This window comes from Gluconobacter aidae (genome assembly GCF_009547075.1).
GTDB classification, from domain to species: domain Bacteria; phylum Pseudomonadota; class Alphaproteobacteria; order Acetobacterales; family Acetobacteraceae; genus Gluconobacter; species Gluconobacter aidae.
Genome location: NZ_WIPH01000013.1, coordinates 1 through 56954, shown reverse-complemented (window position 1 = coordinate 56954; position 56954 = coordinate 1). Strand labels below are relative to the sequence as shown.

The following is a 56954-nucleotide window of genomic DNA, read 5'->3' as shown; positions in this document are numbered from 1 at the left end:
TCAGATGCGTGCCGGGTGTCACCCCCGCCTCTTGCAGCAATGCGCGGGCATGGTCCGGATCGTAGGGATAGCGGTCGGGCAGGGGGATGTAATCGGGGTCGTCCGGCGCGATATGGGATTGCAGGAGCGTTCCGTCTCCGTCGGCCACGGCCTGGATCAGCGCCTTGCGGTCAATGGCCTGTGCGATGGCCTGCCGGACGCGGAGATCACTGAACGGGCGGCGGGCGTTGTTGAGCGCGAGAATGGCCTTGAAGGGAAAGCTGCCCCGGATGACCTGCAACTGCGTATTTCCGGCAAAGCGGCTCAGGATCTCGCGGGACGGGAAAGACGGATAGGCGTCCAGCTCCCCGGCCAGCAGCGCGTTACTGGCGGACAGCGGATCGGGCATGAAGCGGAACGTCACCGATTGCAGGACCGGTCTGGCGCCCCAGTAATCCGGATTACGGGTCAGGGTCAGGTGGTCCCCGCGCCGCCATTCACCGAACACGAACGGCCCTGTGCCGACGGGATGGCTGATGTTCTGGGCCACGGACGCCGGCGAGAGAATGGCGGCGTCGTTCCAGGCGAGCTGATAGAGGAAGCTGCCGTAGGGATGCTGGAGCCGGATGCTGACATGCTGGCTGTCCGGGCATGAGATGTCGGCGATCTGGCTGAAGATGGCCCTGTGCGGGTTGGTGCTGTCCGCCGCACCGGCCCGGAGCAGGGAAAACTTTACGCTGCCGCAGGTCAGGAGCGTGCCATCATGGAAACGCACGCCGTCATGAAGCGTGAAATCATAGGTCAGGCCATCCGGCGAGACGTGCCAGTCCTGCGCCAGAAGGGGCTTGAGGGCGCCCTGTTCGTCCAGCCGCATCAGGCCTTCATAGATATTGCCGTACGTCACCATCCCGATGGCTTCGCTGGAGCCGCGCGTCGGGTCCAGGCCCGGCGGTTCGATGGCCAGACCGATCGAAAGCGTATCGCGTGCATCGGCAGCCCGTGCTGTCCCGGGGAGGTGAGATGCCGGAAAGCCGACCGCCAGAACGGTCAGGAGAATGGGCACGGTTTTCAATCAGGCGCTCCGCGAACTTGCAGCCTCAGGGCGCAGGATCACGGAAAATAGGGCCTTCGTCGTCTGAGCGAAAGGGGCTGCTGTTCGGCTGCTGTTCAGGGGCGCGGGCTCGTGCTGGCGATCCGGGCAGCGAGCTGCTCGACGAGGGTCCGGGTCAGGGCGACCTTGCCGCTGTCGGTCGTCACCGCGCCCTGTGCGATGAATGAGCCGCGACCGCGCTGAACGGGCTGGTGCTCGTCCGAGGGGATCAGTGCCCAGTCGGCGGTCAGGGCGCCCTGACCGCTGCTGTCGAGATCCAGCCGGCTGATATTGACCGCAAGACGCAGGGCCGGCGTTTCGGCCAAAGGCTGCGTGGTCACGACATAGCCTGGCCAGTCCTGTCCCAGATGGGCGGCAAGAAGGTCGGTCACGCCCTGGGACAGACGGCTTCCCCAGCGCCCGTTGGGGCTGCGGTCAAGCTGGTCGCCGTGGCGTATGAGGATATCCTGACTGTCGAGATAATCCGGGAGTGTGACATGCGACACGTTCAGGACCGGGGCCGATGCGGGCAGGGTGCCGCTGTTCTGCGCGATTGCGGGGGCGCCAAGCGTGTAGAACTGCATGGGCGGTGCGGCACAACCTGACATCAGGACGAAGGCCAGAAGGGCAGCGGATCGGGTCATGAGCCGTGTCACGGGTTTGGTCTCCGGAAGGAACAAAGGGCGGCGGAACTGTCTGCTCATGGCCGGCGCCCCGTGAGGAGGAGCTGCGGGTTGCGCTCCACGTCCGTTGCAAAACCGCGCAGGGCGGAGGCGGCGGCGGCGATATCCCGCAGGCTTGCTTCGAGATTGGCGCGGTCGGCCGAACGCGGAGACGTCATGTTTTCCAGATTGGCCAGGCTCTTCGTGGCCTGCTGGACGGCGTCGTTGCTGTTCTGCAGGACGGCATGGAGTTCATGACCGCGCGCATTGAGCTGGGTCGTGCCCTCATTGGCCAGCCTGTCCACGCTGAGCAGGGTCCGTGTCAGGACGGGTTCGAGGTCCGTCACCGTCTTGCGGGCGGCATCGACCATGTCCCGGCTGTGATCGGAGGTTTCGCGGATGCTCTGCACAAGCGCCGGCAGTTCCCGATCGAGCTGATCCGAAAGCTGACGGACCGAGGCCAGGGTCGCATCGGCATTCTCGCCGATCTGCTTCAGCGGCAGGTCCTGAAGGCTCTGTGTCATGGCCGCGATGGTCGACTGTTTGGTCGGGATTTCGGTAATGCGGGCGATATCGGGATGCAGCACTGCCGGCGTCGAGGGGGCGAAATCCAGATCGATTTCGGACGTGCCGGTGACGAAGCTCTTGAGATTGATCTCACCGCGCAGCCCCTGTCTGACGAGATCTTCCATGCTGGGGCGATGATGGCTGTTGTTCGTCAGGATGATGTTGTCCGGCCGCATGGTGATATAGACCGGGATATAGGCGTCGTTTGTCACGGGATTGTATTCGATGGCCACGCGGTCCACTGCGCCGACCTGGACACCACGGAATGTGACAGGCGCTCCCACGGTCAGTCCCGAGGATGCGCCATGGAACACGAGAATGGCCTTTTCCGTCCGGGTGAAGGGATGGAAATTGCCGAACAGGACAAATGCCGCGACAATCAGGCCCGTCCCCCCAAGGACGAAAGCACCGACAAGAGCCTGCCTGTTCATCACGTGTTTCCTTCTTCGTCGCGTTCACGGTGCATGAAGGCATGCACCTGTGGATCGGTACAGTTGTCCCGCAGGCTCCGGGGGGAGCCATGGGCGATCGGGGTTTTTGTCCTGGCGTCCAGGAAAATGCCGTCATCGGCGATATGGAAGAGGCTTGGCAGTTCGTGGCTGACGATGACGATCGTCGCGCCAAGTCCGTCCCGCAGGTTCAGGATCAGGTCGTCGAGCCGGGCGGAGGTGATCGGATCAAGGCCGGCCGAAGGCTCGTCGAAAAACAGGATGTCCGGGTCCAGGGCGAGGGCGCGGGCCAGACCGGCACGTTTGCGCATCCCTCCACTGATTTCGGAAGGATAGAGATCAATCGCCTGCAACATGCCGACGAAACCCAGTTTCAGTTCCACGAGTCTGCGGATGACGTCGGGTTTGAGGTCCGTGAACATCTGAAGCGGCAGGGCGATGTTCTCGCCGACCGTCATTGAACTCCACAATGCGCCACTCTGGAACAGGACACCGAAGCGATGGTTCAGATCCGTACGATGGGCTTCACTTCCGGCCCAGTAGTTCTCGTCCCCGACATGATATTCGCCGGCGGACGGGCGCAGTAGCCCGATCATGCTCTTGAGAAGCGTGCTCTTGCCGCAGCCCGAGCCTCCCATGACGGCGAAGATGCTTCCCTTGCGTACATCGAGCGAGATGTTCTTCTGGATGACCTTGGGGCCGAAGGAGAGTGTGACATCGCGCAGGGACAGGACGGTCTGGTCAGGCATGGTCAGATCCCCAGAACATCGGCGATGACCGCGAAGATCGCGTCGATTGCGATGACGCCCACAATTCCGACGACGACAGCCCGTGTGGCGGCAATGCCCACATCCGCGGCCGAACGTCCGGCTTTCAGGCCGATCCGGCAGCTCGTCAGGCCAATGAAGGCCCCGAAAACGAGGCTTTTGGTGAAGCCGAAGATGAACTGGCCGATATGGAAGGCTGTGATGGTCTGATGGAAATACCCTGCCGCCGTGATGTCCAGCATCGAGATGGCCACGACGAAGCCGCCGAGCATGCCGATGAGACATCCGTACAGGTAAAGGAACGGCATCGTGATGATGAGCGACAGGACGGCCGGCAGGATCAGATAGGTTGAGGTCGGGATGCCGAAGACGTTCAGGGCATCGATTTCCTCATTGCCCTGCATGGTGGAAATCCGTGCGGCATAGGCGCCACCCGTCCGTCCGGCCATGATGATGGCGGTCATGACGGCGGCCATCTCACGCACCATGGCGATGCCGACCAGACTGGCGACATAGATGCCGGCGGCGAATTTCTGGAGTTCGACAGCGCCCACGAAGGCCAGGATCGCGCCGATCAGGAAGTTGACGATCCCCACGATGAGCAGGGCGTACGGACCGGCATCGGCCGTATTGGCCAGAAGGTCGACCATGCGCATCCGGCTGCGGCCGAGAAGCGTGAGAACAGCGCCCTTCGCCGTCAGCGCGCCCAGTTCGGAGACCACGCCGACTTCCGTCATCGAGGCGACGGCGTGATTGCCGACGGTTTCCAGAAAAGAGGTGCGGGCCGTCTTGTGATGAACGGGTTCGTCGGGGACTTCGGGCAGCAGTTCGAGAAGCTGGCGCATCGGTCCGGGCAGAGTCCGCATGTCCAGACTGACGCCGGCGTCATGGGCGACGCGCTTGAGATCCCACAGGAATGCCACAAGCCCGGTATCCCAGACCTGGAGATCGGATGTCTGGAAGGACAGATGGGCGCCGGGCGCCTTTTTCAGCCCGTCTTTCGGGAAAACGGGAATATTGCCCGCCCGCGCCTTCCAGATACCGCTCAGAACCATGACCGGCGCGGTCTGCTCGCCCTGTAGATACCACCGGGGCGTTCTGTCTGCGGGTTGTGCGGCCTGTGGCTCCGTCTCGATCTGGTCTGTCATGGACTCTGCATTTCCGGTCCTGACATCCCCCGATGCTGCAAAAGAGCGGAAAGGCTGGCGGGAAGTGACACTTGAAAAAACAACTGGCGGGCGGTTGCGGGCGGGACGGCGTGGAAATCCGATCACTGTCCTGATGTGGCACCTTATCGGCTACAGGAAAAAGATCAATGCTCATGAGGGGTCTGGCATGGATCGACTGTACCCGAAGGAGGCCGTTCTTTTCCTGATGGGAGGACTGACTGTTACGGGAATATTTCTGTTATGGTCATTCTGTCACGATTTGGAACCTGAAAACCTTCTATGGCCAGCCAGCTTTCCCTGATTGTCCCTTTCTTGAACGAAGAAGCCGCCATCAGCCATTTTGTACGGAGTATCCTGCCTGTCCTCGACGGGATTGCGGACACGGACTGGGAAATCGTCTGTGTCGACGACGGCAGCAGCGATGGCACGCTGCGGGAACTGATCGGATTTTGTGAAACCGACCGGCGGTTCAGGGTGCTCGAACTGTCGCGCAATTTCGGCAAGGAAGCCGCGCTGACGGCTGGCCTTGATGCTGCGACGGGAGACGCGGTCATCATCATTGACGCCGATCTCCAGGACCCGCCCGAGATCATCCCGAAAATGGTGCAGGTCTGGCGCGATGGGGCAGAGGTCGTGCTGGGCAGACGGATCGACCGCTCCAGCGACAGTCTGCTCAAGCGCAAGACGGCGTCCTGGTTCTATGCGCTGCATAACCGGCTTGCCCATATCCGGATTCCGGAAAATGTGGGGGATTTCCGTCTGATGGACCGATGCGTGGTCGAGGCGCTCAAAAGGCTGCCCGAGCGTCAGCGGTTCATGAAAGGTCTGTTCGCCTGGGTTGGCTTCCGGACGGTCAGCATCGATTACGTCCGCGCGCCCCGTGCGGTGGGCATGACGAAGTTCTCCGGCTATTCCCTGTGGAATTTCGCGCTTGAAGGCTTCACCAGCTTTTCCTCCGCTCCCATCCGGCTATGGACCTATCTGGGAACGGCGGGTGCGCTGCTTTCCATGTTTTATGCGCTTTTCATCGTGCTGCGGACGATCGTCTGGGGTAATCCCGTGCCGGGTTATACATCCCTGTTCGTGGCGATCATTTTTTTCAGCAGTGTGCAGATCATCAGTATCGGCATGCTGGGGGAATATATCGGCCGCATCTATATGGAGACGAAGCAGCGTCCGATTTACGTGCTCCGTCGCACGTACTGACTGGTCGAATGCGGCCAGGTATTCTGTTGCGTGATCGTAAAAAACAGCTACTCTTTTCCGTAAAGGATCAGGGCAGAGGAGAAATACGAAACATGCCGGAGAGGCTCGCCATAAAAAGGCACGGTTTTCTGACGCGGCGTCATGTCCTGTTCGGAGGGGCTGCGGCCTGTGTCAGTCAGATGGCCGCCTGCGCGCGTCCGGGTTCTTCGTTTGGCGCAGTGGATGTTCTCGTCCGGGATGCCATCAGAAGAGGCGAAGCTCCGGGCGCGGTGGTCGCGATCGGTCATGATGAAAAGATCGTGCACCGGTTCGTCTATGGAAAGCGCGCACTTGCTCCGGTGTCCGAACCTCTGGACTGGAAGACGCGCTTTGACATGGCGTCCCTCACCAAGCCGACCATGACGGCGCTGGCGGTCATGCAGCTGGTCGAGCAGCAGAAGCTGCAACTGGATGACCGCGTCAGCCAGTATTTTCCGGAATTTGCATCCAATGGAAAGGGCGACATTTCGGTTCGCCTGCTCATGACCCATTATTCCGGCCTGCCGCCGGATATTCCCCTGAACGATCCCTGGACCGGCAAGGCCGAGGGTGTCAGGCGGGCCATGATGTCTCCGCTCGCCAACCCACCGGGCGAGAAATTCGTTTATAGTGACATCAATTACATCATGCTGGGGCTTCTGGTCGAAAAGTTGAGCGGCCTGTCGCTCGACCAGTATGCGCGGATCAATATTCTTGAACCGCTGGGCATGACGGAATCCGGTTATCTTCCGGCGGCCAGCCTGCGTCCCCTCATTGCCCCGACACAGTATGACGAGCAGGGCAACATGCTGCGAGGCGTGGTGCATGATCCGACGGCTCGGAGAATGGGGGGCGTGGCCGGCCATGCCGGGCTGTTCTCGGATGCGCGGGACATGACGCTTTATGCGCAGGCTCTTCTGGATCGTCTGAAAGGACGTCCGAGCCGCTTCCCCCTGCGCCGGGAGACGCTCGTCCTCATGACCACACCGCAGCAGCCGGCAGGAAAAACGGAGCTTCGGGGACTGGGATGGGATATCGACACCCATTATTCGTCCCCGAGGGGAGAGGTGTTTTCCCGTCGCTCCTTCGGACATACCGGTTTTACCGGCACGTCTCTCTGGATCGATCCGGACAGCGACAGCTATGTGCTGATCCTGACCAACCGGGTCCATCCGTCAGGGGGGCACAGTGTCGTGCGGCTGAGGCATGATATCGCCACGGCAGCGGGAAGGGCGCTCGGCCTTTCCGCGCCGGTCTAGGACTTTTCCGCAACTGCGTTTCAGGGAACATGCCGGACACCGACGAAGGGGTGCAGCGGCTCTTTCGGGCAGATTCCGGGATACAGGGCGATCAGTTCAAGAACATGCCGCGTCAGGGCATCGCGGCTGGTTCTGATCTTTTCCCCTTCGGCCTGACGCACGGCATCGCTTTGCGACAGCAGATCACCGGCATACCCGACTTCCCGCGCCATTTCCGCATCCGGCAGTGCGGAGAGCGGGACGAACTGGACCGGAAGGTCAAGCGTCTGGGCTTTCGTGCGGTTCGCGTCCGCCTGAAGGCCGAAAACGGGCAGGGTGCCGGAACTGCTGACTGAAAAGCTGCCCGAGGACGTAAAGCTCCCCGACAGTGATAGCGTAACCGGCCCGGACATCATGGCGACAACCGGGTCCGGAACGTGCTGACTGCATTGCAGGGCACGGACGTTCCGGTCGAACCTTGTTTTCTGCTCCTCTGTCCACTCCTGCACATGCGAGGTGCTGACCACACCCGTTTTCGTCAGATCCATCTGGATGCCGGCAATGGCCTTACTGATCGTGACCGGGGAAGGAGACCCCGCCGAACAGCCGCCGAGAAGGGCGACTGCCAGCAGGGCCAGAGCAGGACGACCGGAGGAAATCCGGCCGTTCATACGCCTCTCACTTCCCCCAGAAGGGCCTCGAAGGCTTCCCCGTTCGGCGATGTGCCGGGAATACCGAGCCAGTTCTGACGCGACAGCAGACCATAGGCTTCATCGGCAATCTTCGTGAAGGTATCCCACGGCATGAAGGTCCGCGTGCCCCAGGTATTGAAGAAAAGCCCTTGGGGATTGTAGCCCACGAGGGCGATGGCATGACCGCCCACCGGTGTTCGGTCGGAAATGGCGTTCCAGTCCCATGTCGCGCCCAGTGGAAGATCCATGAAGCCCTGTGGCACCTGCACCCCTGCGAGAACACCGCCAAGATAGCAGATGCCGCGGCGGATCCCGTCGCAGTCCTGCGGATCGATCGTGCCGTAAGCCGTCAGGTAATCCAGGGTCTGTCCCGGACGGTGCAGACCCTGACGCAGCCAGAAGTTCAGCTCGTCCAGCAGAACCGTTCCGTTGTCCCGAGCCCCCGTCTGTGGATCGAACCCGGTCACGGCCCCGTAGTTGTTCAGCACCATCTTCGTGGAGAGGATGACCAGCCCCTGTGCGGCATGGGTCCATGTCGCCGTCAGGGCCGCATGGGCCGCGAATGCACAGCAGCCATACCGGTCATTGCCCCACATCTGATAGGGCACTCCTTCGGACCAGTCTTTCTGCACGGGAATGGCGGGAAAGTGTGCGGCCAGCATGGGCACCAGACGATAGGTTCTCAGATCATGCTTGGGCGCACGTTTGCCAAGGCATCGGGACATGGACAACTCCGGCAGGAACATAAAAAAAGGAGCGGTTCAGGCGAACCGCTCCTGTCTTTCGGGTGAGGAAGCGGACGGAGCGTCAGACGCCCTGATAGATCCGGGCGCGGATCAGTTCCGGCGATTGCGTCGTGGCTGCGAAAGGGGCGGCCGTAACGCCTGCGAGGGCTTCGATCAGGGGGATCATCGCGGATACCGTGCTCATGTAAGTGGCGGCGGAGGGCGAGTAGACCTTCACGATCGGTGTTGCGATGGCCATCAGGGTCTGAAGGTCGGTGCCAAGGCTTTTGGCCCAGTCCTTGCCGGTCGTGATCGTAATGGAGCCGTTCGAGTTGGCCGCAACCTGTGCGGTCACGCTCCTGATCCGGGCGATCAGCTTGTCGAACGTCGCCTTGTCCGTGGCGGACAGATGACTTTCCAGATCCGGAATGCTCTCGATGGCCTGAACCGCATAGGCGATGGCGGCGGCGTCACTGCTCAGGGCCTGGGTGTTGAAAGTGGTCGTGCTGCCGGTCGTGGTGCAGGCGCTCGTGGACGCGAGAAGAACGGCGCCAAGGCTCAGGGCGATCAGACGGTTACGCATCAGTAAAAGCTCCAGAAATGAAAAAAGCCGCCTCAGGGGAGCGGCCATGGATCGTTAAAATGAAAATTGTCTCCGGGCAGGCTGTCAGCCCGGTTGTGAAATGACCGATGTTGAAATCAGTCGACGCGACGGGGCGGCTCACCGGCCTTCGGATGCGTCGAGGCCATATCCAGCCCCAGTTTTTCGGCGTCTTTCGCACGGGAGGAGCCAACCGGCACCATGATGGCTTTCGCCCCCGGCTGATAGGCGCTGGTATTCCAGCCTTTCGCCTGCGCGATCATGCTCACGATCCGGAACAGCGGCAGCAGCTTCGACGTGCTGGCCGGCGGCTTCCAGAAGCGCAGGGCCAGCGCGGCCGAGGCAACGAGAAATGTGATGATTGAAACAATATCGCCAGCGTATTTGGCAGGCAGATAGGGCAGGATTGTCTGGAACAGCGATGTCCAGTCCATTGTCATCTCCGGCTATGAAAAACCGCCCCGAAAAGGCGGGCGTGTCAATACACACTGCCGGTCTAGGGAGAAGTTTTCGCACGCACCAAGGAGAAAATGCCGTCAAGCGGCAACTGGCAGTTTCCGCAGGTCTTCAGCAGCAGGATCGGCCGTTTGACGATCTCTCGCGAACACCATACGGTTCGGCATCATCACGATTATTACGGGCGATTTCATGGTGTTCAATTTCAGGCTCGCCGCACTCCTCGCGGCTTCGGCGTTTTTTCTTTCGGCTGAAGCGCATGCCGCTTCCACGAACCCGTTCTTTTCGGCAAGCACGCTGCCCTATCAGGCCCCGCGCTTCGACCAGATCACGGACAGTGACTATGCCCCGGCCTTTGAGCGCGGAATGGCCGAGCATCTGCGCGAGATCAGGGCAATCGCCAATAACCGTGCCGCTCCCACCTTCGACAACACCATTGCCGCCATGGAACGCGCGGGCCAGACCCTCAACCGCGTGCAGATGACGTTCTATGGCGTGTATCAGGCCAACACCGACGATACGCTGGACAAGGTGCAGAGCCAGGAAGCCCCGCGCCTGACCGCCCATGAAGATGAAGTCTATCTGAACGCGAAGCTCTTCGCCCGCGTGAAGTCCCTTTATGACCGCCGCGAAAAGCTCAACCTGACGCCCGAACAGGCCCAGCTTCTCGATATCTATTACCAGCAGTTCGTCCACGCTGGCGCTGAACTCTCCGCGGCGGACAAGACGAAACTGCGCGCGATCAACACGCGCCTTTCCAGTCTTGAGACGCAGTACGAGCAGAAGCTGATTGCCAGCGCCAAGAACGGCGCCCTGATCGTGGACAGCAAAAAGGCGCTGGCCGGTCTGGATGACAACACGATCGCCTCGGCTGCCAAGGCCGCGCAGGAGCGTGGGCTGACTGGTAAATGGGTCATCCCCCTTCAGAACACGACGCAGCAGCCGGCCCTGTCTTCCCTGACCGGCCGAGAAACCCGCCAGGCCCTGTTCGAGCAGAGCTGGACCCGCGCCGAGAAGGGCGACAAGAACGATACCCGCGCCACGATCGCCGAACTGGCGGAACTCCGCGCGCAGAAGGCCGCGCTCTTCGGCTATCCGAATTTCGCCGCCTATACGCTGTACGATCAGATGGCCAGGACGCCGGAAGCCGCGGAAAACTTCATGCAGCAGCTCGTTCCGGCCACGGTCGCCGAGCAGAAGCGCGAAGCCGGGGTCCTTCAGAAGGCCATTCGCAAGGACGGCGGAAAGTTCGATCTGAAGCCCTGGGACTGGGAGCATTATTCCGATCAGGTGCGCCGGGCGAAGTACAATCTCGATCAGGATGAAATCAAGCCGTATTTCGAACTCAAAACGGTCCTGACGGATGGCGTGTTCTTTGCCGCCAACCAGCTTTACGGGATCACGTTCCAGCAGCGGACGGATATCCCCGTCTATCAGCCTGACGTCATGGTCTTCGAAGTCCATGACAAGGACGGCTCTCCGCTGGGCCTGATGTATTTCGATTACTTCAAGAGGGACAACAAGTCCGGCGGTGCCTGGATGTCCAACTTCGTCGGGCAGTCCAAGCTGCTTGGGACGAAGCCCGTCATCTACAACGTCGCCAACTTCACCAAGGCGGCCCCCGGCCAGCCGCAGCTCATCACGTCCGACGACGTGACGACCATGTTCCACGAATTCGGCCATGCTCTGCATGGTCTGTTCGCGGACCAGACCTATCCGTCGCTGTCCGGCACGAGTGTGGCGCGCGACTTCGTGGAGTTCCCCTCGCAGTTCAACGAGAACTGGGCGCTGGACCCGAAGGTCCTGTCGCATTACGCCCGGCACTACAAGACCGGCGCCCCGATGCCCAAGGCCCTGGTCGAGAAGATCCGCAAGGCCGCACATTTCAACCAGGGCTATGCGCTGGGCGAGATCGTCGCCGCAGCCGAACTGGACATGAAGTGGCACAGCCTGCCCGCGACGGCACCGCGTCAGGACGTGGACAGGTTTGAGAGCGATGCGCTGAACAGCACGGGGCTGGACGTCGCAGCCGTTCCGCCGCGTTATCGTTCCAGCTACTTCCTGCATATCTGGTCCAACGGATATGCAGCCGGCTATTACGCCTATCTGTGGACGGAAATGCTGGATCAGGACGTGTTCTCCTGGTTCCAGGAGCATGGGGGGCTGACACGTGAAAACGGACAGCGCTTCCGCGACATGATCCTCTCGAAGGGACATACCATGGATTACGCCCCGATGTTCCGCGCCTTCTACGGCCGCGACCCGGACATCACCCCGATGCTGGTGCATCGTGGGCTTGTTTCCGAACAGGGCAGGTAATTACCAGCCGGGAGGAAAGACCTGACCCTTCCTCCCGGGCTTTCCTTTCGGGACAAAAACATGCCGGCACCTACGCTCAGAATGAGCTTCCTTCGTTTTGTGGTCCATTCGTTGCGACTTCGGTATGGATGGTCGCAACGGGCGCCCAGTGGACGATCCAGGCGTTCAACATGGACAGTTACTGGACCTTGGGCCGTGATCTGCTTGCGGCCGTCATGGCGCTGCTGATGATGCAGGTGCGCGGCGCGTTGGGTTTTCAGGATGGAACATTCGTCATGGGAGCGCTCACACTCTGTGTCCTGAGGATACTCGCACAGGATTATCAGCGCGATCCGGTTGAAAAGAGCGTCTATATCCGCCGCGATCGCGTGGAACCGGCGGCACTGAAAGACGCCGGCCCGATTTCTTCTTCCCAGAACCATAACTGAAGATATGCTCTTGCCATGACACAGAAGACATTCCCCCGACGCAGCCTGTTTCTCGCCACTGTCCTGACAGCGGTTCTTCTCGCTCCGGTCGCCGGTCATGCCGACCCTACAGCCGAGATCAGCCCGTCCCGCATGTCGGAGACGATGAAGATCCTGGCGTCCGACCGGTTCGAGGGCCGTGCCCCCGGAACGGAAGGGGAGAAGGTCACGGTTCCTTGGCTGATCGCGCAGTACAAGGCTCTGGGGCTTGAACCGGCTGGCGAAAATGGCGGATGGACGCAGACTGTCCCCATGATCCGCACCAGAACCGCCGCGAACGGTTCCATCAGCGCCCGGATCGGCGGCAGGACGCTTCCCCTGATCCAGCTACAGGACATCTATCTCTCGACGCTGCTGCCGGAAGACCGGCTTCAGATCAAAAATGCTCCGATGGTTTTCGTAGGCTACGGCGTATATGCGCCGGAGCGCCAGTGGGATGATTTCAAGGGCGTCGATCTCAAGGGCAAGGTCGCGGTTTTCCTCGTCAACGATCCCGATTTCGATGCGGTTCCCGGTGAGCCCGTCGCCGGTCGCTTCGGCGGCAAGACCATGACGTATTACGGCCGCTGGACCTATAAATACGAGGAAGCTGCCCGGCGTGGCGCCATCGCCGCCCTGATCGTGCACGATACGGCAGGCGCGTCCTATCCCTGGAGCACGGTCGTGGCACCGGGCGGTGAGGCGTATGATGTGGAACATGCCGCTACCGAAAGCCCTCCCGTTCCTGTTCAGGGCTGGCTTGAGGGCAAGACCGCCGCCGCACTGTTCCGGCAGGCCGGGTTGAATCTTGAGGCCCTGCGGATTAAGGCCCGTTCCGGGAGCTTCCGTCCCGTCACGCTGAAGCACACGACGTTCTCAGCCGACCTGCCGGTCACGGTCGATCGTCTGCAAAGCCAGAACGTACTCGCCAAAATCACAGGCGCGAAATATCCGGACGAAACGGTCATGTTCGGTGCGCACTGGGACGCTTACGGCAAGAGCACCGACGCGCAGGGCCATACTGTCATCCGTCGCGGTGCAATCGATGACGGCTCGGGAATTGCAGCCCTGTTCGAAATCGCCCGTGCTTTCAAGGCCGGTCCAAAGCCCGACCGGACCATCCGTTTCGCTGCCTGGACGGGCGAGGAGCGCGGTCTGCTGGGATCAGGCTGGTACGTCGCCCATCCGCTGGCGCCGCTGGACAGAACGGCTGCCAATCTGACGATGGACGTGCTCCAGATGGCTGGCCCTGCGCATAACGCCTTCATCATCGGGGCAGGGCAGGACACGCTTCAGGAACAGTTCGCGGCCGCCGTGGCTCTTCAGGGCCGCACCGCACAGCCCGAAGCGATGCCGGAACGCGGCGCGTTCTATCGCGCGGATCATCTGCCGTTCGCACGGGCTGGCGTGCCGGTCCTTGCGGTCATGGATATGGCCGGTAAGTTCGATCTTCTGAAGGGTGGAACGGAAGCCGGCGGAAAATGGCTGACGGCCTACATGGCCTGCTACCATCAGGCCTGCGATGCCTGGAGCCCGGACTGGGACGTCCGTGGTGCCGCGCAGGACGTCTGGGCTGTCTGGAAAGTCGGGCATGACGTGGCCTTCTCGCATGACTGGCCGCAATGGAAGGCCGGTTCGGAATTCGCCGCAATCCGCCAGAAGACCGCTCCGGCTACGGTTCAGTAAGACGCGCTATTTCCGGTTCCGTCAGATCGTCCAGGGCGGAACCGGCCCATAGCGTTCAACCAGAAAATCGATCATCGCCCGGATTTTGAGCGGGACATGAGGCGTCGGAGCATAGACAGCATGCAACTCCGGCCCCGTCATGACGGGCACATCAAGAGGTAGCGGAACCAGCCGACCTGATTTCAGCTCATCCGAAAGGATGAATATCGGCTGGTAGATGATGCCCTGTCCGGCCACGGCAGCTTCGCGCAGGATATCGCCGTTATTGGCATGCATGGGACCGCTCACCGGGACCGTGCGCTCGCCGTTCGGACCAAAGCTCCAGCGCGCGCTGCTGATTTCGTCGCCAAGCGTGTAACCCAGACAACGATGCTTAGGCAGGTCGGCAACGCTGCGGGGTGTGCCACACTCTGCCAGATAGGACGGTGCCGCGCAGACCACGAAATCGACCTGCGCCAGCCGACGCGACCGCAACGCGCTCGATGGCATTCGCCCGATGCGCAGCGTCAGATCCCATCCTTCGGTAATCGGATCAATCCGCCGGTCATCAAGCCCCAGTTCGACCGTAACGAGGGGATGGCGTCGGCTGAATTCCGGCAGGATCGGCCCGACATGCCGGATGGCGAACGAGACCGGCGCATTCAGGCGCAGAAGCCCGCGCGGCTCCTGGTTTTCCGCCGAGACTTCCTGTTCCATCTCTTCCAGATCCGTCAGGATTTTCTGACTGCGGATGAAAAAGAGACGCCCCGGTTCCGTCAGCGACAGCCTGCGCGTGCTGCGATGGAACAGTGAGATCCCCAGCCGGCTTTCCAGAGCGGTAATGTGTTTCGTGATCATCGTCTGTGACAGACCCAGTGAGCGCGCGGCCCCTGAAAAGCTGCCTTGAGCCACGACCTTTGCAAAAACCTGCATGCCCGTGAAGCGATCAAGCATTCACCTCACACTCCTGGTGTCAGATCCTATCCCGGATCAGGGAGTTATTCTTTTTAAGTGAGGGTGGCAAGATCAGTCCCATCGTACGGAACGGAGACACTCACGATGACCCTGAACGATCAGGACACGACGCGGCAGCCCGTTCTTTTTCTGCCGCATGGTGGTGGTCCCTGCTTCTTCATGGAGTGGGGAACGACATGGGATCGCATGGCGGTCTATCTCCGTTCCGTGAGGCCATCCCTGCCACGTCGTCCGGATGCCATTGTGGTCATGTCCGGTCACTGGGAGACACAGGGTATGGTCGTCGGATCAACGGCTCATCCGTCGCTGATCTACGATTATTACGGCTTTCCGCCTCACACCTATCAGCTTGAATATCCCGTACCCGGATCGCCGATCGTGGCAGGGAAAATCCGCGATCTCCTGCGTCACGGGGGTATGGCCTGTACGGAAAATGCCACCCGAGGGCTGGATCACGGGGTGTTCATTCCCTTCATGCTCGCATTTCCCGATGCGGATGTCCCGGTTGTGGAGATTTCCCTGCCAGGGTCGCTGGATGCCGCAGGCGTCCTGCAACTCGGGGAGATGCTGGCGCCTTTGCGGGACGAAAACATACTGATCGTGGGCACGGGCATGACTTACCACAACATGCGTCATCTGATGCGCCCCGATGGCGTGTCGGATGCGCAATCCGTAGCGTTCGATACCTGGCTTCAGCAGGCGATCGAGGCTCCGCTCGCCCGTCGCACACAAAGCCTTCTGGACTGGGAGCACGCCCCGTTTGCGCGGGAGTGCCACCCTCAGCCGGAACATCTCCTGCCGTTGATGTTCGCCGCCGGAGCCGCGGGAACCGACGCGGGCCATCGCGATTACAACGATATCGTCATGGGGAAGGCCCTGTCCGGTTTCCGGTTTGGCTGATGTCCTCAATTCACTTCATCAAGAAAGATCATGACATCATGAAAACACGTTTCCTCAAGGGCGCAGGCGCTGCGTTCGCTCTCGTCCTCCTGTCTTCCACGGCTTATGCTGCCAACCCTGCGGATGTGCAGTCCGGCGCCTATACGGTCGAGACCAGCCATACACAGATCGGTTTTTCCGTGCTGCATTTCGGCTTCACCTATTATTCCGGCCAGCTTTCCGGCGTCACCGGCGCGCTTCAGCTTGATACGGCCCATCCCGAGGCCTCGCACCTGAACGTGACCATCCCGGTTTCGAGCATTTCAACTACCAGCACGGTTCTGACCGGCGAACTCAAAAACAGTGAATGGTTCGATGTCGCGAAATATCCGGATGCGACCTTCGTCTCGACGCGGGTTCGTCGCACGGGGACGGATGAAGCTCTGGTAACCGGCAACCTGACGCTGCATGGCGTCACCCATCCGGAAGTCCTGCACGTCCGTTTCGTGGGCGCAGGCATCAACCCGATGGACAAGGCCTATACGGTCGGCTTTCAGGCCGACGCGACGATCCATCGCAGCGATTTCGGCGTGAAGAAATATGTCCCCTATGTCGGCGATGACGTGACGCTGACGATTGCCGGGGCATTTGAGAAGACTGCCGCGAAATAACGCGCATAAAAGAAAACGGCTCACGAGAGTGGACCGTTTTCTTTTTCAGACTGTCCGGAAAGATCAGGACGTCTTGCGGACTTTCCAGCCGGTTTCCTTGAGCAGGAAACCGAGCAGAATAGCAATTCCGATACCGATGACCAGCGGCAGGAAGGCCGTATGGAACTGTTCCATCGTCTCCGGCGCATTCTTGCCCATCAGGGCGGAAACAAGCGGGGACATGATGCCGGTCGTGCCGAACACGAGGAAGTTCATGACACCGGCGGCCGTTCCCTTGACCTCGGGCGGATTGACTTCCTTCATCGATGAGAACGGGATCATGGCCGCGCCGGAAGCAATACCCATGACCAGCGCCACGGAATAGTGGGGCAGAACGCCGACCGGGACATAGAGCGCGCAGAGCGACGCCGCCAGCAGCACCAGCGCACCGCCGATCAGGACGGGCTTGCGACGGCCGATCTTGTCGGAAATCCAGCCCAGAAGCGGGCAGCCGATTACCCAGCCGATGGGGACCATCGAAACATCGGTGGCCGCAAAGCCCATCGTCGTGTGCTCACCCTTGCTCAGCATCAGCGCACCCCAGCCCAGGGCACCGATCGTGGTCGGCACGAAGAGCAGGCCACCCGCAAGACCTGCGATCCAGCTCTGGGGGTTGGAGAAGATGATCTTGAAGGGACGCAGCAGGTTGGCCATGGAAAAATCGCCATGGTGCTGGGTGCTGTCACCCGTATCGCGCGGCATGACGAAGAAGACCGCCACGGCCAGCAGGAGCCCGATGACACCAAAGCCCAGCCAGATCGACTGCCAGGGGATGTGGAACGACCCATGCGGATCGATCAGGATGCGCGTCGGCTTGGAGCCGAAAGCGGCACCGGCCATGCCCATGCACTGCGTCAGACCGACGAAAAGCGCCAGCGTCCGGGCCGGAAGATAGCGCGCGGCAACGTAGGATGCGCCGACGAACGCACAGATCGCGCCAATGCCCTGAATGATGTAGCCGCCGATACCCGCAACCAGGCTACCTTGGCCGAAGATCAGGCAGCCCACGCCCGTGGTGGCAATGAACATCGGCATGATGGCATGGGCGCCATAACGGTCCAGCAGCACGCCCACGGCCAGGGCCATCAGCGCGTACACGATGTAATAGGACGCGATCATCAGGCCGAGATGGCTGTTGCCCCAGGCCTGTGTCAGCTCATCCTGCATGATGCCGGGAGCGGAACGGATGGCGTACTGATAGAAGTAGAACAGCGCGCACAGAAACCATGACAGCACATAGAGCGGCTGAAGTGTCTGCGGTTGCGTCGGGGCCGGATTCAGGGGCTTGGGCGGCGCCTGAGTTGTTGTGCCAGACATGAATTTCTCCAGAGTGTCATGGCTGGCCTGTCAGACCGGAAACCATGACTGTGAGGGCGCGGAAGTCCCGAAAAAGATTGTTTTCCGGTTGGAATGATTCGTCAGGTAATGTGAATACTTCACCGGATGTTATTGCTGGAAGGGGTAATAACGGAAGGTCACATACACCGTATGTCCGTAAGTCGTGGGGTCGACGGCATGATCCGCGCCGTCATTGCCCTTGAAGGCGAACTTCCGGATATAGGTGTACTGAATCCCGCCCATGACACTGCCGTAATGGCCGTCCAGGAAGTGCCACCAGCCGCCTGTCGTCAGGGAAGCCAGCGTTCTTGTCTGGGCAGAACATGTTCCGAATTCGTATTCACAGCCGGACAGGTTCAGGTCTGTCGCGCCATAGCCATGCTGGATGCCATCGGCGCCCAGATAGGTGCGACGTCCCGCGCTCTCCACACCGCCATAGGTATAAAGCAGCACGGAGCGCGCCGGATGCCCGACCAGCCCGAGTGACCCCATGATTTCCGGGATCGGAGTGAGATTGCCATTGCTGTCGAAGGTCGTATCGGGAATGAGGCTGGGTCCGTAGCGTCCGACCCCCTGACCGGCGAGCACGTTTCCGGTCAACTGAAGTTTGTCGGTCCCGAGCGGCACGGTCATGCCAGCGCCCACGCCACCGCCGAACTGGGTGCTTTTGTGGGTATGGTTTTCACCGGCCGGCTGCACGAGACTACGGAACCAGCGGGCAAGGCCAAAGACCTCATAATGCCCGAATGACGTATCGACTGCCGTTTTGAGGACAATGTCGGGAGCGGGATTGTAGCTGTACTGCGTGTTCGGGTTCAGCAGGACGCCACCGCTATTGGCGTAATAGACCCGCGGCCCGGCCAGATGGCCGTAACTGGCGGGGAGGGTCCCGCCGGAGCTGAGCGTATCGGAGAAACCGACCGTCGCCTGGGGATCCTCGATCGACAGCGCGATCCAGTATTTCTTGTCCCAGTCCTTGGCGATCCGGATTTGTGGCACGCGGGTAAAGGTAATGCCCGGGATCTGGTTGTTATCCGTCACGGCCGGGAGCTGTTCCTGACGGGGAATGACGCCCTTGGCGTAATTGGTCGTCAGGCTCCAGGCCTGGCCCATGAGGACGTGCAGCCCCCAGTCCTTCTGCGTGAACGTGAAATATCCCTGCCGCAGACGGGGGGTATAACCGTTGATCTGCACACTGTTGGTCGTCCCGCCAGACCCGCCGAAATCGCTCTCAACATAAGCCTGAAGACGCACGGACTTGGTCGGATTGGCTTCCAGAAGCGTGGAGAAACGCGAAAGCTGTGCCGAAAACCGTTCCTCGCTCAGCCCGTGATTGGGGCTATTGGCATACGGGAAATTGTTCCACGCCGTCGCAGGGCCACTGGTCATGTTCGAACTTCTCCAGATGTTGGAGAAATCGATGAACCCGCCCAGCCTGACCGTCAGATTGCCAATCTGGAAGACCGGCGGAAGATGATCCACTTCCGTCTGGGTAATGGCGAGCGGACTGGACGATGTCAGGTCGATGGATGTCCGGTGCGCTTCGTTGTGCTGGTTACCCAGCCACTGGAACAGCGGAGGCGGGGTCTGGTGGGCTGGCGTAACGATCGGGGTGGAAGGGGCCTGTGCGGATCCTGCCGTGATGCTGTCCGGGACGAAGCCTGCTGTTGAAACCGGCATGATCCTATTGCCGGGGCGGGGAATGTTACTGGCGGGAGAGAACGGTGATGTTGCCGCGCGGGCGGTTTCGATTTTTGGGGCCTCGCCCTTTATCGGCACCCTGCTGAGTGTCACCCTGCGCGCGACGGAGGTTTTCGGGGTATTCGGACGGGCCGCGTGGGAGGCTGAGCCTGCGTGGCGGCGTTGCTCGATGGCCTGAAGGCGGCTTTCGAGCATACGCATCTCCGCCTTGATCGCGGCCAGTTCCTGATCGTCGGTGCTCTGGGCAAAGGCGGAAAGAGGAGAGCCAATGAAAAAGACGGCGCCCAGAAGCAGTCTGTATCGTCTGGGCAGGTAATTTCCCGTGATCTTCAGGCCACCGAGAGGAGACACAGCTTTCCCTTCCTAAAATTCGTTCAAGGAATTGCGTTAGTGATCGGACTGCCATGGCGACGGGAACCGCCAGTCGGAAGAGATTTACGCGCTCAAGGAAGTTTAAAAATTGATATATCTCAAAAATAATGAAAATTACACATTATTTATGGATCGGAATAACAATTTATCACGGTTTGCGAAAGTATATTCGTTCTCTCTTCCCGGATATTCAACGATTTCCATATTGGAGACAGGGTGCTGAGGAGAAATTGTTTAAATACAGCTCTCCTCAATAATGGTTTCCATGTTTTCTTATTTTGTCTTCTTTTTCTTGCCCCTGGAGCGCTTTTCCTTTGCTGCGCTCTGCGACGGGGCGGATGTTCCGCCCCTGGCGCGTTCGATGACGAACCTGGCGTAATCATCCATATCGCCATCGAAGGGGACGATCTGGTTGTCCGCGGCCAGCCACAGCCGGTCCGCGACCAGTTCCATCAGCGAACGGTCATGGGTGATGAGAATAACCGCGCCTTCGTAGCTGTTGAGGGCGTCCAGCAGGGCGCGGCGGCTGTCGATGTCCAGATGGTTGGTCGGCTCATCGAGGATCAGCAGATGCGGGGCGGCCATGGCCACCATGTTCAGCAGCAGGCGCGCGCGTTCCCCGCCGGAGAGCGCCTCGACCTTGGTACCCTGCTTTTCAAAATGGATGCCGAACTGCGCCAGACGGGAGCGGTGGGACTGATCGCTGTCCGTCGGCCGGGCTTCGCGCATGATGTCGAGCGGGGTCTGCTCGGGATCGAGCGCCTCGATCTGGTGCTGATGGAACCAACCGACCTCGATACGGGGAGAGCGGGAGACTTCACCGGAGCGGACTTCTAGAGCGCCCGCGATCATTTTCGCGAAGGTGGATTTGCCCGCACCATTGACACCAAGCAGGCCGATACGGTCATCCACGTCCAGCCTGAGGTTCAGATCGCGCAGGATGGCGGGATCGTCGCCATAGCCGACTTCGACGTTTTCCAGCCGGATCAGGGGCGGCGCGAGGGGACGGGCCGGTGAGGGGAGCAGGAATGGCGAGACCGAAGCCTCGATCGTGGTTTCGATCGGCGTCAGTTTGGCAAGGCGCTTGACGCGGCTCTGGGCCTGGGCGGCTTTGGCGGCCGAGGCTTTGAAGCGGTCCACGAAGGACTGGAGATGGGCGCGCTCTGCTTCCTGCTTGGCGCGGGTGGCACTTTGCAGACGGATTTTCTCGGCGCGCTGGCGCTCGAAATCGTCGTATCCGCCAGTATAGAGTTCCAGCTTCCCTTCCGTGACGTGCAGGGTGAAATCGACGGAATTGTTCAGCAGTTCGCGGTCATGGCTGATGATGAGCGCGGAATGGGGATAACGGGCAAGGCGTGCTTCCAGCCACAGGGCACCTTCAAGATCGAGATAGTTCGTCGGCTCATCGAGCAGCAGCAGGTCAGGCTCGGCAAAAAGCGCGGCAGCCAAAGCCACGCGCATCCGCCAGCCGCCGGAGAACTCGGCCATCGGGCGATCGAGATCGGCGGTGGAGAAGCCCAGACCATTGAGAATCTCCGCCGCGCGGGAAGGGGCGCTATCGGCGTCGATTTCGATCAGGCGCATCCAGATATCGCCCATGCGCTCCGGATCGGCCGTTTCAAGCTCGGCCATGAGAGCCGCGCGTTCGGTATCGGCCGCGAGGATCGTGTCGATCAGGCTGATGGGGGTTGCGGGGTGTTCCTGATCCACGGTCGCCACTCGGGCCGCGCGGGGGATGACGATTTCACCGGAATCCGGCTGAAGCTCACCCTTGATCAGCTTGAAAAGCGTGGATTTCCCGACGCCGTTCCGGCCGACCAGAGACACCTTGGACGGGTTGGGCAGATTGGCGCTTGCACGATTGAAGAACTGTCGTCCCCAGGCGTTGAAGACAAGGTTTTCGATCTGAAGCATGGGGCAGGATGGTCCGGTGGCGGTAAAACGGGAGCGCCATCCCTATAACAGTTTGACCGTCCCGGACAGGGACGAGGCGGATCTTTTCCGCCTCGTTTGGGTGTTCGTATGAGCGGTATCAGTGGGCGTGGGCGGCGAGCCAGTCGTGGATCTGGCTCTGGGCCGCCTGAACGGCTTCCTTGCGGGCGGAAACCACGTTGAGGGCATGGGCCGTGGCGATTTTCGCGCCGGTCGTCCTGCTGGAAGACGGATCCTTCTGAAGCTCGGCCAGGATGTCCGGGTTGTTGGAATGTCCTGCGATGGCCGGGAGGAACCCGTCCTGTGACCAGGGAGCCAGATGCGTGCGGATTTCGGCTTCGTGCTGGCGGACCAGCTTCCAGACGAGGTCCGGATTTTCGCTGGCGGAGGCGACCTGTGACAGGGCCATGGAAATACGGCCGTTCGGAATGGCGCCGCTATAGGCCAGTTCCACGTTGTGACGGATCAGGTCAGGATCCGTGGCGTTGGCGAGCGCCTGGAACAGGCGGAGCTTGAGTTCGGTCGCTTGGGTGTCGCGGACCTTCTTTGCCATGATCTCCCAGGTCGCGGCATCGGCATGTTTCATCGTCAGGGCCGAGACCGTGCCGACCAGATCAGGGCGCAGGGAAGCCGGATTTTTGAGCCAGATTGCGAAACGGCGCTTGGCTTCCGCGAGAACGGCCGGGTCGTTGAAGGTTCCCAGAGCGGAAATCACGGACGGCCGCAGCATCGTGTCCAGCACGCTTTCATGCGGTTTCTGGTTCCAGCCGAGACGCTTCAGGACCGGGGCAAGGCGGCTGCGGGCATAGGCCTGGAATGCAGGGCGATCCGGGCTGCCGATTTCATAGAAATCGAGCGTTTCCAGCTTGCTGATGATTTCCTCAAGCGTGGCGATGTCGGTCTCATGCGCGGCGGTCAGCCGGTCCACGAGGTCGAAATAGGACGACAGTGCACCATGTCCGGCGCGGAACTGCGCGAACTGGTCGCCAAGGATATTGGCGCGATCGACCGGAGCGAATTTCGAAATCGAGGCGGCGACCGGAGCGAAGGCCACGTCGTCATAATGCACGCGGTAATATCCGCTCTCGCCCAGATCGAGCTTGAGAGGCGCATTGCAGCGTGGCAGGGTGAAGGTGGCGGGTTCCGCACCAAGCACCAGCTTGCGGGTCTCAAGACCGGGGCCGCCGGCGACAACCGGAATGTTCCAGGTCTGGGCTTTCGCATTCGGGTCATGGATCGTGAAGCGGCTCTGGGTCAGGGTGTAGGTCGTCTGGCCATTTTTGCAGACGGCCGCGACATTGACCTGCGGAATCCCGGGCTGTTCGGTGAAGCTGCGGGCGACCTTGCCGACATCCTGCCCGGACGTGCCGGAGAGCGCGTTCCACAGATCCTGACTGGTTGCGTTGCCGAAAGCATGGGCCTTCATATAGGCGCGCATTCCGTCGCGGAAATGATCTTCGCCAAGCCAGCCTTCCATCATACGGATAACCAGCTCGCCCTTGCCGTAGCTGATGCCGTCAAACGCGGAATTGGCTTCGCTGACATTGCGGATGACCTGCTGGATCGGATGGGTCGTGGACAGGGCGTCCGTGGCCATCGTTTCTTCACGGGTTTCGTGCTGACGCGGCCAGATATCCCATTCGGGGTTCATCTTGTCCGTCGCCTTGATTTCCATCCACGACGCAAAGCCTTCGTTCAGCCAGATATTGTCCCACCAGCCCATGGTCACCAGATCGCCGGACCACTGATGCGCCATTTCATGCGCAACGACTTCGTAGATCAGTTCGCGGGTGCGCGGTGTGCTGTTCTTCGGATCGAACAGAAGGACGTTGTCGATATAGGTCAGCGCCCCCCAGTTCTCCATCGCGCCGGCCTGGTAGTTGCCGGGGATGGCCAGCATGTCCATTTTCGGCAGCGGATATTTGATGCCGAAATAGTCGTTGTAATAAGGCAGGATCTTTTCGGCGGCGCCCAGTGCGTAGGTGCCCTGGCTTTCAAGGCCGGTCGGAGCGAAGACGCGGATGGGCGTGCCGTCCGCCTTGCCGTCCACGGATGCCATGTCACCGGCTACCAGTGCGAGCAGGTAGCTCGACATGCGGGGCGTCGGGCTGAAGGAAACGCGCTTCGTTTTGGTGTCCTGCTGCGTCGTGCCGATGATCGGCATGTTGCTGACAGCCGCGTATTCGAACGGCAGCGTGACGTTCAACTGATACGTCGCCTTGAAGGCGGGTTCGTCCCAGCCCGGGAACATCCGGCGGGCATCCGCGACTTCGAACTGCGTGACGAGCATCCGCTTTGGCTTGCCTGCCGGGTCGGTGTAGTCGTCGACATAGATGCCGTTCGGCGTTTTCAGGATCGGGCCGGAATACTTGATCGCCAGCGTGTGGACGCCGGCGGGAACGGGGGCCGGGAAGTGCAGGGTGACGGTTTCGGCGGCATCATCCTGACGGATCTCGGCTTTCTGCGAATTATCCAGAAGGGCGCTGGCCAGTTTGAGGCCAGCCTGATTAAGGGTGACGTCGGCGGTCGGGCTCCGGACTTCAACCCGGATGATCTCGTCGCCCTGAAGCGTCAGATGTTCCATGTCGGTTGTCAGGTCGATGATGTAGTCTGTCGGCACGACGGTCTTGGGAAGCTGTCCCGGTGTCGTCGCGAAGGAGAACGTGCCTTCAGCATGGGCGGGCATCGCGAGGGGCAGGCCAGCAAGCAGGGTTGTGAGAGCCAGAAGACGGCGCATGAAACGCAGTTCCTTGAAACATTTGAATGACGGGAAACGGAACGAACCGTTCGTTTTTGTTACGGAGACGGTGGCATAGCACTGTCATTCGGGAAAGTGTCTGTCCCTAAAAACCTTGTCATCTCCTGACGGGGCGGGATCTGCGGGGCTTTGCAGATGACTGCCCGGGCCTGACGAAGCTTATTGCCTCCGGGTGGGTTCGCTGAGCGCCATGATCAGCGCCGCGACCCACCCGATGATGGTCCAGCCCAGAAGCACGGTTATCATCGCAATCCGGTGCTGACGGATTGTATTGCGGCGGTAGGCGATCAGGACCGGAACAAGATAGACCGCCAGTCCCAGAGCGCCGAGAACCGCGAACACTCCCCCGGACTTCGCGGGACCGGACTTCGCGGGAACAGCCGAAGCGGAGAGGGCCTGCTCCCTTTCGGGCGGTTGGGCCGCGGCGGATGGAGGCCGGTTCGGCGCCTCGTGCGGTGTGGCCGCGGGTGGAACGGGCGGGGGGGCCGAAGCAGGCTCATGACTGTCCGTCACGGATGCCATCTGCTCGGGCGTGATGTATCCCGCGCGGACGAGGAAAAGGGACAGGGCCTGTGGGAAAGGGAGCAGTTCTTTTTCCTTGGCCGAACAGGCATGGCCATTCTGCTTTTCAGCGGGCGGTTTGAAATCGCATGCCGAGAGGCCGAAGCCGGATTTTTTCGTGGACTCTGCATGGGCCAGCATATCGCGCCAGCCTTCCGCGAACCGGCCCATATTGGCCATGGTCGCGACTTCATAGGCCAGGAAACCGTTGGGTTCGAAACGTCCCGACTTGATCCAGTTGCGGCGCCTGTCCGCCAGATCCTTCGCAAGATAGTCTCGGTAGGCCGGATCGCGCGTGACGTTTTCAAGAACGCCATCGTGGTAGCGTGCAATGACGACGGGGGCTTCGGAGCCGGCATGGGATGCGAAGGCATAGAGGAACGACTGATCGGATGTCAGGATTTCCTGCTGCCCGTTTCCGGCGATATCCACGACGTCCGGTTCCCCGTCACCGTCCATCGCTCCAAGTTCGAGATGCTGCCAGCTTTTGCCGGAACTGCCATCGGGGCGCAGATCGAATATGGAAGTGAGTGAGCAGCAATGGGCACCGCCGGTATAGGCGGAAACCATGACCTGCGGGAAAGACGACGACGTGTCCAGATGCCGCAATGACATCTTCAGTTGCGCCATGCCGTCATCCTCCGTGCCGTAAGGCGTCAGGGGGAATGAGGCGGGGCGGGAGTGTGTGTTGCCGGAGTGTGTGTTGCCAGACTGGCTAAGCGTCAGGAATGCCATGCTGCACGGAGAGGTCGGGCTGGTATCGGCATCGGCCCAGACGACGGGCACGTTGCAGCGTGTGGTCCGACGGACGTCCAGCATGGCAGCAATACCCTGTGCGGACAGGGTGGCATGGGTGCTGTTTCCTATCTCCGCCCGGGCGATCGGTGCGAGCGGATGGAGGGTGGCAGACCGGGCCGGAACGCCTGTGGCAAGGAGTGCTGGAAGCATGATGCCGATCAGGGTTTTCATCTTGAGGATGGTCTGTCTCCGCTTTTCTGTCATGCGTGCTCCGTGCTCCGCGGCATCAGGCATATCCCGACTTTCCCCTGTAACGCCAATGGAGGATGAGGAGTTTTCATCTTTCGCAAGGAGAAGCATCCCGGAAGGGGAACTGGTTTCTGAAGAAAGAAATTGGAAAATCAGTCGGTTGTGCGGGGTTCCCTGATCCACTAACACCAAAGCAGTCCCGGATGGATACTGCGGAACCGGGTATGCGAGGTATTATTGAATTTCCTGTCGTATCTTCCGGCCTGTGCTCTTTTTATCGTGCTTCCGACGCAGGCTGCGCCCTGTCCGGACATGTTCGCCGATGGCGTTGCACCCCAGGTGCTGAATGAAACGCTCCGGATCGGGACGGTTCAGCTATGCAATGCGGATTATGCGGTACTTGCTTCGGAAAGCACGAAGGGGCCGCTGTGGTCGGCCGAGGATCTGACGGAAGAAAATCTCGAAATCGCTGACCGCACGCGCCGGCAGGGAAGTTTTTACCCTGATGAGCGCCTTCCCGTGAGGATGCGGGCGGCGCTCGAGGATTACAGGGCTACGGGTTACGACCGCGGACACATGACACCCAGCGGGGACGAACCCGGTGTGCAGGCACAGCAGCAGTCTTTCCTGCTGTCGAACATCGTCCCGCAGACTGCTGAGCTGAACCGTGGGCCGTGGGAAGGGGTCGAGAGCGCTGTCCGGGGATGGGCCCGGCAGGAAGGGGAAATCTTTGTCGTGACCGGGCCCGGTTACGATCCGGATCAGATCCGTACGATCGGGGCGGGGCGTATTCCCGTGCCTGCCGTGACGTGGAAGGCGATCTATGATCCGGCGGCTCGCGGGATGGGAGCGTATGTGTGTCTGAACACGCGCCGTCCGACATGCCGGATTACGAGTGTGGCGCTTCTGACCGAGCTTGTGGGGATCGATCCGTTTCCCGCACTTCCGGCATCCCTGAAGGATCATGTCAGCGCCATGCCGCCGATCCGGGAAACGCCGGAGGCCCTTTCGAGACGGCCTCGCTCGCGGAAGCTGCTTCAGGAATGGGGATCGAAAGCGGCCCAGAAGGCTCTCAGAGCGCTTGTAAAAGCACTTGTGCAGTAGCCAGGGAGCGGAGAGGCCGTGACATGGTTGTATACTTTTGTTTCTCAAGTCGCGAGTATGAATATTTTATGAAAACCGAAAATGTCATAACTGAAAATCCCTGAAATAGACTAAGTCGGGGTTCTAAATAACGGAATCCGGACTTCATGCTTCATTTTGACCCCTCCTCGGCGACGTCGCTTGTCGCGCTGTGCCTCTGCTTCGTTCTGGTCTGCGTCTTTGAATTTGCCAATGGCTTTCATGACACGGCCAATGCTGTCGCAACTGTCATCTATACCAATTCGCTCAAGCCGACTGTCGCCGTCATCTGGTCGGGGCTGATGAACCTTCTGGGCGTGATCCTGGGCGGCATTTCTGTCGCCTACGCGCTCGTGGAGCTTCTGCCGCCGGATGTTCTTTCGCCGCCAAGCGGAAATCCGGCCGTTCCGATGCTGGTTGCGCTGTTCGGGACTGCCCTGGCCTGGAACCTGATGACGTGGTGGTTCGGAATTCCGAACTCGTCCTCACACTGCGTTATCGGATCGCTGGTCGGTATTGCGATCGGTGACTCCTTCGTCCATGCCCGCGAACTGGGTCACAGTGTGGACTGGAGCCAGATCTGGAAGGTGCTGCGTGCACTCGCCGTCTCGCCGGTGCTGGGCTTTGTCGGCGCGCTTTTGCTGTATTTCCTCATCAAATCCCTCGTGAAGATGCCGGAAATGTACAAGGCGCCCACGCCGGAGCAGAAGCCGAACCCGATCGTTCGGGCGGTGCTGGTCCTGACCTGTACGCTGGTCAGCTTCTCGCATGGCAGCAATGACGGTCAGAAGAGCATCGGCCTCATCATGCTGACGATCATCGGCATCATGCCTGCCGCCTTCGCGCTCAACCCGGCTTCTCCGGTCAGCATCGAGCAGATCCGCCAGGACGCGCAGCAGGCCCTGCCGCTGGTCACGCAGTATGACCGTTATTCCTTCAAGGGGGACGCTGTCGCTTCGATCGCCCGTCTTTCACAGACGGAAGCTCCTGCCGAGGCCCCGTCCGAACTGCGTGGCGACGTCTATCAGGTTCTGTCGGGCCTGCGGTCGGTTGCGGCCAACCCGGCGGCATCTGACGCGGAGAAGAAGCTTGCATCCCATCTCGCATCCGAACTGCGCCCGACCGTTGAATACGCGCCGGGCTGGGTGCGTCTGCTGAGTGCGCTGTGCCTCGGAATCGGGACCATGGTGGGCTACAAGCGGATTGTGCGGACGCTGGGCGAAGGCATCGGCACGACCCATCTGACGCCAGCACAGGGTGCTGCATCCGAGGTCGTTGGTGCGGGTCTGATTATGACCGCGGGCTATACCGGTCTGCCGGTTTCCACGACGCATATCATCACGTCGGGCGTTGCCGGGACGATGGTGGCGGCCGGGTCCGGCATCAACAAAAAGATGCTGACGAAGATCGTGATGGCATGGCTGCTGACACTGCCGGTGACGGTCTGTGTTGCAGCGGTGGTTTTCTACCTTCTCGCCTGATAGGCGGAACTTTTTGACTGGAGCATGATTGCTCCGGCCCTGATCGGGAAAGGGACGCGATATTGCTATCGCGTCCCTTTTTTTATTTCAGACCCCGGCGATCTGCAGGGCCAGCTGTGCCATACGGATGGCGCCTTCGCGGCTGCCTGCACCACAGATGAAGCGGGCAGGGTGGGCAAACACGGCATCGGACACGCCGGAGACAGCGGCCAGCTTTTCCCGCTCCAGTCCGCCCCAGGCTTCCGGAAGGGAAACGCGCTGGCCGAAATCGCCACGAACGGGCGGAACGGCCTTGATGTTCCATTGCTCCGGCCCTGCGGGGGAGACCACATACACAACCGGAAGATCGCGCTCGAAAATGACCTTTTCCGTCGGCATGCCCGTTTCCATGACGAGGATGCGCTTGTCTTCGGCATTTTCATAAGCTGCCAAAACGCGGTCTGTTGCCTTGAGGCTGGCGCGGACGCGGTCCACGACATTCGTCAGGTGAGACGCAACAGCCGTGGCGGCATTGGCGAAACCGAGGGATTCCCGGGCGCGGGATTCCTGGCGCCCGTAGAGTTCAGCCGTGTCCCAGGGCGGGCTACAGGCAGAGACGATATCCGCCAGCGACAGCTTGCCCATCTTGACCACGCCATTGTCATCCTGATCGATCGGCAGGATCAGGGACCTGTCGAGGCTCTGCCAGATCAGGTCCACTGTGGCATCATCAACCGGGGTCTTGAGAATGTTGCGGATGGCGGCGTGACCGTAATCCTTCCACAGCAGCCCGGCGGCGCTGTAAGGCGTGCCGTCTTCGCGAAGAGGCTTGTCCTTCATATGGTGGTCGTAGCGGCCATGCGGGGGGTCATAGAGGCCGCCGACGTCGAAGACGATATCGGCCGATTTGATGACATCCGGATTGCGGGTGCGGATGAAGGTCAGGCGGTCGGCGGATTTTTCTTCAAGGATGCGTGCGCGCAGATCACCCTGCGGGGCGAGCGCGTAGTGCAGGATGACATAGCCCATGGTCTCGTCGACATGGAAATTGCCTGAATGGGTCAGCGCCGTGACGGGCGCTGCGCCGTTTTCGAGACCAATGGGAGTATGTTCGGACATCTTGGGAACCTGCGGCAGGGAAAAGGGGATGAAGTGGCTCCTTCATGCCGCAGGGCAGGCCGGCAGACAACCTTGTCGCCGGGGTTAGTTGGTCAGAGGCTCCGTTTCAGGAAACCTTGTACAGGGCACAGAGCTTGTTGCCGTCCGGATCGCGCAAACAAATAGGCAAGATAAAGGTCGCCCCTCGCGGTGTGGCGGATACCGGGCGGGTTTTCGATCGCCTTGCCACCATTCTCCACGCCCGCCCTGTGCCAGGCATCGACCTGTTCGGGGCTGCTCATGGCGAAACCGATCGTCCCGCCATTGGCAGGAGTTGCGGGCTCGCCGTTCAGGGGCTTCGTAATCATCAGACGACCGCCGGCATGGGCATAGGCCAGACGTCCCTTTGCATCGACCTCGGCAGGCGCGCAGCCGATGACGCCGAGTGTGGCGTCGTAGAACGTCTTGGAACGGGCAATGTCGTTGCTGCCGAGCATGATATGGCTGAACATGGAACTCATTCCTCTGTGATACAGGGTGAAGGATGGACGTGCGTCCTGAAAAATCAGTCGATATTGATGTTACGGATACCACCCGGAATGCGGGTCTTTGAATCACGCGCGACGAAGGGCTGCCGGTTGGTATTGTAATCCGGATTTTCCGCCATCGCCTGAAGGGTCATGTCATCGCGTACATCCAGCGGCCGGTCATGGCCGCCATTGTCCTTGCGTGCCGTGGCTGCACAGATGCCGGCAGCGGAGGCGAAGGAATGGGGATTGCCCCCGGCGCCGCTCAGCATCTGCTCACGAATACATTTGCTGTCGGTATGACCGGTCACCCAGGGCGCTGTGGAGCATGAGGCAAGCAGAACCAGGCTGGGGAGAAGGACGTAACGCATGACGGAAACCTACTCGTGACGGAGAATGGAGTAAAGCGCGGGATCAGGTTGATCCTGACAGTTTATTGGATCGTGACTTCGCGAAAGGTCAATGTCTTTGATGGATCTTCTGATCTGGTATTCTTCGCATCATTTGAATGATGGAGAGCAGCCATGACCTCATCCGGGTTTCCGCTTCTGAACGACCCTGACATCCTTCGGGACATCACGGTCCTGTCCGACCGTTACGAACGGGCCCTGGGCGAAAATGACCTGCGGGAACTGGACAGGCTGTTTTATGACGGGCCGGAGACGGTGCGTTACGGTGTGGGAGAAAATCTCTACGGTTTCGAGGAGATCAAGGCATTCCGCAGCAACAGGACGGGTGGCTCGCCCCCGCGGGAAGTCCTGCGTCGTGTCATTACCGTCATTGGCCGGGATGCGGCGACTGTAGACCTGGAGTTCCGGCGGATCGGAGCGGAGCGTATCGGGCGTCAGAGCCAGACATGGTTCCGGACGCCCGAAGGATGGAAGATCATCGCCGCGCATGTCTCGCTGATGGGCACGGGGTCCTGAGCACCGGGCCTCAGCTTCCGCTGGAGACATATCCCGCGACTGCCCGGTTCCATGCGAGGATCATGACGCCGAGGAAGGCGAACCCCGCCGCGGGCGAGAGTGCGCCGACCCATGTCGGCATGCCAAGCGGGTCCGGGTGGGCGAGGCTGAACAGCGTCGGATAATAGCAGACGGCCGCGAGCGGCAGGACGAAGGTGATGAAGCGCCGGAGCCAGCGTCCGAACATGGTCAGCGGGTACTGTCCGGCCTCCACGCCGCCATAGGTCAGGACGTTCACGACCTCCAGTCCTTCAACGGTGATGAAGCACAGGGCGGCCTGTCCGATCAGGACGCCGAGGAACATGGCCGCGCCGCCCGCGATGGCCCAGGGCAGAACCAAAGCGGCGCTCCACTGGACATGCGGGGCGAGCCACAGACCCGCCGCGAGTACGAACAGCCCCTGAAGGAAGCGTCCGATCGGGCGCAGGCGCAGTTCGTGACCCAGAAGGAGCAGCAGCGTCGAACGCGGGCGCAGGAGGAGACGGTCGAAGCTTCCGGTCCGGACATATTCGCCCCCAAAGACCTCGAAGCCGCGTCCCAGCGTCTCGGCGACGGCAAAAGCCACGTTCACAAGGCCGTACAGGACTGCGACGGTTCCGATATCCCATCCCGCGATGCTGCCGAAGCGATGGAACAGGCTCCAGATGCCGAAGAAGCTGAGGAGCGTCGTGACGAAATTGCCGATGGCCTGAATGACAAAAGTGCCGGGATAGCGGAGCTGCGCTACGATCGAAGCCCCGGCCATGCGGCGATACAGGCCCGGACCGCTGAGCGTGCGGGAAGGGGATTGCGTCATGTCAGGCACCCTGCACCTCCAGCCGGTTTACGGTCCGGCGCATCCACAGACGCCCGAGAAGTGTCAGGGCCGCCAGCCAGAAGATCTGAAGTCCCAGACCCGTTGCAGCACCGCCGGGGATGGGCGTTCCGAGATAGATACGGATGGGAATGTCGGTAATGCCGGCGAATGGCTGTGCGAGCAGGAAAGGCCGGATCCAGTCGGGATAGAGCGGCAAAGGCAGCAGCATTCCGGACAGCAGGACGGCGAGCGGCGTTCCGACGGCATAGCTCCCCAGAGGCGAAAGGGTACGGGCCGTGAGGATATTCCACCACATGACGATCGTTGCGGAGAGCAGGGCGCCGAGTATGATGGAAACAAGCGCCAGAGCCGCGGAGATCAGGCTTGCGGGGCCGGCAAGGCTCCAGGCGCCGAGCCCGACAAGCATCGCGAGAGGACCGGCTAAACAGGCCAGCAGGACAGCGCGGGGGACCGCGTTCCCCAGCAGTCGCGCCAGGCTGGCGGAGAGCCACCAGTTCCACATATCGACCGGACGCAGGAGGTCATAGACGATGGCGCCTGTCCGGGCGGCGTCTCCGATGGCGGGCAGGCAGCCGAGTGGCAGAAGCGTGAAGAATGACTGCTGGATCCAAGTATAGGTCATGGCCTGTCGCAGGGAGAGCGGGGCCTGCACGTCCGGAGCGGCATGATACACCGAGGCATAGGCCATCAGGGTCACGGCACCGAACCACATCTGCGCCACCAGTCCGGCAACGACGGCGATACGGTATCGCAGCCCGATCTTCCATTGCAGACCGAAGGCCGTGAGATACGGGCGCAGGTTCATGCGGCGTGGTCCGCATAGAAACGGGTGATGATTTCATCGATCGAAGGGCGGCTGATCCGCAGATCGTCAAGGCCCGGAAGATGGCCGACATGCGCGACGAGGGCTGGAGCCGGGATCTGGCGCGGATCGAAAGTGATCGTGAGGCTGTGGGGTTCACGCGCGGTTTCGCTGGCACCGGCGGGAAGCGTCAATTCGGGGGGCGTATCATGGAAATCGAGTTCCAGAATGCGTTCGGACAGGATCGTGGTGCGAAGATCCTCGAATGGGCTGTCCGCCAGAATGCGGCCGTGACCGATGACGATCACACGTTCGGCGAGTGCCTCGATGTCGTGCATGTCATGGGTCGTCAGCAGAACGGTCGTGCCGCGGTCCCGGCAGAGTTCATGCACGAAGGCCCGGACGGCGAGCTTGGATGGCGCATCCAGGCCGATCGTGGGTTCATCCAGAATGAGGATGTCCGGATCGTGGATGAGAGACGCCGCAATTTCGGCACGCATGCGCTGCCCGAGCGAAAGCTGGCGGACGGACTGGTCCATGATCCCGCCCAGATCCAGCGCATCGGCCAGACGGGCGCGGTTGCGGATGAACCGCTCCGGTTCCACACCGTAAATGTCGCGCAGCAAAGCGAGGCCCTCCGCGACCGAGAGGTCCCACCAGAGCTGGGTCCGCTGCCCGAACACGACGCCGATCCGCGCAACATGGGCGATGCGGTTTGTCCAGGGCACCAGACCATTGACCTGCACCTCTCCCGATGTGGGGCGCAGGATGCCGGAGAGGATTTTGATCGCCGTCGATTTTCCCGCGCCGTTCGGGCCGATGAAGCCTGCGATCTGGCCTTTCGGGACCGCAAAGGAAATCCCGTCCAGTGCAACGATATCACGGGTTTTTCCCCTCCAGCTGCCTCCTTCGCGGATCCGGTAGGTTTTGCGGAGATTGCTGACCGTAATGGCGTCGGAAGGGGAAGGGGGCGTCTGCATCAGGGCTCCGTCATGAGCGGTAAACATCTGTTTTGTGGAGAGTGGACAGCGGTCAGTATTGAAAGCAAGCCGTTTCTGAAGGAGGGCGATGGGCCAGTCGGCTGGCTCAGTGCCCTTTGCGAAAGCGCGTCGAGAGGATGATGGCGGAGACGGTCCGCTCTACGCCTTCCATCTGTCCGATATCGTCAATGGCGCGATTGATGTTTTCGGTCGTGGCGGCCCCCAGCAGGGCAATCAGGTCCGAGGCACCGCTGACCGCATGCAGTTCCCGAAGTTCGGGCAGTGTTTTCAGGTCCCGCTCCACTTTCTGCCGGTGGCGCGGTGTGAGCACGATCGAGACATGGGCGCGCACCAGATCCTCGTCCGGATTTTCGAGAAGCGTATAGCCCCGGATCCGTCCCTGCCGCTCCAGACGCTCCATGCGTCCCTGCAGAGTCGTGCGGGAGATCCCAAGCCGGCGCGCCAGCGCGGCTGTGGGGGTTCGCGCGTTGCGGCGCAGGATATCAAGAAGAGCCTGATCGATCGGGTCCGTCATTCTGACTGTTATAGACGGCAATCTGCCGTTGGGAATGGCTTTTTGCCGTCACGCTGCCGCTTGAGATCCGTCGGCCCAGACCCCGATCCTTTCCGTAACACTTCCGGAACAGGATTATGACCATGAAGCAGGTTACGGTTGCAGGTGCGGGCAAGATCGGTTCAGCCATTGCGGAGCTTCTTCATCACGGCGGCTATCGCGTTACGCTGCTTGACTGTCACGCGGAGTATCTCAACAGCCTCAAACTGCCTGAAGGGATTGCCCGCAAAACAGCCGATATCGCGCAGGGGCTTGATCCGGATCTGCTCAAAGGGCAGTTCGCTGTCCTCTCCGCGCTTCCTTTTCATCTGACGCGCACTGTCGCCCGTGCCGCCGCCGTGGCTGGCGTGCATTATCTGGATCTGACCGAGGACGTTGCGTCCACCCGCGATGTAAAGGCGCTGGCCGAGGGTGCGTCGCATGCGTTCATTCCCCAATGTGGTCTGGCGCCCGGTTTCGTTTCGATTGCCGCGCATGATCTGGCCGGGCATTTCGACGAGATCGACACGATCCGGCTGCGTGTCGGGGCATTGCCGCGTTTTCCGTCCAATGCGCTGGGATATAACCTGACCTGGAGTACGGAAGGCCTCATTAACGAATATATCGAGCCCTGTGAGGCTATCGTGGATGGGAAGCGCATCCTCGTTCCCGCTCTTGAAGGCATGGAGAGCCTGGGCGTCGATGGCGTTCTTTATGAGGCTTTCAACACGTCCGGCGGTCTTGGCTCGTTGTGCGAAACCTATGACGGTCGGGTCCGGGAACTCAATTATCGCACCATGCGATATCCGGGCCATCGTGATATCATGAAAGTTCTCCTGTCCGATCTGCGCCTGTCGGAACGGCGGCATATCCTTCAGGATATCCTGACCCACGCCATTCCCGGAACGGCCCAGGATCTGGTGGTGCTGTCGGTTATCGTGACGGGACTACGGGAGGGTCGGCGGCAGCAGGAAACGCTGGCCCGGACCATTCACGCGCAGGAGTTCATGGGCGGATACCGGACTGCGATTCAGCTCACGACGGCGGGGTCCATCTGCGCGGTTCTGGACCTGCTGGCGGAAGGCAGGATTCCGTCGGCAGGCTTTGTCCGTCAGGAAGATATTCCGCTGTCCGCCTATCTGTCTAACCGCTACGGTCGGGTCTACCAGTCGCAGGACTGAACGGCCTTATGCGCAGTTCAGGAGCCGGACCAGCAGGATGCTGGCACCCAGAAGACCGGCCAGGGACATCGCGACCGTCAGGACCAGCGGTCGTCCCGCCCGGAAGACGGAACGGATATCGATCCCCAGACCCAGTGCGGCCATGGCCAGAATGGTCAGGAATGTGGCGGTCTGGCTGAGGGGAGCGATGCAGGCTGCGGGAATGACGCCAAGGGACCGGACGATGATCATCGCCATGAAGCCCGCGATATACCACGGGACGAGACGGAGCAGCCTGTGGATTTTGTTTGTTTCGGCAGGTTCCAACGGCTGCGTCCGGTCGTTTTTGTGATGAACCGTCAGTGACAGGACGGCGCAGACCGGGCCCAGCATGAGAACGCGCATCAGCTTGACGAGTGTTCCGACATGCAGGGCTGCGGAGCCGAACGGCGCGGCTGCGGCCATGACCTGCGGAACCGCATAGACCGTCAGCCCCGCGACGGCGCCATTGGCGATTCCGGACATGTTCAGAAAGGGAAGCAGGACAGGCAATCCCAGAACGACTGCCAGACCACCTGCGGCGGTGAAGGCGATTGTCGTGCCGACATCCTCGTCTGACGCCTGAATGGCGGGGGCTGCGGCCATGATTGCGGAATTGCCGCAGATGGAATCGCCGCAGGCCACGAGAAGGGTCTGATTCCGGGACAGGCCATTCATCCGTCCGGCCCAGCAGGTGAAGATCATGCTGAAAACCACCATCCCCAGAACGGCGAGCAGGATTTCAGGCCCGGCGGACCAGACGGCCTGAAGGCTGAAAGTCGTGCCAAGAAGGACGATCGCAATATTGAGGAGTGTTTTCGAACAGAACCTGATCCCGCAATTGAAGGCGTCTGCGGGTTTGCGGACGGACCGCAGGATGACGCCCAGAATGAGCGCGATGTTCAGGGTCTCCAGAAAGGCTCTCCCGATCAGGAGCCGTTCCATGGTTTCGAGACCGTAAGCCACAAGCGCAATGCCGATGCACAGGGCCGTTCCGGGGAAGCGGGAGATGAGGTCTCCCGCAGGCGACTGGGTCTTCACGATAGGCTCTCCTTTATCGTGAAGATTTAGGGAAAGAACAATCAATCAATCCAGCGCATAAATTTTATTATTTTAATCGTAAAACCAGATTGGTTGTGCTATCTATGCCATATGACCCTTGATCAGCTCCGTCTCTTCATCGCTGTTGCTGAACGCGAGCACGTCACTGCTGCGAGCCGGGCGATGAACGTCACCCAGTCCGCGGTCTCGGCGGCGATTGCCGCCTTGGAAGAGCGTTATGGAGTCAGGCTTTTTGATCGGGTGGGGCGAGGCATCCGGCTGAGCGAGGCTGGACATCTGTTCCTGCCAGCGGCTCGTGCTGTCGTTGCGCAGGCGGCTGCGGCTGAAAATGTTCTCAACGAGATCAGCGGTCTGAAACGCGGAACACTCCGTGCTGTGGCCAGCCAGACGATCGCCGCGTACTGGATTCCGTCCATTCTGGTCGCTTTTCGCAGAAAATATCCGCAGATCACGGTCGAACTGGCCATCAGCAATACCGAAGAGGCCGCGAAGAAGGTCCGGGAAGGGGCGGCTGAACTGGGGATCGTGGAGGCGATTATCGATGACCCCGCGCTCGCGCAGTGGCCACTGGGGCAAGATCATCTGACGATTGTGCAGGCCGATGCGGCAGTTCCAGAACATGCCAGCAGGGAGTGGCTGCTCAAACAGGTCTGGGTGATGCGGGAGCCGGGATCGGGGACTCGGGCTACGCTGGAACACTACCTCCGGCGTCTTGGGATCGCGCCGGATGAGTTGAATGTCAGTCTGGTCCTGCCATCGAACGAGAGTGTGCGTACTGCCGTGGAGGCAGGGGCGGGGATCGGTGCGCTGTCATCGCTGGTGGTTGCCCCGTCGCTGCTGGCGGGGACGCTCCATGCGGCGTCAGAGGTGCCGGAAAGCCGCTTTTTCTATGGGCTGAGGCATAAGGAGCGTTACAGAAGCCCCGCTGCCGATGCGTTTGTGGAGATAATCAATCTTGCAAACAGGGGGCACGGGCCGCAGATGGAAAACGGACGCCAGGCATGAAAAAGCCGCCCTTGCGGGCGGCTTCCTGCATATCGGAATGTACATCCGGGCAATCAGATTGCCTTGATGCTCACTGCCGACGTTTTGCCGTTGCGGCCAGCCTCAAGCTCGTAAGAGACATGCTGGCCTTCGTTGAGGGTGTGCATTCCGGCGCGCTCGAGTTCGGAGATGTGAACGAACGCATCCTGCCCACCGTTGTCAGGCTGGATGAAACCAAAGCCCTTGGTGCAGTTAAACCATTTTACGGTGCCTGTTGCCATAACGAGGCTCCTTTTTAACAATAGCAGTCGTGCACAAGATACGCACGAAATCATAACTCTTAAGAGGAACGAATGACGCAACATGCGTCGAAAACCCGCTTAAGAGCACCTGCCGCCGTAAGTTAGACGTCACATCGGTTACGGATGCAAGAGAAAAATCTCGGGAGGTACATTATGATTGTAACCGAAATTCAATATTTTCCTTAACAAATCCGTGAATAACTCCTGAATTCAGGGAGATATGATCGTTCGTTCATAATAAAAACCATATATCAGTTCTTGCAGACCAGGCGGCATATCGTTTCGATATTAAAGGCAATTCTTTCCTTCAGGGCTTCTGGCGCCGTAAAATCCCGCTCGAAAATTACCGATCCAGTGAAGCGGTTCGTGAAATAATAATAATTTATGGATGCGATGGTGATGTTCAACTGCGCGGCATCAATACCTTCGCGGAAAATATTTTCCCGGACGCCCCGATCCAGAAGCGACTGGATGCGGCGGATGAATTTCTGACTGATCGTCTTCAGTGTGGGCGAATTGCGGATATGGACGGCCTGGCAAAGGTTCTCGCTGTTCACGAGGGTGATGAATTCGGGATTGGCGATATAGTATTCCCATGTGAAGCGGACGAGCGTTTCGAGGGCTGTCCTGGGGGGGAGATTCTCCAGATTCAGTTTGGTCTCTTCCTCCCGGATGTTGAGATATTCCCGCTCCAGGAGCGTGCGGAAGAGGCCATCCTTACTTTTGAAATAGTGGTAGAGCATCCTTTTGTTGGCCTTGGCATCGAGAGCGATCGTATCGACCCGCGCGCCTTCAAGACCGTTTCGGGCAAACTCTTTCTTGGCCGCTTCGAGAATGCGTAATTTGGTGGCCTCCGCATCCCTGACACGCTTTTTCGTAGAGGAGGACGCTCTGCTTTTCTCAAGGGGCATCAGGGGCTTGTTCCGCTCTCAGTAAGGGCGCTCTTTCTGGGGCAAAGCGCCCCAAAAGAAAAGCGGTCCATAAAATCACACTTAAAATACGAAAAAATATCAACGTAACGCGATTTCATGCTGGTGCCCCCCTGCGATATGTGTAAGTAACTATACGGTGCGTTATGCTGTTGATTTTCACTGAGAACTGACCCGGGTTTTTCATCAGGAATTGACCCAGCCAGATGCTATTAAGGACTGACGCACACCGGTTTCCGCGCGTTTTGAGCAAATGATTAACGAACGGGCGCATGGTCGGCAAAGCGACCTGCGCCCGTTCGCCGTTTCCGGCCAGGTGACGTTTTCATGAAGTTTCGGGATTGCGGGATGAATTAGGGGCGGGAGACGACTATTCATCCGGGGCTATTTCTCTCGTCTGTCGCAAGATGCGGCTTCAGGTCCCAGGCAACGGTTGATATGTCCACTCGCAGAACCTTCCTCAAATATGCCCTGTTCGGTGGTGCCGCAGCCGCGACGGAAGGGCTTCCGGCCGCCATTCGTCGCGCTTATGCCATCGCGCCCGAGCCGGGTACGACATATCTGAATGCCGAGCATGTCGTTATCCTCATGCAGGAAAACCGCTCTTTCGATCATATGTTCGGAACGCTCGCCGGCGTTCGCGGCTTCAACGACAGACGTGCGATCCGTCAGAAGAACGGCAGCTCCGTTTTCGTGCAGTCCGGCAGGAGCGGGGAGACCTATGCACCGTGGCGTCTGAACATTCACGACACGAAGGTCACGTGGATGGGCTCGATTCCACATTCCCGGGACAGCCAGGTCGATGCCTGGAACGGGGGACATCATGACCGGTGGATTGACGTCAAACGGCCTCACAAGAAGGAATACAGGCAGTATCCGCTGACGATGGGATATTATACCCGTGAGGATCTGCCGTTCTATTATGCTCTGGCCGATGCGTTTACGGTCTGCGACCAGAACTATTGCGGCGTCATGTCCAGCACGACGCCCAATCGTCTCGTCTTCTGGACCGGAACTGTGCGGGACCAGCAGAATACCGCGTCAAATGTCTATATGCGGAACCCGGAAATCCTGGAAGGCGGCATGACCTGGACGACCTTTCCGGAGCGGCTGGAGAAGGTCGGGGTATCGTGGAAGTTCTACCAGAACGAACTGAGCCAGACGGGTGGCATGTCTCCGGCCGAGCGTTCCTGGCTGTCCAATTTCGGCTGTAACGTGCTGGAGTGTTTCGACAGATTCAATGTCAGCTCCAATCCGGGCTTCGGGGCCTGGATCGAGGAGCGGATCCGGGAATGTTCGGAGCATATCAATCGGCTTGAAAACCTTGAGATGCTGGTCTCCGGGGAGCGGAGCGAACAGCTTGTCGAGGCGAAGGCCCTGATGGAGGTTCTGAAGAAGCGTCAGAAATCCGCGAAGGGCTTTGAAAAGCTGACGCCCGAGGAGCGCGCGCTTTTCACGAAAGCCTTTGTCATCAACAGCGGCGATCCTGATTATCGCAGCCTTGAGGAACTGGCCTTCGTGGACGATCCGGATGCGAAGGGAATGAAGGCGCCGAAGGGAGACGTGCTGTACCAGTTCCGCAAGGACGTACGGACAGGCCAGCTTCCGGCGGTTTCCTGGATGGCGGCGCCGGAGCATTTCTCGGATCATCCGACATCGGCCTGGTACGGGGCCTGGTATGTGTCGGAAGTCATGAACATCCTGACCGAGAATCCCGAGGTCTGGAAAAAGACCATTTTCATTCTGACCTATGATGAAAATGACGGATATTTCGATCACGGCTGTTCCTATGCGGCTCCCGATCCCCAGCGTCCGGAAACGGGTCGCTCTTCCGCTTCGATCGGGGCGGATGGGCTGGAATACACGACTGCTGGGGACGAGGTTCGCCGGGGCGTTCCCGAGCGGCTCGCACGGAGTGGCCCGATCGGCCTCGGGTTCCGGGTGCCGATGGTTGTGGCGTCTCCGTGGAGCCGGGGAGGGCTGGTCAATTCGCAGCTTTTCGACCACAGCTCGACACTGCGGTTCCTGGAGCATTTCGTTGAGAAGAAGTTCGGCACTCCTGTCCGGGAAACCAATATTTCCCCTTGGCGTCGGGCCATTTGCGGCGATCTGACGTCCTGTTTTCATCCCCATGACGAGGTTGCGCCGTCCCTGAACTATCTGGATCGCAACACGCATCTGAAGGCGATCGAGGATGCACGAAACCGTCCCATGCCGGGTGGTTTCCGCTCGCTGTCCGCGGATGAGATCGCCGCACTGAAAGATCAGCCGGATCTGCTGCGGCAAACCGTGCGACAGGAAAGCGGAACACGTCCGGCCTGTGCGCTGCCTTATGAGCTTTACTGTGGCGGCGGCATTGATGTGGAGCACGGTCAGGTCAGCCTGACGCTGGGAGCCGGGCAGAGCGTACATGGAGAGCGGGCGGCCGGCGCACCATTCAATATCTATGACTACCGCAATGGCGGTCGCGAGATGCAGGTGGGAACCTATGCCGTGGCAGCGGGAGACCGGATGGATGTGACGCTGCCGGCTGCGGATGGTCTGTATGATGTCGCGGTTCATGCGCCCAACGGGTTCTACCGGGCTTATCGGGGGCATGCTGATCGGGTCGCGCTTCGCTCGGCCTGTCATTATGAGGTTGGCGGCAAGGGCAAAGGGCCGGGGATCGTCCTTTCCCTGACCAATGCTGGCAAGGCACCGCTGACAGTTCAGTATCGTGTCGGAGATGCAGGGCCGCTGCGGACGGTGGTTCTCAGGGCGCGGGGACATCAGGAGATCGGGCTGGATCTGTCAGCCAGCCATCAGTGGTATGACGTGACGCTGACGTCGCCGGAAGATCCGGATTTCAGGCATGTTCTGGGTGGCCGGATGGAAACGGGGAAGATCACGCTCACCGATCCGGCGATGGCCGGGTAAGCGCCTTCCGGCTCATGGTCGGGCGCTGCGTTCCCAAAGAGAGCAGGTGAGTGTCGCGACCATGATTTCGGGACCGGTGAGCAGGATCCATTCAATCATGTTCAGAATGACGGTCCCGTCGCTGGCAGTCTGAAGCGCGAGGCTGAGGAGCAGAACCGCGGCGGCCCATGATTTCAGGATGCGTTGCCGTGAGGCGGTCAGGCGGTCATGCCAGAAGACCCGGTTTCCGCGATGAGAGGCCGCGACGAATATCAGCATGGCGGACTGTCCGCACAGAACGGAAACCCAGGTCATATCAGGAGCCCGGCTTTTCGTATCCTGTGATACGTCGCAAAAGCGAAAGAGGCTGACAGGATAAGGGCTGTCAGCCCGACGCCCGTGATGGTGCTGCCGTGCCAGGGCAGGCTGAGCGCTGCGATCAGAAAGCATGCTGTGGCATTGCCGCCCAACAGTTCCGCCCATGTCCGCTCCGGGTTACGGAATAGTGTGTAGGCCAGTGTTATCCCCCAGACGATGAAGACGGTTGTCACTTCCCATCCGGCGCGGTGGGGCATCGTGACGGGGAGAAGGCGGTTGGCGATGAAGAAGGATGCGAAGGCGAGGGGCGTGCCCATCAGAACGCCCACATTCAGGCGGGCCACGATCCGGTGTCCCAGATGATGCGGGCGGCGCAGGCGCTTGAGCGTCCACAGATGCATGCCGCTGCCGATCAGCGCCGCGAGCGCCAGTCCGGACAGGAAATAGAGCCAGCGTGTGATCCAGGGTGCAAAACGCGCCACATGCAGTCCGTAGAGGAACGTATAGGCCCGGATGACGGGGCGTTTTTCGATATGTTCCCGGAGGATGTGACCTGATGGACCATCGAAGGTGATGATCTGCGAGGACGTGCTGACGGTACGGCTGTTGCCTGCGATTACCGTGACGAGGGACGCCTGATCGGACGGATTGAAGACGTAGATCTGTTCCAGACCCGTGCCGCCGAAACGCCTGTCAGCCTCCTGCAGCATGGGCAGGATCGGGGCGAGATGACCGGCATGGCCGCTTGCAGGGCGGGAATAGAGCGCGGGATTGAGTTCCATGTAGGAGGCGGTGACATTGTTCCGGTAGAGAGCCTGCGTACTCCATGGAAGGAGCAGTGTTCCAAGGGTGACGGCGCCCGTGAAGGAGATCATCAGATGGAAAGGCAGCGCCGCGACACCGAGGAGGTTGTGCATGTCCAGCCAGCTTCTCTGTCCGCGTGAGGAACGGAAGGTAAAGAAGTCCGCGAAAATGCGGCGATGGATGATGACGCCGGTGAGCAGTCCGACGACGAGAGCCAGCGCCGCGAGGGCTGCAATCAGCCGTCCCCAGGGATAGGGAAGCTGAAGTTCGAAATGGAAGCGGTAGAAGAACTCACCGCCCAGTGTGTCCCGGATGCCATCGGGGCTTCCCGTTGCGGGATCAAGAGCGCGCTGGATGTAAGTGCCTTTTGTGGCCGGCCACAGGGCCGTTGCAAAGGAGCATCGATCGGTTGCGCTGCCGACATACCAGGCGCCGGCGTTGGATGCGTTGCGGGTCAGCCAGTTCAGGGCATGGGCGTCTGTCAGGAGGGGATCGGAGAGCGAACCGGAAATTTCGGGTCTCGCCCAGAGGCTGATGTCCTGCCGAAAGACGCTCAGGGCGCCGGACAGGGCGATGGCGAACAACACCCAGCCCGTGACGAGGCCCAGTGTCGTGTGCACCACGGCCATGGAGGCGCGGAACGTGCCTTTCATGGGCGCCAGCCGCCGAGAAGGGCCAGCGCACTCAGGAGGCAGGCCGCGGGGATCAGAAGGGCCAGCAGCCGTCCGATACGGGCGACTGCGAAGGATGCCATGAAAATGACGGGCCAGAGGATCAGACCGAGAAGAATCCCGGACATGGCGTTGTCCGCTCTGGACAGGGGAAGCCAGACTGCAAGGCAGACGCCGCCCAGTGCGGAGAGGGCGTAACCAAGCGGTAACGCCACGACGAGCCGCAGGGCGATGTCGTGGCGTCGGGGTCTTCCAGGGTGTGGTTTACCAGCTGAAGCCAATATTGGCCTGCGCGTTGCGGCGCTCTCCGTAATAGCAGTATTCCTGACCGTAAGAGGCATAACTCAGGCAGTTGGCGATGAAGTTCTTGTCAAAGAGGTTGCGGATGCTCGCACCCACATTCCAGCCATGGAGAGTGCGGGAGAGGTTGGACAGGTCGTAGCGGACCGACGCATCGAACACGGCATATTGCGGCACCCAGACACTCCCATAAGATGCTTCACCACCATAGGATTTATTGGAATAGCGCATGCCGCCTCCGAAGCCGAGGCCCTTCGCGGGGCCGGACGGCATCGTATAGAAGGCGAACAGCGAGGCATTGCCTTTGCCGGACTGGATGAGCGGCTTGCCGGTTGAGTCGTCATGGACCTTCTGGATGCTGACGGCGGCTGTCAGGACGAGGTTGTGGAACGGTTCGGCATGGGCCTCGAATTCGAAGCCGTCCGAATGAACCAGCCCGCTTTCGGCGCTGTAACCCGTGTTGCCGACAGCAACGAGGACGTTGGTCTGCTCGATATGGAATCCCGCAGCCGTCAGGAGCAGTGAGGTGCCCGGAAGCTGGTATTTCAGGCCGCCTTCAAGCTGCTTGCCAAGGGACGGATTGGCCTGACGCACGGTCTTTCCGCCATCCATCGAGACGCTGCCGGACTGCGGCTGGAAGGAGGTCGAGTAGCTGATATACGGCGCAAGACCGAAATCGAAATGGTACAGGCCCGAGGCACGCCAGGTAATCTGGCTTGGGCTCTGGTTGGTTGTCGTGTTGTACATGTTGTCGGTCTGATGGGACCGGTACCAGTCGTTCCGGATGCTGCCTGTCAGGATTAGGTGACGCCAGTGGATTTCGTCCTGTCCGTAGATGCCGGCTTGATGGGAATCTGTGTTGTAGTTCACCCACGGCGAAGGAGTGGGAATGGCCATCTGGGAGTTCGGATGAAAGACGTTCAGGTCAGGCGCTGAACCGTAATAGCCCACTTCGGAAGCGCTCTGCTGCATGTAGTCGAAGCCGAACATCATGGTGTGACGCAGCGGTCCGGTCCGGACATGACCCTTGAACTGGCTGTCAAAGGCCAGGTTGTGTGTATGTTCGTTGGTGGCGATAGCCGAGCGGGCAAGCGTGTCATCCGAAACGTAATAGCCGCTGTCATAGACGCTGCGGTACTGCGTTTTGATGTCGTCGTAACGGCCGCGCGTGCTGAAGCTCCAGTCGCTGTTGAAGCGATGGTTTAGGATGTAGGTGACGGAGCAGTGGCGACGGTTATATTTTTCGAATGATGAGTCGCCGTCGTAGAAATTGCGCGGCAGATAGCCGAATGAGGCCGGTTTGAGCGATCCGACGAGCGGGACGCCACCATAAGTGCCGTTTTCCGGATCGTACTGGTAGTTGCCGAGGATCGTGAGCGTCGTGGGGCCATCGCCACCGAACGTGAAGGACGGGCTGATGGAAAAGCGGCGGCTTCCGGTGCGGGCGAGCTGGCTGTGCTGGCCGTTGATGGTGCCATTGACGCGGTAGCGGACGAAGCCGTTATCCGTCACATAGCCGCCGACATCGGCATCTACGCGGTACAGGTCAAACATGCCGCCGGTCGCGTTGACGCTCCCGTAGGAGCGCTGATCCGTGGCGAGTTTGCTGGATAGTGCGACGAGGCCGCCGGGGCTGGACTGGCCGTAAAGGGCCGAGGCCGGGCCCTTGAGAATTTCGATGCGATCCAGACGTGACGTGTCAGTCTGCGCCACAGCATAGCCGGTCGGGCTGTCCTGAAGCTTCAGACCATCGAGGAATGTGGGAACGGTAAATCCGCGCAGGGCGAACTGGTCATAACGTGTTCCCACACCGCCGCCACGGAGATCGGCAGTGATGCCCGCGGTATAGCGCACGGCCTGATTGAGGTTCAGGACGTTGCGGATGTCCATTTCGTTGCGCGTGATGACCGTGACCGACTGGGCGGTTTCGATCAGGGGCGTGTCGGACTTGGTTGCGGAAGAGGTGAGGGTCGAGGCCCTGCGTGCGTGGACTTCAAGTTTTTCGACCGTTTTGGCCTGTGTGACCGTCTTAGCGGTTTTTCGGCTGCTGGAGCGCTGTAACTGTTCCGGCGTGACGTCCTGGTCGGCTGCGAAAACCTCCCCACTCATGACGAGGGAGAGGGGGATCGCGTAAAGAATCTTGCTGCGGTGCATACCCGACCTCAATGACTGTTCGTGCTAGCGCATGGTCAGAAGCAGGTATCGCTATTGCGAGTCAGTTGCAAATAGATTGCGGCGAAAATGAGGCCCTGAAATATTTCGTCTAAGAAAACCGTTGTGACATTTATTCGCCGAACGTCTCCGGTCGTCCCGACGGGGCGCCCGGATCGTGTGGCTCACCAGACGGTAAAACCGGCATCCACGTTGACGATGGCGCCCGTCATGAGGCTGGCAGCATCGGAGGCGAGAAACTGCACGACGGAAGCAACTTCGTCGGGCTGGCCCACGCGGCCCATCGGGGTTCCGGCGATCCAGGCATCGTAGAGCTCCGGCTTTTCCATTCCGAAACGGGTCAGCGTCGTTTCGATATAGGTGGGGGCAACGGCGTTGGCGCGGATGCCATGGGGTGCCCATTCTGCGGCGAGCGAGCGGATATACTGGTGAACGCCGGCTTTGGACGCATTATAGGCTGCCTGCTGCTGCGGGCGGTTGACGATCAGGCCGGACATGGAGCCGATTGCGACAATGACGCCCTGTTTCTGTTCGAGCATGATGCGCCCGACGGCCTGACAGGAGCGGAACATGCCGTTCAGGTTGATATCGACCTGCTTGAGCCACTGGCCGTCGGTCATATCCTCGGCCTTGACCTCGGAAATGCAGATACCGGCGCAGGCGACCAGGATATCCACGCGACCTTCCTGCTCATGAACGCTGCGGACAGCGTTCTGCACGCTTTCGGTGTTCGTGACGTCCATGACGACACTGCTGACATCATGTCCTTCCATGCGCAGGTCTTCCACGGCTTTTGCGGCCATGGCTTCATCGAGATCGGCGATGATGACGCGGGCGCCAGCCTCGGCCAGTGCGGTGACGCAGGCCAGGCCGATGTTCTGTGCGCCGCCGGTGACGATGGCGACGCGGTTATCGAGGCGGAGTTTTTCCATGTACATGAGATGTGTTTCCTAAGATCAGGCAGCGAGCGGATGACGGTGGCAGGCTTCAAAGGCCAGGCCGTCAGGGGCAAAAAGGTGGCAGTTCTTTGGTGGAAGGGTCAGGCTGACGCGGGTTTCGACCTCCGTCAGGACTGCGCCATCCGTCTGGACGACGATGATTTCCCCTTCCGGCATGCGGACATGCACGAGTGTGATGGCACCGAGGCGTTCGATGACTTCCACGACGCCGCTGTTGGGGCCGGAAGATGTCAGTTCGACATGTTCGGGACGGATGCCGACCGTCACCTTTGTTCCGGGCAGAAGACCCGGAGAGGTGACGGGAACATAGAGGGTCGAGCCGTCCCGGAGCTGGACGCTGGAGCCTGCGGAGTCTCCGCCCTGGAAAATGGCCGGGAAGAAGTTCATCGGCGGAGAGCCGATGAAGCGGGCGACGAACAGGTTGCGGGGGTGGTGGTACAGTTCGAGCGGGGAGCCGATCTGTTCGACTACGCCTTTCTGCAGGACGACGATCTTGTCCGCCATGGTCATGGCCTCGACCTGATCATGCGTCACATAGATCGTGGTGGCGTCGAGCTTGCGGTGCAGGGCGGAGAGTTCCACCCGCATCTGGCCACGCAGGGCGGCGTCGAGGTTCGAGAGCGGTTCGTCGAACAGGAAGACCTTTGGACTGCGGACGATGGCGCGCCCTATGGCGACGCGCTGCCGCTGACCGCCGGAGAGCTGTCCGGGCTTGTGATGCAGGTAAGGTTCAAGCTGGAGTGTACGGGCGACATGTTCGATTTTTGCACGTCGTTCCGCTTCCGGCATACCGGCCAGTTTCAGGCCGAATTCCATGTTTCTGTATACGTTCATGTGCGGATAAAGCGCATAGGACTGGAAAACCATGGCCAGACCGCGCTTGCCGGGTTCCACGTCGTTGATGCGTTGCCCGTCGATCAGGAGATCGCCGGATGTGATGTCTTCAAGGCCCGCGATCATGCGCAGGAGCGTGGATTTTCCGCAGCCCGACGGGCCGACGAAAACCACGAATTCTCGCTCCTGGATCGAAAGGGAAATCCCCTTGATGATTTCTTCCGTAAGATACGTCTTACGGAGGTTCTTGAGTTCGACAGTCGCCATGGGTCAGGTCCCGTTTGTGCAGAAATGTGGAATGGAATGAGCCGGGATCTGCATCACTTGACGGCTCCGAAAGTCAGGCCGCGAACCAGTTGCTTCTGGCTGATCCAGCCAAAAACGAGGATCGGGGCGACGGCAAGGGTGGATGCCGCGGAGAGCTTGCCGAAAAACAGTCCTTCAGGGGATGAGAAGGAGGCTATGAAGGCTGTCAGAGGGGCTGCGTGCGAGGATGTCAGGTTGAGGGACCAGAACGCCTCGTTCCAGCACAGGATGAGCGACAGCAGGGCCGTGGACGCGATCCCGGGCAGGGCGAGCGGCAGCAGGACCATCGTCATTTCCTGCCAGCGTGTGGCGCCGTCCATCCGGCCGGCTTCCAGAATGGGAGCGGGGACCTCGCGGAAGAACGTGTAGAGCATCCAGACGATGATCGGCAGGTTCGTCAGCATGTCCACGACGGCCAGGCCGGTGCAGGTGTCGAGCAGGTGCGTATTGCGCGCCAGCAGATAGATCGGGACCAGCACGCCGACGGGAGGCAGCATCCGGGTGGAGAGCATCCAAAGCAGGATGCCTCGTGTCCGCTTCGAGGGCAGGAACGCCATCGAATAGGCCGCCGGGACGGCCAGGACGACGGCAATGGCCGTCGCGCCGACCGAGACGATCACCGTATTGAGCGCGAAATGCCAGTAACTGGCGCGCTCGAACACTTCGCCATAGCTGCTCAGGGTCGGCATGAAGAACAGTTTCGGCGGCGTGGAAATGGCCTGAACCTCGCTCTTGAAGCTCGTCAGGATCATCCAGAAGATCGGGAAGAACAGCCAGAGCGCGATGCTCCAGCCAAGGGCGGTGACGCCGATCCGGGTGCTGGTTTTGGTCTTGAGCGCCATGTCAGGCCTCCAGATTGCGGGCTACGGCGCGCACCAGAAAGATCGCGACGATATTGGCGAAGATGATTGCAATCACGCCGCCAGCCGAGGCGCCACCCACGTCGAACTGGAGCAGGGCGCGGGAATAGATCAGATAGGCCAGATTGGTGGAGGCCACGCCGGGGCCACCCGCCGTGGTGACGGAGATTTCGGCGAAGATCGTCAGCAGGTAGATCGTCTCGATCATGACGACGACACTGATGGCGCGACCCAGATGCGGCAGGATGATGTAGCGGAAACGGGCGATCGGGCCTGCGCCGTCCATGCGGGCCGCTTCGCGCTGTTCGCCGTCGAGCGACTGCACGGCCGTCAGCAGGATGAGGACCGCGAAAGGCAACCATTCCCAGGCGACGATCATCATGATGGTCAGGAGTGGAAAACGCGCCAGCCAGTCGATCGGTGTGAGGCCCACAGCCCGCATCATGGCGGAATAGACGCCATAGATCGGGTGCAGCATCAGGTTCTTCCACAGCAGCGCCGAGACCGTGGGCATGATGAAGAATGGCGAGATGACCAAGATGCGGGCAATGCCGCGGCCGAAGAACTCCTGATCGTACAGGACGGCCAGCAGCGTTCCGCCTCCGACGCTGATGAGCAGGACGCCTGCGACCAGTACGAACGTGTTCAGCAGCGAATGCAGGAAATCGGGGTCAGTCAGCAGGTATCGGTAATTGTCGATTCCCGCGAAGCCATGCAGCGTGGGGTCGACGAGGTTGTAGTTCTGCGTCGAGTACCACAGCGTCATGACGAATGGGACGAGCGACCATGCCAGAAGAAGCAGGACGGACGGGGAAAGGAGCAGGAGACCTGTCCTTTTTCCGCCTGTCTTCGTCTGGTTAGGGGCGGTCGCTCCGGCGGACGGGCTGTGTTCGAGTACGGCCTGCATGGTATTCTTAACCTTGATCGGGCGGCGTTATCGCGCGCGGCCGGACTGGCGGAGCGCGCGGGTGATCGAAGCCTGTGCGGAGGTCAGTGCCTGATCGACCGTCATCTGGTCGGACAGGGTCGCAGCGACGGTCTGGCCAACCTGTGTGCCGATGGCCTGGAATTCCGGGATGCCGACGAACTGCGCACCGGTATAGGGACGTGGCTGGGCGGTCTGGCCATTCGGATCAGCCGTTTTGATGGCGTTCAGCACGAAGGAGGCGAAGGGGGCCGCCTTGACGTATTCCGGCGCGGCATAGGTGGAAGCGCGGGTTCCAGCAGGAACGGCGACCCAGCCTTTCTGTGCGGCGACCAGTTTGACGTAATCCTTTGACGTGGCCCAGGTGATGAAGGTCTGGGCATCCGCGCTCTGATGGGAACTGACGGGAATGGCGAGGCTCCAGCTCCACAGCCAGGTCGGGCCTTTGCCATAAGGACCTTTGGGAGAAGGTGCGAAACCGACCTTGTCGGCGACCTGGGACTGTTTGGGATCGAACAGCAGTCCCCCAGCCACGGTGGAATCAATCCAGATCCCGCAATGACCGCTGGCGAACAGGGCCAGGTTCTCGTTGAATCCATTGGAGGTCGCGCCCGGAGGACCGTCAGCTTTCATGGCCGAGACGTACCAGTTCAGGGCCGCTTTCCACGCATCGGACGTCATGGTCGGCTTCCAGGACATGTCGAACCACTGAGCGCCGAACGTGTTGGCGAGCGAAGAGATATACGCCATGTTCTCGCCCCAGCCCGGCTTGCCACGCAGGCAGATGCCGTAGACCTGATTGCCCTTGTCCGTGATCTTGTCGGCGAACTGGCGGATCTGGTCGTAGGTGGGCGCGTCCGGCATCGTCAGCCCGGCCTTTTGGAACAGGTCTTTGCGATAGTAGGTCATGACGCTTTCGGCATAGAACGGCAGGGCATAGAGCTTGCCATCCGCAGTCAGGCTGTCACGAACGGGCGGAAGAATATCGTTCACGTCATAGGCGGCATCCGGCTTGATCTCGGTGAGCCAGCCCCGCCTGGCCCAGATCGGTACTTCGTAATTGCCGATGGTCACGATATCGAACTGCCCGGTTTTCATGGCGATATCGGTCGTGACGCGCTGACGCAGGACGTTTTCTTCCAGCGTGACCCAGTTCAGGTGAATGTCCGGATGGGCTTTCTCGAATTCCTGGGAAAGCTGCCGCATGACGATCATGTCACCATTGTTGACGGTCGCGATCGTCAGCGTTCCGGCGGCTTCGGCGCTGGACAGGGTGGAGCCCGCGAGCAGAAGAGCGAGAGTGCAGATGGCTGTGCGTGTGGCTTTGAGACGGGACATGGAAATCGGCCTCTGGAAAAGGATGATGATGCGTTTCGGTAGGGCGGGAATGGCAGAACAGGTCGGACGGTTGTGCCGTCAGGCGGTGTTCTCCTTTTTCAGCATCTCATGCATCTGCTGACGCCAGGTGAGCTGCCGCGAGAGCATGTCATGCGTGATGCTGCACTTGGCGGCGTGATACGCAGCGAGGCGCGGGTCGGGGACGATCTCTTCTCCCGCGTGGCTCATCTGTGCCATGGCCTGTCGCAGGTCAGTGTATGCTCCGCTCGCGACCGCGCCCAAGATGGCGGCGCCCAGAAGGACGGAATCCGGCTCCGCGGGGAGCAGGATGCGGCATCCGGTAGCGTTTGCATGTTCGCGCAGGAAGACCGGGTTTTTGGTGCTGCCACCGGTCGCGAGGATCGTGTCGATCCGGTAGCCCTGCGCGTTGAGAGCCTCGATGATGTCCTTCGTGCCGTAGGCGAGGCCCTGCAAGGTGGCGAGGTACAGCCGTGCCAGATCATCGACCGTGTCGGACAATCGGAGGCCGCTGATCATGCCGGTCAGGTCAGGATCGGCATGGGGGGAGCGGTTGCCGTGGAAGTCCGGCAGCACGTGCAGGTCGGCTGTGATCGTCCCCGGCAGGTGGTGGCGTTCCAGGGCCTCGATCCGTGCGTTCAGCAGGGCGTAGACGCTGGTTCCTCCGTCTTTGGCTTCCTGCCTGAGGGGGGAGCCAAAGGTATGGCTGGAAATGACGAAGTCGATCAGCGCGCCCGTAGCGGACTGGCCTGCTTCGTTCAGCCACATCTCAGGGACCATGGCGTTCCAGTAGGGCCCCCAGACACCGGGCACGAAACGCGCGTCTTTCGACACGGCCATATGACAGCTCGACGTCCCGCAGATCAGCGATATTGAGCGCTCAAGCTGATCGTCCGAGAGGGAGCCTTCAGTGTTCAATCCAAACAGACCGATACCGCCGGCATGGGCATCAATGGCGGAAACGCCAACGGGGATACCGGCTTGCAGTCCCATTTCCGCAGCGGCTTTAGCGCTCAAGCCACCATCGACAAGCCCACCAAGGGGGCGAATATCGTTCCCGATGCGGCTAAAGCCGTCGCGTGCGAGGTCTTCAAGTCCAATGGACTGGAAATACCCTTCGTCCCAGCGGTTTTCATGGGCGAGATAGGTCCATTTGCAGGCTGTCGAACAGGCCGACCGTGACAGCGAACCCGTAGCGCGCCATGTCAGGAAATCGGGAAGATCGAAAAAATGAGCCGCCTGTTCATAGACCTGCGGAAGATGTCGCTTCAGCCAGAGCAGTTTGGGCGTTTCCATTTCGGGGGAAATCGTACCACCCACATAGCGTAGTACGTCATGCCCGGCGTGGTTGATCTCTCGCGTCTCCTCAAGGGCGCGATGGTCCGCCCAGAGAATGATATCCTGTCCCGATGCGCCGTCCGGATCTATCGAGAGACCCTGAGCATTGCCGCCAAGGACAACGAGGGAGCAGGTCGCGTCGAAACCGATGCCAATGACCTGTCCGGGTTCGTCAAGCATTTCCAGTGCGCTGCGGGTCGCCTCGCAGACGGCGGTCCAGATATCCTGTGAGGATTGCTGCGCATAACCGGGACGGGGTGTCCATGTCTGGATTGGCCGGACGGATGAGGCTTTCTTAAGTCCTTTAAGCGTGAAGAGACCCGCCCGGGCACTCCCTGTTCCAACATCAATTCCCAGAACCAGATCCATAGAATCACACCCAGATCTCAAAAAATACAGACAGGACACAAGAGAAGAGACACGCCCGGAGTCTGTCTAACGTTTGTTTGTGACAGAATATCACATCACAACAAAGCAAACTATCGTTATATATGTTACATATAACCTTTATGCTGTCCAGAAGAGGGGGAAGTTTTTCTGGCAAAAGTTGATTGCCCGTCTGAGAGCACGCGCTGCGCACGCGGACTTGTGGATCCATGGCGGGTTCAGGCTGCTAGGAAGAACAGAACCGTGATTTTGAAGGCTGACAGATATGTCTCATTCCGATCTTTTTTCTCTCTCCGGTGCGCGCGCCCTTGTGACTGGGGCGTCGCGGGGGATTGGTCTGACGCTGGCAAAGGGGCTTGCGCGCTACGGGGCGGAGATTGTGCTGAATGGCCGGAATACTGAAAGTCTGGCCTCTGCGCAGTCCGTGTTCGAGGCGGAAGGATTGAGAGCCAGTACGGCGGTTTTTGATGTGACGGATCAGGATGCGGTGATTGATGGCGTCGCGGCGATCGAACGCGACATGGGACCGATCGACATCCTGATCAATAATGCCGGGATACAGCGTCGTGCGCCTCTGGAGGAATTTTCGCGCAAGGACTGGGATGATCTGATGTCAACCAATGTCAGCGCGGTTTTCTTCGTCGGGCAGGCGGTGGCGCGGCACATGATTCCGCGCGGACGGGGCAAGATCGTCAATATCTGTTCCGTCCAGAGTGAGCTCGCCCGTCCGGGAATTGCGCCGTACACGGCGACCAAGGGAGCGGTCAAAAACCTGACAAAAGGCATGGCGACGGACTGGGGCAGGCATGGACTTCAGATCAACGGGCTGGCACCGGGGTATTTTGCCACGGAAATGACCGAAAGGCTCGTGGCGGACGAAGAGTTCACGGACTGGCTATGCAAACGGACACCGTCAGGGCGATGGGGACAGGTTGAGGAACTGGTTGGAGCAGCAGTATTTCTGTCTTCCCGGGCGTCAAGTTTCGTCAACGGGCAGGTGCTGATGGTTGACGGGGGGATTACCGTATCGCTGTAGCCTTTCGGCGGCGGACTCTGTTTCAATTTATCAGAACTGTGTTAGGGGGCATTGTCTGTCGGGTTTGTGATGGAATGGTTTTCGATAAGATGGCTTCTTATGTCGGGACGCCACAGGAAAGTTGACACTTGATGAGCTCCATTTTTGCCATCTCGCTTGCGACCGCAGCAATTACAGCGGTTGTCATTCTTATCGCCCGGTTCCGGATCAACCCGTTCATCGTCCTTTTTTCGGTCTCGGTCCTGCTCGCTCTTGTTGCGGGTATGCCTGCTGACAAGGTCGTGGGTTCGTTCGAGGCGGGGGCAGGGCATGTGCTGGGGCATGTCGGAACCGTCATCGCGCTTGGCACCATGCTTGGGAAAATGCTGGCGGAGTCCGGAGGCGCCGATCGAATTGTCCTGACGATTGCGACGCTTTCGGGGCGTCGTCACGTCGACTGGGCCATGATGCTGATCGGCCTGCTGGTCGGTCTTCCCGTATTTTTCGAGGTCGGGTTCGTGCTTCTGATCCCGCTGGTATTTGTTCTGGCGGATCGCACGCAGACGCCCCTGCTGCGTGTCGCTCTCCCTATGGGAGCCGCGTTGTCCATCACACATGCTCTCATTCCACCGCATCCGGCAGCGCTTCTCGCGCTGAGCGCCTATCATGCGGATATTGGGAAGACGATCCTGCTGGGTATTGTGATCGGAACGCCGATTGCCGTGATTGCCGGGCCAGTCTTCGGGCGGTTCGCTTCAGCAAGAGTGATCCCCGAAGGGGTCAATCCGCTGGCAAAGCAGTTCGTGAACAGTAAGCCGTCAGAAAATCTTCCGAGATTTGGCATTACGGTCTTCACAGTGCTGTCTCCCGTGATCCTGATGTTGGTCGGTTCGATGGCAGACCGTGTTGCCGCGCCTCATACGATCCCCAATAATATTCTGCATTTTGTTGGTAATACGGATATCGCTCTTCTTCTGGCGACGGTCCTGTCATTTTATGTCCTGGGTCACGCACGAGGTTTTTCGCGAGAGACCATTCTGCGATTTACGAATGAATGCCTGGGACCAACCGCCCTGATCATGCTTCTCGTCGGGGCGGGAGGCGGTTTCGGGCGTGTTCTTGTTGATAGTGGAGTTTCGCGATCCATCACGGATACGGCACTTGGTGCTCACGTGCCCTTGTTGGTTCTTGCCTGGATGCTTGCTGCGATTGTGCGTGTGGCCTGTGGCTCTTCAACCGTTGCGATGGCAACGGCCTCAGGAATCGTGGCGCCCATTCTCGCACATTCAACTGGTGTTTCGGCCGAGTTGATGGTGCTTGTGACGGGAGCAGGTTCGGTTGCTTTCGGCCCGATGAATGACGCGGGCTTCTGGCAGTTGAAGGAATACCTGGGCCTGACGGTTCCCCAGACCCTCAAGACATGGTCGGTTCTCGAAACACTGATCGCGGTCTGCGGCCTGGTGTTCTGTATGATCGCTTCAATATTCGTTCATTAAGCCCTTCGAGTCTGCCCTGGTGGCAGGCAATACCCCTGCGCATTTGACCCTCGTTCGGGCGGCGGTAGAGAAGCCGCTCAGGCGCCGAAATATAACGCTATTCGCAGAGTTCGGGGGGAATCTTAATTTTCAAGGATTTCTTACCGGACCGAGTGGTGGGCGCAACAGGGATTGAACCTGTGACCCCTACCATGTCAAGGTAGTGCTCTACCGCTGAGCTATGCGCCCCCGGTCCGGTGAGGCGGTTTCTAGCTGTGTCCGGAAAACCTTGCAACCCCCTGTGGGACGAAATATGAAAAAAATATGCAACCTCCTGTGTCACTGACACCCTTCAGGGTCAATCGACCGCGAAATACTGCGATTCCTCTGCTTGTTTCGTCTCCACATTCCGGACGGAATTATCCGCCGGATTTTCTCGATAGTACCTCGCTTTCCTTTCATGACCTTCAGCAGAGCGAAGACCGGTTCGTGGACCGGTTGTTTGAAAACGCACCGGATTTTGGCGCAACGCTGATCTGTGCTGAGTTTCCCCGTGTGTGGTGCGATGTGAATCGCGACTGGCGCGAAGTGGATGTGGAAATGTTTGATCCACCACCGCCTGATGACGAGGTCCTGCTTACCGCGAAGGTGAAGGCGGGTTTCGGGGTCATTCCGCGCTATGTGTCACAGGGACGGCAGATCTACGGACAACCTCTCCACCTTTCTGAAATAAAAAACAGGATTGCCGCGGCCTGGCTTCCCTATCACGAAGCTCTTGCGGCGCTCCTGAGCGAAATGAAGGCGCGGTTTGGCTATGCCGTTCTTCTGGAAGCCCATTCCATGCCCAGGCTGACTTATGCGCGATCGTGCGATATCGTTCTGGGGGACGTTCATGGCCGAAGCTGCATCCCCGGCTTGTCGGACATGATTGACAACATGCTTGGAAGTCTGGGGTATTCCGTTCGTCGGAATATTCCTTATGCCGGCGGGTATATTACCCAGTATTACGGCCGTCCCGGGCAGAATATCCATGCTGTCCAGTTGGAGATCTGCCGTTCCCTTTACCTGAATGCCGCGACGTTCAAACCCGGCCCCGGGTTTGAACAAACACAGCGGAACATGCAGTCTCTCATGGCTGGGTTAGCGGCGTGGATTGGGAGCGGAGCCCTATCGCGGTCATCGGTACCGGAAGCAGCGCTTGCGGCATCGTCTTCTTAGCGCGATATGCGCTCCTGTGAGTTACAGAAGACGAGCCTGCCTTTGATCTATAATTCTGA

Annotated in this window: 50 protein-coding genes, 1 tRNA gene and 1 pseudogene (1 of these 52 running past the window's edge); 16 read left to right on the top strand and 36 right to left on the bottom strand. The window is 60.1% G+C overall.

The annotated features are described in order from the left end of the window. From GFJ39_RS07675 to GFJ39_RS07655, 5 genes are all read right to left on the bottom strand, one after another. Window positions 1-1042 carry the 5' portion of an ABC transporter substrate-binding protein gene (locus tag GFJ39_RS07675; RefSeq protein ID WP_325062872.1) on the bottom strand. It extends 446 nt beyond the left edge of the window, so only the first 1042 of its 1488 coding nucleotides appear in the window; it begins with the start codon at window positions 1040-1042; the stop codon falls past the left edge of the window. A 104-nt stretch (window positions 1043-1146) separates the two neighbouring features. Next, window positions 1147-1713 carry a PqiC family protein gene (locus GFJ39_RS07670; RefSeq protein WP_153430784.1) on the bottom strand — a complete coding sequence of 189 codons (567 nt, stop codon included), beginning with the start codon at window positions 1711-1713 and terminating at the stop codon, window positions 1147-1149. A 56-nt stretch (window positions 1714-1769) separates the two neighbouring features. After that, window positions 1770-2729, bottom strand: coding sequence for an MlaD family protein (locus GFJ39_RS07665; RefSeq protein WP_153430783.1), 960 nt, complete (start codon window positions 2727-2729; stop codon window positions 1770-1772). After that, on the bottom strand, window positions 2729-3496 hold the full coding sequence (locus GFJ39_RS07660) for an ABC transporter ATP-binding protein (protein ID WP_153430782.1): 768 nt from the start codon (window positions 3494-3496) through the stop codon (window positions 2729-2731). The genes GFJ39_RS07665 and GFJ39_RS07660 overlap by 1 nt, the downstream gene beginning before the upstream one ends. A gap of 2 nt (window positions 3497-3498) precedes the next feature. Beyond that, complete coding sequence (locus GFJ39_RS07655; protein WP_153430781.1) at window positions 3499-4662, bottom strand: MlaE family ABC transporter permease; 1164 nt, start codon at window positions 4660-4662, stop codon at window positions 3499-3501. A gap of 300 nt (window positions 4663-4962) precedes the next feature. Between GFJ39_RS07655 and GFJ39_RS07650 the strand changes: the two genes are divergently transcribed. Together GFJ39_RS07650 and GFJ39_RS07645 are read left to right on the top strand one after the other, a co-directional pair. After that, window positions 4963-5889 carry a glycosyltransferase family 2 protein gene (locus GFJ39_RS07650; RefSeq protein WP_153430780.1) on the top strand — a complete coding sequence of 309 codons (927 nt, stop codon included), beginning with the start codon at window positions 4963-4965 and terminating at the stop codon, window positions 5887-5889. Window positions 5890-5981: 92 nt separating this feature from the next. Next, a complete protein-coding gene (locus GFJ39_RS07645) occupies window positions 5982-7166 on the top strand; it encodes a serine hydrolase domain-containing protein (protein WP_153430779.1) in 1185 nt (394 codons plus the stop codon). Between the two features lie 20 nt (window positions 7167-7186). Here the strand turns inward: GFJ39_RS07645 and GFJ39_RS07640 are convergent, their stop codons facing one another. The 4 genes from GFJ39_RS07640 to GFJ39_RS07625 form a co-directional block, all read right to left on the bottom strand. After that, window positions 7187-7816, bottom strand: a complete 630-nt coding sequence (locus GFJ39_RS07640) for a hypothetical protein (protein WP_153430778.1) — start codon at window positions 7814-7816, stop codon at window positions 7187-7189. Next, window positions 7813-8562 (bottom strand): hypothetical protein, encoded by a 750-nt coding sequence (locus GFJ39_RS07635; RefSeq protein WP_153430777.1) that lies wholly within the window; start codon window positions 8560-8562, stop codon window positions 7813-7815. Before GFJ39_RS07635 ends, GFJ39_RS07640 begins: the two co-directional genes overlap by 4 nt. Window positions 8563-8644: 82 nt before the next feature. After that, window positions 8645-9145 carry a hypothetical protein gene (locus GFJ39_RS07630; protein WP_153430776.1) on the bottom strand — a complete coding sequence of 167 codons (501 nt, stop codon included), beginning with the start codon at window positions 9143-9145 and terminating at the stop codon, window positions 8645-8647. Window positions 9146-9261: 116 nt separating this feature from the next. Beyond that, complete coding sequence (locus GFJ39_RS07625; RefSeq protein WP_153430775.1) at window positions 9262-9597, bottom strand: hypothetical protein; 336 nt, start codon at window positions 9595-9597, stop codon at window positions 9262-9264. 214 nt (window positions 9598-9811) lie between these two features. Between GFJ39_RS07625 and GFJ39_RS07620 the strand changes: the two genes are divergently transcribed. The 3 genes from GFJ39_RS07620 to GFJ39_RS07610 all read left to right on the top strand — a co-directional run bounded on the left by GFJ39_RS07620 (window position 9812) and on the right by GFJ39_RS07610 (window position 14070). Continuing rightward, complete coding sequence (locus tag GFJ39_RS07620) at window positions 9812-11938, top strand: M3 family metallopeptidase (RefSeq protein ID WP_153430774.1); 2127 nt, start codon at window positions 9812-9814, stop codon at window positions 11936-11938. Window positions 11939-12108: 170 nt separating this feature from the next. Next, window positions 12109-12366, top strand: a complete 258-nt coding sequence (locus GFJ39_RS07615; RefSeq protein ID WP_153430773.1) for a hypothetical protein — start codon at window positions 12109-12111, stop codon at window positions 12364-12366. 15 nt (window positions 12367-12381) lie between these two features. Next, on the top strand, window positions 12382-14070 hold the full coding sequence (locus tag GFJ39_RS07610) for a M28 family metallopeptidase (RefSeq protein WP_153430772.1): 1689 nt from the start codon (window positions 12382-12384) through the stop codon (window positions 14068-14070). A gap of 21 nt (window positions 14071-14091) precedes the next feature. On the opposite strand, the gene GFJ39_RS07605 is transcribed toward GFJ39_RS07610, so the two are convergent. Continuing rightward, the gene (locus tag GFJ39_RS07605) at window positions 14092-15003 is read right to left on the bottom strand and encodes a LysR family transcriptional regulator (protein WP_153430771.1); all 912 of its coding nucleotides are present in this window, start codon (window positions 15001-15003) and stop codon (window positions 14092-14094) included. A 105-nt stretch (window positions 15004-15108) separates the two neighbouring features. Here GFJ39_RS07605 and GFJ39_RS07600 point away from each other — a divergent pair, with 105 nt between their 5' ends. Further along, window positions 15109-15924 (top strand): DODA-type extradiol aromatic ring-opening family dioxygenase, encoded by an 816-nt coding sequence (locus GFJ39_RS07600; protein ID WP_153430770.1) that lies wholly within the window; start codon window positions 15109-15111, stop codon window positions 15922-15924. Between the two features lie 38 nt (window positions 15925-15962). After that, window positions 15963-16574 (top strand): YceI family protein, encoded by a 612-nt coding sequence (locus GFJ39_RS07595; protein ID WP_153430769.1) that lies wholly within the window; start codon window positions 15963-15965, stop codon window positions 16572-16574. Between the two features lie 63 nt (window positions 16575-16637). Here the strand turns inward: GFJ39_RS07595 and GFJ39_RS07590 are convergent, their stop codons facing one another. The 5 genes from GFJ39_RS07590 to GFJ39_RS07570 all read right to left on the bottom strand — a co-directional run bounded on the left by GFJ39_RS07590 (window position 16638) and on the right by GFJ39_RS07570 (window position 26277). Then, window positions 16638-17930, bottom strand: coding sequence for an MFS transporter (locus GFJ39_RS07590; protein ID WP_153430768.1), 1293 nt, complete (start codon window positions 17928-17930; stop codon window positions 16638-16640). 129 nt (window positions 17931-18059) lie between these two features. After that, window positions 18060-20003 (bottom strand): hypothetical protein, encoded by a 1944-nt coding sequence (locus tag GFJ39_RS07585; protein WP_325062871.1) that lies wholly within the window; start codon window positions 20001-20003, stop codon window positions 18060-18062. Window positions 20004-20297: 294 nt separating this feature from the next. Then, the gene (locus GFJ39_RS07580) at window positions 20298-21938 is read right to left on the bottom strand and encodes an ABC-F family ATP-binding cassette domain-containing protein (protein ID WP_153430767.1); all 1641 of its coding nucleotides are present in this window, start codon (window positions 21936-21938) and stop codon (window positions 20298-20300) included. 118 nt (window positions 21939-22056) lie between these two features. Continuing rightward, window positions 22057-24693, bottom strand: coding sequence for a M1 family metallopeptidase (locus GFJ39_RS07575; RefSeq protein WP_153430766.1), 2637 nt, complete (start codon window positions 24691-24693; stop codon window positions 22057-22059). A 180-nt stretch (window positions 24694-24873) separates the two neighbouring features. Beyond that, a complete protein-coding gene (locus tag GFJ39_RS07570; protein WP_194285318.1) occupies window positions 24874-26277 on the bottom strand; it encodes a superinfection immunity protein in 1404 nt (467 codons plus the stop codon). Between the two features lie 297 nt (window positions 26278-26574). On the opposite strand from GFJ39_RS07570, the gene GFJ39_RS07565 reads away from it, so the two are divergent. After that, window positions 26575-27366 carry a DNA/RNA non-specific endonuclease gene (locus GFJ39_RS07565; protein WP_228391842.1) on the top strand — a complete coding sequence of 264 codons (792 nt, stop codon included), beginning with the start codon at window positions 26575-26577 and terminating at the stop codon, window positions 27364-27366. A gap of 146 nt (window positions 27367-27512) precedes the next feature. Beyond that, window positions 27513-28865: an inorganic phosphate transporter gene (locus GFJ39_RS07560; protein WP_153430763.1), complete on the top strand. Its 1353-nt coding sequence runs from the start codon at window positions 27513-27515 to the stop codon at window positions 28863-28865. A gap of 87 nt (window positions 28866-28952) precedes the next feature. On the opposite strand, the gene GFJ39_RS07555 is transcribed toward GFJ39_RS07560, so the two are convergent. The 3 genes and pseudogenes from GFJ39_RS07555 to GFJ39_RS07545 all read right to left on the bottom strand — a co-directional run bounded on the left by GFJ39_RS07555 (window position 28953) and on the right by GFJ39_RS07545 (window position 30840). Continuing rightward, window positions 28953-29963: an MYG1 family protein gene (locus GFJ39_RS07555; protein ID WP_153430762.1), complete on the bottom strand. Its 1011-nt coding sequence runs from the start codon at window positions 29961-29963 to the stop codon at window positions 28953-28955. A gap of 106 nt (window positions 29964-30069) precedes the next feature. After that, window positions 30070-30454, bottom strand: a pseudogene (locus GFJ39_RS07550) (VOC family protein). A gap of 53 nt (window positions 30455-30507) precedes the next feature. Next, window positions 30508-30840 (bottom strand): hypothetical protein, encoded by a 333-nt coding sequence (locus GFJ39_RS07545; protein WP_153430761.1) that lies wholly within the window; start codon window positions 30838-30840, stop codon window positions 30508-30510. A 153-nt stretch (window positions 30841-30993) separates the two neighbouring features. Between GFJ39_RS07545 and hpxZ the strand changes: the two genes are divergently transcribed. Further along, window positions 30994-31395: an oxalurate catabolism protein HpxZ gene (gene hpxZ / locus GFJ39_RS07540; RefSeq protein ID WP_153430760.1), complete on the top strand. Its 402-nt coding sequence runs from the start codon at window positions 30994-30996 to the stop codon at window positions 31393-31395. 10 nt (window positions 31396-31405) lie between these two features. Here the strand turns inward: hpxZ and GFJ39_RS07535 are convergent, their stop codons facing one another. From GFJ39_RS07535 to GFJ39_RS07520, 4 genes are all read right to left on the bottom strand, one after another. Then, on the bottom strand, window positions 31406-32230 hold the full coding sequence (locus GFJ39_RS07535) for an ABC transporter permease (protein WP_153430759.1): 825 nt from the start codon (window positions 32228-32230) through the stop codon (window positions 31406-31408). 1 nt (window position 32231) lies between these two features. After that, window positions 32232-33056, bottom strand: a complete 825-nt coding sequence (locus tag GFJ39_RS07530; RefSeq protein WP_153430758.1) for an ABC transporter permease — start codon at window positions 33054-33056, stop codon at window positions 32232-32234. After that, window positions 33053-34033, bottom strand: a complete 981-nt coding sequence (locus tag GFJ39_RS07525) for an ABC transporter ATP-binding protein (RefSeq protein WP_153430757.1) — start codon at window positions 34031-34033, stop codon at window positions 33053-33055. The genes GFJ39_RS07530 and GFJ39_RS07525 overlap by 4 nt, the downstream gene beginning before the upstream one ends. Before the next feature lie 106 nt (window positions 34034-34139). Further along, window positions 34140-34568 (bottom strand): Lrp/AsnC family transcriptional regulator, encoded by a 429-nt coding sequence (locus tag GFJ39_RS07520; protein ID WP_041112316.1) that lies wholly within the window; start codon window positions 34566-34568, stop codon window positions 34140-34142. 122 nt (window positions 34569-34690) lie between these two features. Here GFJ39_RS07520 and GFJ39_RS07515 point away from each other — a divergent pair, with 122 nt between their 5' ends. After that, window positions 34691-35767, top strand: coding sequence for a saccharopine dehydrogenase family protein (locus GFJ39_RS07515; RefSeq protein ID WP_153430756.1), 1077 nt, complete (start codon window positions 34691-34693; stop codon window positions 35765-35767). A gap of 6 nt (window positions 35768-35773) precedes the next feature. Here GFJ39_RS07515 and GFJ39_RS07510 read toward each other — a convergent pair whose 3' ends face one another. Next, complete coding sequence (locus tag GFJ39_RS07510) at window positions 35774-36826, bottom strand: YeiH family protein (RefSeq protein WP_325062869.1); 1053 nt, start codon at window positions 36824-36826, stop codon at window positions 35774-35776. 111 nt (window positions 36827-36937) lie between these two features. Between GFJ39_RS07510 and GFJ39_RS07505 the strand changes: the two genes are divergently transcribed. After that, complete coding sequence (locus GFJ39_RS07505) at window positions 36938-37852, top strand: LysR family transcriptional regulator (RefSeq protein WP_153430755.1); 915 nt, start codon at window positions 36938-36940, stop codon at window positions 37850-37852. 53 nt (window positions 37853-37905) lie between these two features. On the opposite strand, the gene GFJ39_RS07500 is transcribed toward GFJ39_RS07505, so the two are convergent. Continuing rightward, a complete protein-coding gene (locus GFJ39_RS07500; RefSeq protein WP_153430754.1) occupies window positions 37906-38112 on the bottom strand; it encodes a cold-shock protein in 207 nt (68 codons plus the stop codon). A 272-nt stretch (window positions 38113-38384) separates the two neighbouring features. After that, a complete protein-coding gene (locus GFJ39_RS07495; RefSeq protein WP_153430753.1) occupies window positions 38385-39044 on the bottom strand; it encodes a TetR/AcrR family transcriptional regulator in 660 nt (219 codons plus the stop codon). Window positions 39045-39500: 456 nt separating this feature from the next. Here GFJ39_RS07495 and GFJ39_RS07490 point away from each other — a divergent pair, with 456 nt between their 5' ends. After that, window positions 39501-41978 carry a phosphocholine-specific phospholipase C gene (locus GFJ39_RS07490; RefSeq protein ID WP_153430752.1) on the top strand — a complete coding sequence of 826 codons (2478 nt, stop codon included), beginning with the start codon at window positions 39501-39503 and terminating at the stop codon, window positions 41976-41978. A 12-nt stretch (window positions 41979-41990) separates the two neighbouring features. Here the strand turns inward: GFJ39_RS07490 and GFJ39_RS07485 are convergent, their stop codons facing one another. From GFJ39_RS07485 to GFJ39_RS07440, 10 genes are all read right to left on the bottom strand, one after another. After that, on the bottom strand, window positions 41991-42272 hold the full coding sequence (locus GFJ39_RS07485; protein WP_153430751.1) for a hypothetical protein: 282 nt from the start codon (window positions 42270-42272) through the stop codon (window positions 41991-41993). Then, window positions 42269-43732 carry a PepSY-associated TM helix domain-containing protein gene (locus GFJ39_RS07480; protein ID WP_153430750.1) on the bottom strand — a complete coding sequence of 488 codons (1464 nt, stop codon included), beginning with the start codon at window positions 43730-43732 and terminating at the stop codon, window positions 42269-42271. The genes GFJ39_RS07485 and GFJ39_RS07480 overlap by 4 nt, the downstream gene beginning before the upstream one ends. Beyond that, window positions 43729-43965, bottom strand: a complete 237-nt coding sequence (locus tag GFJ39_RS07475; RefSeq protein ID WP_228391839.1) for a hypothetical protein — start codon at window positions 43963-43965, stop codon at window positions 43729-43731. Before GFJ39_RS07475 ends, GFJ39_RS07480 begins: the two co-directional genes overlap by 4 nt. A gap of 49 nt (window positions 43966-44014) precedes the next feature. After that, window positions 44015-46204, bottom strand: coding sequence for a TonB-dependent siderophore receptor (locus GFJ39_RS07470; protein WP_153430748.1), 2190 nt, complete (start codon window positions 46202-46204; stop codon window positions 44015-44017). 182 nt (window positions 46205-46386) lie between these two features. Further along, a complete protein-coding gene (locus tag GFJ39_RS07465; protein WP_041112345.1) occupies window positions 46387-47160 on the bottom strand; it encodes an SDR family NAD(P)-dependent oxidoreductase in 774 nt (257 codons plus the stop codon). Window positions 47161-47178: 18 nt separating this feature from the next. Beyond that, complete coding sequence (locus GFJ39_RS07460; RefSeq protein WP_153430747.1) at window positions 47179-48282, bottom strand: ABC transporter ATP-binding protein; 1104 nt, start codon at window positions 48280-48282, stop codon at window positions 47179-47181. 53 nt (window positions 48283-48335) lie between these two features. Then, window positions 48336-49163, bottom strand: coding sequence for a carbohydrate ABC transporter permease (locus tag GFJ39_RS07455; RefSeq protein ID WP_153430746.1), 828 nt, complete (start codon window positions 49161-49163; stop codon window positions 48336-48338). 1 nt (window position 49164) lies between these two features. After that, the gene (locus GFJ39_RS07450; protein WP_153430745.1) at window positions 49165-50088 is read right to left on the bottom strand and encodes a carbohydrate ABC transporter permease; all 924 of its coding nucleotides are present in this window, start codon (window positions 50086-50088) and stop codon (window positions 49165-49167) included. 27 nt (window positions 50089-50115) lie between these two features. After that, window positions 50116-51444, bottom strand: coding sequence for an ABC transporter substrate-binding protein (locus GFJ39_RS07445; protein WP_153430744.1), 1329 nt, complete (start codon window positions 51442-51444; stop codon window positions 50116-50118). Window positions 51445-51522: 78 nt separating this feature from the next. Continuing rightward, window positions 51523-53169: an FGGY-family carbohydrate kinase gene (locus GFJ39_RS07440; protein WP_153430743.1), complete on the bottom strand. Its 1647-nt coding sequence runs from the start codon at window positions 53167-53169 to the stop codon at window positions 51523-51525. Between the two features lie 283 nt (window positions 53170-53452). Between GFJ39_RS07440 and GFJ39_RS07435 the strand changes: the two genes are divergently transcribed. Together GFJ39_RS07435 and GFJ39_RS07430 are read left to right on the top strand one after the other, a co-directional pair. Beyond that, window positions 53453-54223, top strand: a complete 771-nt coding sequence (locus GFJ39_RS07435; protein WP_153430742.1) for an SDR family oxidoreductase — start codon at window positions 53453-53455, stop codon at window positions 54221-54223. A gap of 131 nt (window positions 54224-54354) precedes the next feature. Continuing rightward, window positions 54355-55698 carry a GntT/GntP/DsdX family permease gene (locus tag GFJ39_RS07430; protein ID WP_153430741.1) on the top strand — a complete coding sequence of 448 codons (1344 nt, stop codon included), beginning with the start codon at window positions 54355-54357 and terminating at the stop codon, window positions 55696-55698. A 153-nt stretch (window positions 55699-55851) separates the two neighbouring features. On the opposite strand, the gene GFJ39_RS07425 is transcribed toward GFJ39_RS07430, so the two are convergent. Further along, a tRNA-Val gene (locus tag GFJ39_RS07425) sits at window positions 55852-55926 on the bottom strand. 75 nt (window positions 55927-56001) lie between these two features. Here GFJ39_RS07425 and GFJ39_RS07420 point away from each other — a divergent pair. Next, window positions 56002-56895, top strand: a complete 894-nt coding sequence (locus GFJ39_RS07420) for an N-formylglutamate amidohydrolase (protein ID WP_153430740.1) — start codon at window positions 56002-56004, stop codon at window positions 56893-56895. Window positions 56896-56954: the final 59 nt, after the last annotated feature.

Coding starts and splice junctions, on each gene's coding strand:
- GFJ39_RS07670 (WP_153430784.1), bottom strand. CDS start 1,713: ATGACCCGATCCGCTGCCCTTCTGGCCTTCGTCCTGATGTCAGGTTGT.
- GFJ39_RS07665 (WP_153430783.1), bottom strand. CDS start 2,729: ATGAACAGGCAGGCTCTTGTCGGTGCTTTCGTCCTTGGGGGGACGGGC.
- GFJ39_RS07660 (WP_153430782.1), bottom strand. CDS start 3,496: ATGCCTGACCAGACCGTCCTGTCCCTGCGCGATGTCACACTCTCCTTC.
- GFJ39_RS07655 (WP_153430781.1), bottom strand. CDS start 4,662: ATGACAGACCAGATCGAGACGGAGCCACAGGCCGCACAACCCGCAGAC.
- GFJ39_RS07650 (WP_153430780.1), top strand. CDS start 4,963: ATGGCCAGCCAGCTTTCCCTGATTGTCCCTTTCTTGAACGAAGAAGCC.
- GFJ39_RS07645 (WP_153430779.1), top strand. CDS start 5,982: ATGCCGGAGAGGCTCGCCATAAAAAGGCACGGTTTTCTGACGCGGCGT.
- GFJ39_RS07640 (WP_153430778.1), bottom strand. CDS start 7,816: ATGAACGGCCGGATTTCCTCCGGTCGTCCTGCTCTGGCCCTGCTGGCA.
- GFJ39_RS07635 (WP_153430777.1), bottom strand. CDS start 8,562: ATGTCCCGATGCCTTGGCAAACGTGCGCCCAAGCATGATCTGAGAACC.
- GFJ39_RS07630 (WP_153430776.1), bottom strand. CDS start 9,145: ATGCGTAACCGTCTGATCGCCCTGAGCCTTGGCGCCGTTCTTCTCGCG.
- GFJ39_RS07625 (WP_153430775.1), bottom strand. CDS start 9,597: ATGGACTGGACATCGCTGTTCCAGACAATCCTGCCCTATCTGCCTGCC.
- GFJ39_RS07620 (WP_153430774.1), top strand. CDS start 9,812: ATGGTGTTCAATTTCAGGCTCGCCGCACTCCTCGCGGCTTCGGCGTTT.
- GFJ39_RS07615 (WP_153430773.1), top strand. CDS start 12,109: ATGGACAGTTACTGGACCTTGGGCCGTGATCTGCTTGCGGCCGTCATG.
- GFJ39_RS07610 (WP_153430772.1), top strand. CDS start 12,382: ATGACACAGAAGACATTCCCCCGACGCAGCCTGTTTCTCGCCACTGTC.
- GFJ39_RS07605 (WP_153430771.1), bottom strand. CDS start 15,003: ATGCTTGATCGCTTCACGGGCATGCAGGTTTTTGCAAAGGTCGTGGCT.
- GFJ39_RS07600 (WP_153430770.1), top strand. CDS start 15,109: ATGACCCTGAACGATCAGGACACGACGCGGCAGCCCGTTCTTTTTCTG.
- GFJ39_RS07595 (WP_153430769.1), top strand. CDS start 15,963: ATGAAAACACGTTTCCTCAAGGGCGCAGGCGCTGCGTTCGCTCTCGTC.
- GFJ39_RS07590 (WP_153430768.1), bottom strand. CDS start 17,930: ATGTCTGGCACAACAACTCAGGCGCCGCCCAAGCCCCTGAATCCGGCC.
- GFJ39_RS07580 (WP_153430767.1), bottom strand. CDS start 21,938: ATGCTTCAGATCGAAAACCTTGTCTTCAACGCCTGGGGACGACAGTTC.
- GFJ39_RS07575 (WP_153430766.1), bottom strand. CDS start 24,693: ATGCGCCGTCTTCTGGCTCTCACAACCCTGCTTGCTGGCCTGCCCCTC.
- GFJ39_RS07570 (WP_194285318.1), bottom strand. CDS start 26,277: ATGACAGAAAAGCGGAGACAGACCATCCTCAAGATGAAAACCCTGATC.
- GFJ39_RS07565 (WP_228391842.1), top strand. CDS start 26,575: ATGTTCGCCGATGGCGTTGCACCCCAGGTGCTGAATGAAACGCTCCGG.
- GFJ39_RS07560 (WP_153430763.1), top strand. CDS start 27,513: ATGCTTCATTTTGACCCCTCCTCGGCGACGTCGCTTGTCGCGCTGTGC.
- GFJ39_RS07555 (WP_153430762.1), bottom strand. CDS start 29,963: ATGTCCGAACATACTCCCATTGGTCTCGAAAACGGCGCAGCGCCCGTC.
- GFJ39_RS07545 (WP_153430761.1), bottom strand. CDS start 30,840: ATGCGTTACGTCCTTCTCCCCAGCCTGGTTCTGCTTGCCTCATGCTCC.
- hpxZ (WP_153430760.1), top strand. CDS start 30,994: ATGACCTCATCCGGGTTTCCGCTTCTGAACGACCCTGACATCCTTCGG.
- GFJ39_RS07535 (WP_153430759.1), bottom strand. CDS start 32,230: ATGACGCAATCCCCTTCCCGCACGCTCAGCGGTCCGGGCCTGTATCGC.
- GFJ39_RS07530 (WP_153430758.1), bottom strand. CDS start 33,056: ATGAACCTGCGCCCGTATCTCACGGCCTTCGGTCTGCAATGGAAGATC.
- GFJ39_RS07525 (WP_153430757.1), bottom strand. CDS start 34,033: ATGCAGACGCCCCCTTCCCCTTCCGACGCCATTACGGTCAGCAATCTC.
- GFJ39_RS07520 (WP_041112316.1), bottom strand. CDS start 34,568: ATGACGGACCCGATCGATCAGGCTCTTCTTGATATCCTGCGCCGCAAC.
- GFJ39_RS07515 (WP_153430756.1), top strand. CDS start 34,691: ATGAAGCAGGTTACGGTTGCAGGTGCGGGCAAGATCGGTTCAGCCATT.
- GFJ39_RS07505 (WP_153430755.1), top strand. CDS start 36,938: ATGACCCTTGATCAGCTCCGTCTCTTCATCGCTGTTGCTGAACGCGAG.
- GFJ39_RS07500 (WP_153430754.1), bottom strand. CDS start 38,112: ATGGCAACAGGCACCGTAAAATGGTTTAACTGCACCAAGGGCTTTGGT.
- GFJ39_RS07495 (WP_153430753.1), bottom strand. CDS start 39,044: ATGCCCCTTGAGAAAAGCAGAGCGTCCTCCTCTACGAAAAAGCGTGTC.
- GFJ39_RS07490 (WP_153430752.1), top strand. CDS start 39,501: ATGTCCACTCGCAGAACCTTCCTCAAATATGCCCTGTTCGGTGGTGCC.
- GFJ39_RS07485 (WP_153430751.1), bottom strand. CDS start 42,272: ATGACCTGGGTTTCCGTTCTGTGCGGACAGTCCGCCATGCTGATATTC.
- GFJ39_RS07480 (WP_153430750.1), bottom strand. CDS start 43,732: ATGAAAGGCACGTTCCGCGCCTCCATGGCCGTGGTGCACACGACACTG.
- GFJ39_RS07470 (WP_153430748.1), bottom strand. CDS start 46,204: ATGCACCGCAGCAAGATTCTTTACGCGATCCCCCTCTCCCTCGTCATG.
- GFJ39_RS07465 (WP_041112345.1), bottom strand. CDS start 47,160: ATGTACATGGAAAAACTCCGCCTCGATAACCGCGTCGCCATCGTCACC.
- GFJ39_RS07460 (WP_153430747.1), bottom strand. CDS start 48,282: ATGGCGACTGTCGAACTCAAGAACCTCCGTAAGACGTATCTTACGGAA.
- GFJ39_RS07455 (WP_153430746.1), bottom strand. CDS start 49,163: ATGGCGCTCAAGACCAAAACCAGCACCCGGATCGGCGTCACCGCCCTT.
- GFJ39_RS07450 (WP_153430745.1), bottom strand. CDS start 50,088: ATGCAGGCCGTACTCGAACACAGCCCGTCCGCCGGAGCGACCGCCCCT.
- GFJ39_RS07445 (WP_153430744.1), bottom strand. CDS start 51,444: ATGTCCCGTCTCAAAGCCACACGCACAGCCATCTGCACTCTCGCTCTT.
- GFJ39_RS07440 (WP_153430743.1), bottom strand. CDS start 53,169: ATGGATCTGGTTCTGGGAATTGATGTTGGAACAGGGAGTGCCCGGGCG.
- GFJ39_RS07435 (WP_153430742.1), top strand. CDS start 53,453: ATGTCTCATTCCGATCTTTTTTCTCTCTCCGGTGCGCGCGCCCTTGTG.
- GFJ39_RS07430 (WP_153430741.1), top strand. CDS start 54,355: ATGAGCTCCATTTTTGCCATCTCGCTTGCGACCGCAGCAATTACAGCG.
- GFJ39_RS07420 (WP_153430740.1), top strand. CDS start 56,002: ATGCAACCTCCTGTGTCACTGACACCCTTCAGGGTCAATCGACCGCGA.